At 45.3% G+C, this 57671-nt stretch carries 37 protein-coding genes (2 of these 37 cut by a window edge); 36 read left to right on the forward strand and 1 reads right to left on the reverse strand.

Annotated elements, in window-relative coordinates; all coding sequences use genetic code 11:
* From QFZ77_RS19600 to QFZ77_RS19760, 33 genes are all read left to right on the forward strand, one after another.
* Positions 1-1855, forward strand: the 3' portion of a protein-coding gene (locus tag QFZ77_RS19600; protein WP_307441985.1) for a glycosyl hydrolase 2 galactose-binding domain-containing protein. The gene continues 1223 nt to the left of window position 1, outside the view; 1855 of the gene's 3078 nt are visible here — the last part of the coding sequence; its start codon lies beyond the left edge, outside the window; it ends in the stop codon at positions 1853-1855.
* Entirely contained in the window at positions 1810-3888 is a 2079-nt protein-coding gene (locus QFZ77_RS19605; RefSeq protein ID WP_307441986.1) for a hypothetical protein, read from the forward strand. The genes QFZ77_RS19600 and QFZ77_RS19605 overlap by 46 nt, the downstream gene beginning before the upstream one ends.
* A gap of 24 nt (positions 3889-3912) precedes the next feature.
* Positions 3913-7065 (forward strand): beta-galactosidase, LacZ type, encoded by a 3153-nt coding sequence (gene lacZ / locus QFZ77_RS19610; RefSeq protein WP_307441987.1) that lies wholly within the window; start codon positions 3913-3915, stop codon positions 7063-7065.
* Complete coding sequence (locus QFZ77_RS19615; protein WP_307441989.1) at positions 7062-9101, forward strand: beta-galactosidase; 2040 nt, start codon at positions 7062-7064, stop codon at positions 9099-9101. Before lacZ ends, QFZ77_RS19615 begins: the two co-directional genes overlap by 4 nt.
* Positions 9102-9161: 60 nt before the next feature.
* Entirely contained in the window at positions 9162-12248 is a 3087-nt protein-coding gene (locus QFZ77_RS19620; protein WP_307441991.1) for a glycosyl hydrolase, read from the forward strand.
* 32 nt (positions 12249-12280) lie between these two features.
* Positions 12281-14401, forward strand: coding sequence for a YIP1 family protein (locus QFZ77_RS19625; protein WP_307441993.1), 2121 nt, complete (start codon positions 12281-12283; stop codon positions 14399-14401).
* Complete coding sequence (locus QFZ77_RS19630; RefSeq protein WP_307441994.1) at positions 14398-16677, forward strand: DUF5696 domain-containing protein; 2280 nt, start codon at positions 14398-14400, stop codon at positions 16675-16677. The genes QFZ77_RS19625 and QFZ77_RS19630 overlap by 4 nt, the downstream gene beginning before the upstream one ends.
* On the forward strand, positions 16674-17540 hold the full coding sequence (locus tag QFZ77_RS19635) for a carbohydrate ABC transporter permease (protein WP_307441995.1): 867 nt from the start codon (positions 16674-16676) through the stop codon (positions 17538-17540). The genes QFZ77_RS19630 and QFZ77_RS19635 overlap by 4 nt, the downstream gene beginning before the upstream one ends.
* A 38-nt stretch (positions 17541-17578) precedes the next feature.
* Positions 17579-18535, forward strand: coding sequence for a carbohydrate ABC transporter permease (locus QFZ77_RS19640; RefSeq protein ID WP_307441996.1), 957 nt, complete (start codon positions 17579-17581; stop codon positions 18533-18535).
* Between the two features lie 30 nt (positions 18536-18565).
* Positions 18566-19264, forward strand: coding sequence for a hypothetical protein (locus QFZ77_RS19645; protein ID WP_307441997.1), 699 nt, complete (start codon positions 18566-18568; stop codon positions 19262-19264).
* A gap of 43 nt (positions 19265-19307) precedes the next feature.
* Positions 19308-20045 carry a hypothetical protein gene (locus QFZ77_RS19650; RefSeq protein ID WP_307441998.1) on the forward strand — a complete coding sequence of 246 codons (738 nt, stop codon included), beginning with the start codon at positions 19308-19310 and terminating at the stop codon, positions 20043-20045.
* A 25-nt stretch (positions 20046-20070) separates the two neighbouring features.
* Positions 20071-20799: a hypothetical protein gene (locus QFZ77_RS19655; protein ID WP_307442000.1), complete on the forward strand. Its 729-nt coding sequence runs from the start codon at positions 20071-20073 to the stop codon at positions 20797-20799.
* Positions 20800-20999: 200 nt separating this feature from the next.
* The gene (locus QFZ77_RS19660) at positions 21000-22331 is read left to right on the forward strand and encodes an ABC transporter substrate-binding protein (RefSeq protein WP_307442002.1); all 1332 of its coding nucleotides are present in this window, start codon (positions 21000-21002) and stop codon (positions 22329-22331) included.
* Positions 22332-22432: 101 nt separating this feature from the next.
* Entirely contained in the window at positions 22433-22582 is a 150-nt protein-coding gene (locus tag QFZ77_RS19665) for a hypothetical protein (protein ID WP_307442004.1), read from the forward strand.
* A gap of 47 nt (positions 22583-22629) precedes the next feature.
* Positions 22630-23643, forward strand: a complete 1014-nt coding sequence (locus tag QFZ77_RS19670; protein ID WP_307442008.1) for a hypothetical protein — start codon at positions 22630-22632, stop codon at positions 23641-23643.
* 56 nt (positions 23644-23699) lie between these two features.
* A complete protein-coding gene (locus tag QFZ77_RS19675; RefSeq protein ID WP_307442010.1) occupies positions 23700-25043 on the forward strand; it encodes an ABC transporter substrate-binding protein in 1344 nt (447 codons plus the stop codon).
* A gap of 195 nt (positions 25044-25238) precedes the next feature.
* A complete protein-coding gene (locus tag QFZ77_RS19680) occupies positions 25239-26600 on the forward strand; it encodes an S-layer homology domain-containing protein (RefSeq protein ID WP_307442012.1) in 1362 nt (453 codons plus the stop codon).
* A gap of 84 nt (positions 26601-26684) precedes the next feature.
* A complete protein-coding gene (locus QFZ77_RS19685) occupies positions 26685-27170 on the forward strand; it encodes a hypothetical protein (RefSeq protein ID WP_307442014.1) in 486 nt (161 codons plus the stop codon).
* Positions 27171-27283: 113 nt separating this feature from the next.
* Complete coding sequence (locus QFZ77_RS19690; RefSeq protein ID WP_307442017.1) at positions 27284-27991, forward strand: ABC transporter ATP-binding protein; 708 nt, start codon at positions 27284-27286, stop codon at positions 27989-27991.
* On the forward strand, positions 27966-29009 hold the full coding sequence (locus tag QFZ77_RS19695; RefSeq protein ID WP_373462753.1) for an efflux RND transporter periplasmic adaptor subunit: 1044 nt from the start codon (positions 27966-27968) through the stop codon (positions 29007-29009). The genes QFZ77_RS19690 and QFZ77_RS19695 overlap by 26 nt, the downstream gene beginning before the upstream one ends.
* A 12-nt stretch (positions 29010-29021) precedes the next feature.
* Positions 29022-31922, forward strand: coding sequence for an ABC transporter permease (locus QFZ77_RS19700; RefSeq protein ID WP_307442023.1), 2901 nt, complete (start codon positions 29022-29024; stop codon positions 31920-31922).
* A gap of 1 nt (position 31923) precedes the next feature.
* Complete coding sequence (locus QFZ77_RS19705; protein ID WP_307442025.1) at positions 31924-32802, forward strand: ABC transporter ATP-binding protein; 879 nt, start codon at positions 31924-31926, stop codon at positions 32800-32802.
* Positions 32803-32997: 195 nt separating this feature from the next.
* On the forward strand, positions 32998-36147 hold the full coding sequence (locus QFZ77_RS19710; protein ID WP_307442027.1) for an S-layer homology domain-containing protein: 3150 nt from the start codon (positions 32998-33000) through the stop codon (positions 36145-36147).
* 231 nt (positions 36148-36378) lie between these two features.
* Complete coding sequence (locus QFZ77_RS19715; RefSeq protein ID WP_307442030.1) at positions 36379-37662, forward strand: Gfo/Idh/MocA family oxidoreductase; 1284 nt, start codon at positions 36379-36381, stop codon at positions 37660-37662.
* Positions 37663-37690: 28 nt separating this feature from the next.
* The gene (locus QFZ77_RS19720; RefSeq protein WP_307442031.1) at positions 37691-39676 is read left to right on the forward strand and encodes an alpha/beta hydrolase family protein; all 1986 of its coding nucleotides are present in this window, start codon (positions 37691-37693) and stop codon (positions 39674-39676) included.
* A gap of 226 nt (positions 39677-39902) precedes the next feature.
* Positions 39903-41210 (forward strand): ABC transporter substrate-binding protein, encoded by a 1308-nt coding sequence (locus QFZ77_RS19725; RefSeq protein ID WP_307442032.1) that lies wholly within the window; start codon positions 39903-39905, stop codon positions 41208-41210.
* 68 nt (positions 41211-41278) lie between these two features.
* Positions 41279-42334 (forward strand): hypothetical protein, encoded by a 1056-nt coding sequence (locus QFZ77_RS19730; protein ID WP_307442033.1) that lies wholly within the window; start codon positions 41279-41281, stop codon positions 42332-42334.
* A gap of 202 nt (positions 42335-42536) precedes the next feature.
* Positions 42537-45143, forward strand: coding sequence for a hypothetical protein (locus QFZ77_RS19735; protein ID WP_307442035.1), 2607 nt, complete (start codon positions 42537-42539; stop codon positions 45141-45143).
* Between the two features lie 234 nt (positions 45144-45377).
* Entirely contained in the window at positions 45378-47774 is a 2397-nt protein-coding gene (locus QFZ77_RS19740) for a hypothetical protein (RefSeq protein ID WP_307442037.1), read from the forward strand.
* 3 nt (positions 47775-47777) lie between these two features.
* Positions 47778-52673, forward strand: a complete 4896-nt coding sequence (locus QFZ77_RS19745; RefSeq protein ID WP_307442039.1) for a pectinesterase family protein — start codon at positions 47778-47780, stop codon at positions 52671-52673.
* Positions 52674-52692: 19 nt separating this feature from the next.
* Positions 52693-53937, forward strand: a complete 1245-nt coding sequence (locus tag QFZ77_RS19750) for an OmpL47-type beta-barrel domain-containing protein (protein WP_307442041.1) — start codon at positions 52693-52695, stop codon at positions 53935-53937.
* Positions 53938-54188: 251 nt separating this feature from the next.
* Entirely contained in the window at positions 54189-54842 is a 654-nt protein-coding gene (locus tag QFZ77_RS19755; protein ID WP_307442042.1) for a TetR/AcrR family transcriptional regulator, read from the forward strand.
* Between the two features lie 65 nt (positions 54843-54907).
* Positions 54908-55561 (forward strand): formylglycine-generating enzyme family protein, encoded by a 654-nt coding sequence (locus QFZ77_RS19760; protein WP_307442043.1) that lies wholly within the window; start codon positions 54908-54910, stop codon positions 55559-55561.
* A gap of 107 nt (positions 55562-55668) precedes the next feature.
* Here QFZ77_RS19760 and QFZ77_RS19765 read toward each other — a convergent pair whose 3' ends face one another.
* A complete protein-coding gene (locus QFZ77_RS19765; protein ID WP_307442045.1) occupies positions 55669-56214 on the reverse strand; it encodes a helix-turn-helix domain-containing protein in 546 nt (181 codons plus the stop codon).
* Between the two features lie 192 nt (positions 56215-56406).
* On the opposite strand from QFZ77_RS19765, the gene QFZ77_RS19770 reads away from it, so the two are divergent.
* The 3 genes in view from QFZ77_RS19770 to QFZ77_RS19780 are tightly spaced (each overlapping or abutting the next) and all read left to right on the forward strand, a layout consistent with a single transcriptional unit that may run on beyond the window.
* Positions 56407-56646, forward strand: a complete 240-nt coding sequence (locus QFZ77_RS19770; RefSeq protein ID WP_307442047.1) for a PLD nuclease N-terminal domain-containing protein — start codon at positions 56407-56409, stop codon at positions 56644-56646.
* Positions 56643-57548, forward strand: coding sequence for an ABC transporter ATP-binding protein (locus QFZ77_RS19775; RefSeq protein ID WP_307442048.1), 906 nt, complete (start codon positions 56643-56645; stop codon positions 57546-57548). The genes QFZ77_RS19770 and QFZ77_RS19775 overlap by 4 nt, the downstream gene beginning before the upstream one ends.
* Positions 57545-57671, forward strand: partial view of an ABC transporter permease gene (locus QFZ77_RS19780; RefSeq protein ID WP_307442049.1) — the 5' end (the start) only. The gene runs 662 nt beyond the window's last position; only the first 127 of its 789 coding nucleotides appear in the window; it begins with the start codon at positions 57545-57547; its stop codon lies off the right edge, out of view. The genes QFZ77_RS19775 and QFZ77_RS19780 overlap by 4 nt, the downstream gene beginning before the upstream one ends.

The following is a 57671-nucleotide window of genomic DNA, read 5'->3' on the forward strand; positions in this document are numbered from 1 at the left end:
GTTAATGGACGATATTTTGATCGCGAAACTTGCTCATTTGAACTTTTACCGCATCACACAGCGTCCTGTTCAGGAAGAAATTTATGACTATTTCGATATGCTCGGCATGATGCATCAATGCGATCTTCCAACGTTTGGATTTATCCGCCGCAACCAATTTGTCGAGGGGGTCCGGCAGGCGGCGGAGATGGAGAGACTGATCCGCAGTCACCCATCTTCGGTCATGGTATCACTAATTAACGAGCCTTCGCGAACTGAGAAGAGGCGAAAAGGGCACCGCCATTTGCACCGAAACGAATTGGAAGCTTTCTTCGTTGCCGCCAGACAGGCGATTTTCATTGAAAATCCAGATCGTGTAGTCAAAAACGCGGACGGGGATTACAATCCTCCTACCCATGAAGGACTGCCCGATTTTCATTGTTATAACATGTGGTATACGAACAATACGATATCAGTAGGTAAAATGCATAAAGGTTTTCTTCCCTCGATTAGGACGGGATGGAAGGCGGGATGCGGGGAGTATGGCACGGAAGGTTTGGATCATGTGCAATTGATGATGAACCGTTATCCGAAAGAATGGCTTCCCTCTTCTGAGAAGGAGCATTGGCTGCCAAACAAAATCCATGGAGCTCAAACCTACGGTCTGCATGGAGATTGGTTTGCCGAACAGCAAACGATTCATGAGTGGGTCGAGGCGAGCCAAAGGCACCAATGTTTGGCGACGAAGCTCATGACAGACGCATGGCGCAGAAGGGCCGATTTGGTGGTTTCCACCGCCATTCACCTGCTCATTGATGCATGGCCTGCCGGCTGGATGAAAGCACTCGTTGGTGTTGACCGGATTCCGAAACCGGCATACTTCACGTATAAGGAATGTCTGGAACCGGTACGCATTCATCTAAGGTGCGACAGGTGGAAGGTATATGAAGGGGAAACGCTGGAAATAGAAGCGTGGCTCTTGAATGATACAGCGAAGGATTATGACCGGTGTCGTGTCGTCGCTACTCTTCGAGACGATACCCGGGATTACGGCAATTATGAAATTACAGGCCTTGTGCCTAAGGCGATGTCCAGATATGCAGGCACGATCAGCTTTTCGGTACCATCGATAACAGATAGACAGAACTTGTACATGGATACCTGCTTGCTGGATGAAAACGGTAAATTGATAAATAAGGAAAGATTTTCTTTTGAGGCGTTTGCAAAAACGAGATATCCGAAATCGCAGAATATTGCTTTTCTAGATGCAGAATCGGAACTACTCTGTTCCCTGCTAAACATAGAAGGACAATCTTATGACGGAGATACGCATAAGGAGGGCTCAATTGTTGTTTCTTCCAAGGCAGCATTTGATCGCCATCAGGTATCCATCCTCGAGAAAGTCCGTAATGGAGCTACAGCCGTCTTGATATTACGCGGGCCAGACAGTAACTCGTGGGATATCGAAAACACGACGGTCCGAACGGTCAAATTACGTGGGATGTACACGTTGGCATTTCAAACCGAAGACCCGCACTTGCAGTGGATGAAACCGGATGATTTCTCCTATTTTTATCATTTGACGACCGACAGGATAGATGGGATAACCAATTGTCACCTGCAAGGAGAAGGGATCGAACCTATTGTGTTCGCCTACGAAGCACAAGCTAAACCGGATGGGAAAAATAAGCTGCCTGTAGTGGGAATGAAACCGCTCGGAGAAGGCAAACTCTTCTTCGTTTGCCTACCACTATCGGGTAGAGTCGGTTTTAACCCGACGCTGGACCGATTCTTGATTTCCTTATTGAACGCGAGAGGAGGGGATGACCATTGTACGCCATTATTAGCCGAGACAAGCAAAAACGGGCAGAAATAGTGGACACAAGTAAAGGAATACAGCTCATTCTGCGTATCGAGAGCGAGCAATCCCCTCATTTCGCGGGACATTTGGATGAGATGCTAATCTATTCCTCCGGAAGACCGTGGCGTTCAGATTTTGTACGGTTAGAGGATGTACAAATCTCCTCCGAGTCGGACTTGATCCGAATTTGCGGGAAAATGGAAGCGTTAACCTTCATGATAGAGCTAGCCTTCGACGAGCATCATTTATTGAAAATAAACGCGACTTGGGAAAATCAGACGGATCAAATGCTGCGTGATGTTGCTACGGGACTCTTGTTCGTACTGCCAAAGCGGAGCAAGGAAATGGTTACGATTCCCCACATGATTTACAACAACAATCCTTCCGCTGATCCGAGCCGGGTTGTCCCTCGACTTGGACTAGGTCCTGACAAAGGATTTATTTGCGAAGAACACCGATTACCGATCCCCTGTGTGAATGTGGAGTGGACGGAAGCTGCCAAGGCCCGCTTCATCTCCTTGTTTTCGGTACCTGCATACATGGAATCAGCGGATGGCGTTGTGCACTACGGGTCGCTTGGAGCGATCCAAGAGGAACACCAAACTATGCTGGCAGCGATGAGCGGAGTCTTGATGTTTAATGGCGAGAAGGATATGTATTATGTGGGTAAAAACAAAACAGGACCTTATCACGGTGGTTATTTGGACATCACACCCGGTTTGTCATTAACCAAACAATACGCTCTGGATTGGGGAGCTGTTGCTAATCCCGGGCAGGGCTTCCGTGAAATCGTTCGCAAAGGCTTGGCGCTGTTTGCGCCGATAGGGGCAAAGCCGCACTCACTCGAAGAGATAATCCAGCTGAAAAATAACGCTTTGGACGATAGATGGAGAACTGATGAACATGGCGCCGCCGGATATGTGAAATTTTCCGATTCGAATGAGTTCGGCAACGTTTCTAAACGTCCGCTGCACTATATGTACGGGTGGACAGGACAATGCTTGAAGCTGGCATGGTGCGACGCCAAGTTAGGGTTTGCCCACGGACAGGAAGAACGGATCTCCCATTGCGAACAGGCCGTCGATTTTTATTTGCGCGAAAGCCGTACCGACGTTCCCGGAATTAGACATGGAGCGTATCGGCTCGCGGACGGGCAATGGGATGACTTCACCTGGAATAAGCAGGCTGTCGTTTCCAGCCGTGCTCTAGGGGAAACCATAGCTGATTTAGCGGAAATCATCCTTCTGTTTCGGGAAATGGGCAGGGAAGTTCCGGCTTACTGGCTGGAGGCTCTTCATGAATCGGCCGATTTCTTCCTCGCTGGCGTCCTGCCGACAGGCATTTATCCGGCAGCATGGCTGCTGAATGGAAATTCGGCGGAAGATAGGATTACAGCAGCTGGCCTACCGTGCCTGATCGCTGTTGTGAAGGCTTATCGGGTTACAGGTGAAAAGCGGTACTTGGATGCTGCCGAAACGACGATGCAGCGTTATTATGAGCAACACGCCCTGACATTCGAACGGCCGTTTGCACGCTCAACGCTTGATGCGAACTGCGAGGATAAGGAAGCTGGCATGTATTTCTTCCTGGCTGCTTATGAATTGTTTGTCTTAACAGAAAATGAATGCTACTGTGAATGGGCCGAAATATCGGGGGATTGGCTCCTTACTTATGTTTATATGTGGAATCCCGTGTTTGATCGGGGATCACAGTTCAGGAACGTGGGGTTTACCGCCACTGGATGGCCGGGAGTCAGTGTGCAAAATCATCATCTTGACGTATTTTTTCCAACCTTCGAATTTTGGCATATCGGTCGGTTAACCGGCAAAACGCAATATGAGCGTTTAGGTCGAATGGTGTTCGATGCCATGGGGCAGGGAATATGTACGAAACCTGGGGAATGGAATTTTACCGTGGTTGGCGAACAGGGAGAAGGTTTTTTCCAAACGCATTGGCATCACCGGGGACATAGCAACAAATGGAATCCATCTTGGGTGACTGCGCTTGTTCTTCAAAATGCTTTAAGATTCCAAGATGCAGCACAATGATGATGAAGAATGGAGGACAATCACGTGAACGATAGAGCCATTCCGGATTGGGAAAATCTAGAGATTCTTGGACGTAATACGGAACCACCACATACCGGATTCATTCCGTACGGCGATGTGGAGTCAGCGCTCGATAACGAACGGGCTGCGTCGCCTTATTTCCAATCATTGAACGGCAACTGGAAATTTTATTATGCAGAGAGCCCATCCCAGGCATCTGAATTTTTTTACGATTCGTCCTTCTCGGCAGATGACTGGAATACCATACCTGTGCCGGGCAATTGGCAGATGCATGGATATGGCCGTCCCCATTACTCCAGCAGCTATTATCCTTTTCCGATCGACCCGCCGTATGTGCCGAATGATAATCCGGTTGGGTGTTACCGCAGAAGTTTTATTATTCCCGATTCGTGGGATGGCCGGCAACTATTTCTTGTCTTCGAAGGGGTCGACTCGGCCTTTCATGTATGGGTGAACGGACAATTTGCTGGGTATGGACAGGGCAGTCACATGCATTCGGAATTTCGGGTCACCTCGCTGCTTCATCCGGGAGAAAATATAGTTGCTGTGCAGGTATACCAATGGAGTGACGGCAGTTATTTGGAGGATCAGGACAAGTGGCGGTTGAGCGGCATCTTCAGGGACGTTTATGTCAAAGCAACCCCTCATGTCCATATTCGTAATATCGTGGTGCAAACCCGTTTCTGTGAAAATTTAGAAGATGCTGTATTGGGTCTTCGGTTTACCGTGAAAAATTATGCGGACTTAGAATCCGGTAAACATACATTACGGATATCGCTTTTGGACGTAGCTCGACAATCCGTTAATGAAGAAACCGTCATTTCTTCCCTTCTGATGAGAGCGAACGAAGAGAACGTGCTTGATTTGGAAATTGCGGTCTCAGCTCCGCGTAAATGGTCGGCTGAGGAGCCGGAATTATACACTCTCTTGTTAAAGTTGGAGGATGATCAGGGGAATTTGCTGGAGGCAGGGAGTGTAGCTGTCGGATTTCGAGACATCGTCATCCGGGATGGTCAGCTTTTCATCAACGGCAAGACGGTGATCTTGAAGGGGGTCAACCGCAACGAATTCCATCCTGAATTCGGGTTTGCCATTCCCTACGAATCCATGATCGAAGATATACGCTTGATGAAACAACACAATATGAACGCAGTTCGCTCCTCCCATTATCCGAATGATACGAGATGGCTCGATCTGTGCGACCGTTATGGGCTGTATGTGATCGACGAAGCGGACTTGGAAACCCACGGCTGTCATTTTATCGACAACGAAAGCCATTTAGCCGAGGACCCTCAGTGGGAAAAGCCGTTCCTTGACCGCGTCATACGGATGGTGGAAAGGGATAAAAATCATCCTTCTATCATCATTTGGTCGCTCGGGAACGAGTCAGGCTACGGGCCGAATCATGATACCATGGCCGAATGGGTGCGTCAGGCCGATCCTACAAGGCCTATACATTACGAACGAGCCAAGGATGCTCCGATCGTCGATATTGTCAGCTGCATGTATCCTTCCTTGGCTGCTTTAATTGAAGAGGGGGAAAAATCCGATCCCAGACCTTTCCTGATGTGCGAATTCGCTCATGCTATGGGGAATTCCGTCGGCAATTTGAAGGAATACTGGGATGCTATTTACAAATATCCACGATTGCTGGGCGGCCTGATCTGGGAATGGGCGGATCTCGGAATCCGGCAAAAGCTCGATTCGGGGGAAGAATGGTACGCTTACGGCGGTGATTTCAATGATCATCCGAACAGCGGACATTTTTGTATAGACGGATTGTTATTCCCTGACAGGAAAATCAAGGCTTCGATCCTTGAGTTTAAAAAAGTGATCGAACCAGTGAAAGTAGAGCCGGTCGATGTACGGGCCGGAATCGTAAAAATTCAAAATCGATACGATTTTATTTCCCTTGATCATCTTGTCGGCTCTTGGTCGCTTCTGTGCGATGGAGAAATTGTGGAACAGGGTGAACTGCCTGAACTTGATGTGCCGGCCAGAGGAGAGGCTACCTTCTTTATCCCTTGGAAAATGACTTTCGGGCAGTCAAGTGGTGAGTACTGGCTCCATATCCGGTTTACTTTGCGGGAAGCTACGCGTTGGGCGACGCAAGGGCATGAAATTGCTTGGGCCGATCTGCCGATTCCCGTCACACGGCAAGTTGTCCCGTCCATCAAGTTGGAGTCGATGCCTAGCTTGCAATCTTCCGAAACGGATGGGCTCCTTCGGATTAAAGGAAATGATTTTACCATGGAATGGAGCAAAGCTCGCGGTGAACTAACCGTGTTTGAATATAACGGCATACCGCTTTTAACAGCCGGTCCGAAAGTTCAAATTTGGCGGGCGACGATCGATAACGACTCACGCCAATCGAAAGAGTGGAAGAAGGCTGGATTGGATGCACTGACTCGTCGTATGCACGATATGTCGTTTCAGCTCCAAAACCATGCTGCGCAAATTACGGTGAAATCGACGCTTGGCGCGGCTGGTCTGGGAAACTGTTTTACAACATGGATGACCTATACGATCTACGGATCCGGTGATGTCATCATCCAGACCCGCATCGTTCCACGGGAAGGACTTCCTCCACTGCCGCGATTGGGATTACAAATGGCTATGCCTGTCGGTTTCGATCAATTTTCGTGGTTCGGCCTTGGCCCACACGAGTGTTATATCGATCGGAAAGAGAGTGGGCGGCTCGGCGTGTACAGCGGATCGATACAAGATCAATTCGTCCCATATATTAAGCCGCAGGAAAATGGCAATAAAGCGGATGTGCGTTGGGCTGCAGTAACGAACGTTCTGGGAACTGGGCTATTTATTGGTGGAATGCCGAAGCTGGATGTCAGCGTGAGTCATTATTCCACCGACAATTTGACCAAAGCGAAGCATACCTTCGATTTAGTCCGTCTGAACGAAACCATTGTGAACATGGATTATCAGCAAGCACCGCTCGGCAATCACAGCTGCGGAGAAGCTCCTCCGCTCGATGAGTATTTAATTCATCCAGTAGACACTATGTTCTCATTGCGGCTGAAGCCTTTTTCCACAAGAGACCGGTCGCCGATGAATTTGAGTAAACGACAACCGGAGCCTTTTAAAAGGGAAGTGCGTGAGCATTCCGTACCGATATCGAAACAGGAGGTGAACCTATGATCAGCCGCAAGTTTCCGAAATTCTTATTTGGCGGTGATTATAACCCTGAACAGTTTCCGAAGGAAATATGGGATGAAGATATGCGGCTGTTTCAATTGGCCGGAATCGACATCGCAACGCTCAATGTCTTTTCTTGGTCCTTGAATCAGCCGGATGAGGAGACTTTCAGATTCGATTGGTTGGATGAAATGATGAGTAATCTGCATGAAAACGGAGTCCACGTATGCATGGGTACGAGTACGGCTGCGCATCCGGCTTGGATGGCGAAGAAATATCCGGACATTCTGACCGTGACCTCCGATGGAAAAAGAAGAAAATACGGTAGAAGACATAACTCTTGTCCAAACAGTCCAACCTTCCGTCATTACGCCGGGCTCATGGCGAGGAAGTTAGCGCAGCGGTACAAGAACCACCCGGCTCTTCTTCTATGGCACGTGAATAATGAAATCGGGATTCGCTGCTACTGTGACAATTGCGAAGAGGCGTTTCGGGATTGGTTAAAGAAGCGGTACGGTACGCTGGAGAAGTTGAACGAGGCATGGTATACCCGTTTCTGGGGACATACGTTTTACGATTGGGATGAAATTGTACTCCCCAGCGCGTTAAGCGAAGGTTTGTCGGGTGGGAATTCCGATCAAACGGCTTTTCAAGGTATTACACTCGATTTTTATCGATTTAATTCCGATAGTTGGCTGGCCTGTTATCTCATCGAATACAACGCCATTAAAGAGGAAATACCCGATGCGATCGTCACGACCAACTTCCAAGGGAACGGGACTTACAAGCCGCTGGATTATTTCAAATGGGCGCCCCACTTGGACATTGCGGCGCTGGACATTTATACCGAGAACCATACACCAGAAAGCTATATGGCGCTCCGATACGATCTCATGCGCGGCATGAAAGACGGTGCTCCCTTTATGCTGATGGAGCAAAGTCCGAGCGTGATTAACTGGAAAACGGTGAATCCCGTCAAAAGACCTAGCGTCATGCGGCTCAGGAGTTATCAGGCCGTTGCCCGCGGGGCGGAGTCGGTGATGTTCTTTCAACTGCGCCGTTCCCTTGGCGCTTATGAGAAATTCCATGGAGCCGTCATTGATCACGCGGGTCACGAGAACACCCGAGTCTTTAGAGAATGTGCGGAGCTCGGCAAGGAATTGCAGCAGTTGGGTGATCGTCTACTGGACTCGCGTGTGAAGAGCCGAATCGGCATCCTGTTTGACTGGGACAATTGGTGGGCTGTTGAGCTTGGGGGCGGACCCTCAACCTATATCAAGTATTTGGATCAAATCCAGAAATATTATGACGCGTTTTACGAGAATCATATCCAAGTCGATTTTATACATGTCAATACGGACTTAAGTCAATACGATCTGGTTCTGGCCCCTCTTTTGTATATGGTTAAACCTGGTTACGCTCAAAAGCTAGAGCGATTTGTGGCGGATGGCGGAACGTTTGTAACTTCATTTTATAGCGGGATAGCGAATGAAAATGATCTGGTTACACCGGGCGGTTATCCGGGTGAGCTGCGTAAGCTTCTGGGCATCTGGGTGGAGGAGATTGACGCCCTATTTCCGGAGCAAAGAAACCTTATGGTCATGAAGCAGGAGCTTGGACAACTTGAAGGATCGTATGAATGCGGATTGGTATGCGAAATTGTACATCCTGAGGGTGCGGAAGTGCTTGCAGAGTTCGGCCGTGATTTTTACCGTGGATCGCCGGCCTTGACCTATCACCGCTTCGGCAATGGAGAGGCGTGGTACGCAGCCACCGATCCAAGTCGGGAATTTATGCAGCAATGGATAAAGGCTTTATGCGAACGCAAAGGGATTTCCCAATTGTACGAGGCACCGCCGGGAGTTGAGGTCACGCAGCGCGAAAAAGAAGGAGTTCGGTTTACTTTTGTGATGAACCACAGCGATCAAATTCAAAAGATAAATGTAGGAAAGAGTGTGCAGCAGGAGTTACTGAGTGATCTAAGCGTTAGTGGTGATATCGAGCTCGAACCAAAGAGTATCATGATCCTGCAGGCATAAAAATTTTTAGTTGGCGACACATGGTATAGAAGATGGTTTCAGTGAAGGAGGCGGATGCCGATGGAAGTAAGCGAACAATTACGCGGAAAATTCGACCATCCATCGGTCGAATACAGGTCGGTGCCGTTCTGGGCATGGAACGATCGTCTAGAAGAAGAAGAGCTGGTCCGTCAAGTGAATCAAATGAAGGAACAGGGAATGGGCGGATTTTTCATCCATTCCCGAGATGGATTGGAAACCGTTTACATGGGTCGCGAGTGGATGGCATACACCCGGAAGACGGTAGAAACCGCTGAAGAGCTCGGCATGCATGTATGGTTGTACGACGAGGACCGCTGGCCATCCGGCTTCGCTGGAGGACTTGTGCAAGACAGAGGCGGGGACGCATTCCGCGCCAAAGGTTTGACGATGGAGGTATACCAGCGGATCGGTTCGGATGATTTGACAGATAGTGTGGCGCTGTTTAAGGCCGTCATTGATGAGAGAAACTTGGTCCGCTGCGAGAGACTGCATGATGGCCGATTTATCGCGTTGAATGAAGATGAAGTACTGTTGGTCTTTCGCGTAGAAATTTCCGAGCGAAGTGCTTGGTTCAACAACGAAGCGCCGCCTGATAATTTGAATCCGGAGACGGTGCAGGCCTTTATTGACATCACCTATGAAGCCTATAAGCAAGAGGTTGGGAAGCATTTCGGGAAAACCATCCGCGGCGTATTCACGGATGAACCTAGCGTGCACGACAGCCACTGCAAGTTTACAGCTGGCCGCGGGTGGCTTCCGTGGAGTTGGTCATTTCCTGACTTTTTTCAAGAAAGACGGGGATACGATCTCTTCGATGTCATCCCCTACATGTACTTCAATGGCGTGTATTCCTCACAAGCCCGTCATGATTACTGGTGGACGCTTACCGAGAGGTTCAGCGAGTCGTACTCCAAACAGCTTGGTGAATGGTGTGAGAATAACGGTATTGACTTCACCGGCCATTATCTCTGGGAAAATAATATGGGCACTGCCACCCGCGTCTGTGGAGCCGTTATGCCTAACTACCGGTATCAGCAGGTTCCGGGAATCGATATGTTAAACGAGCAGACGAACGAATATATCACCGTCAAGCAATGCACCAGCGTAGCGAACCAATACGGTAGAAAGTTCGTTCTCTCCGAAACGTATGGATGCACCGGCTGGGCGTTCACTTTCGAGGGACAAAAGTGGATGGGAGATTTTCAATATGTGCTCGGTGTCAATTTGAGGTCGCAGCATTTGGCGCTTTATTCGATCAAAGGGTGCCGGAAGAGGGACTATCCCCCTGTGTTTAACTACAACACGAGCTGGTGGAAATACAATCATGTGATGGAAGATTATTTTGCCAGATTGTCGTCGGTTTTGACGGAAGGAAGGCCCATCCGCGATGTGCTTGTCCTGCATCCTTCTTCCACTGCTTGGAGCATGGTCGGTACGGGACCGTATGGTTTCCCTGCTCGAGGTAAGGATAGGGATGTCTCAGCAACCAATACGTTTGGCCACGAATTCAATGCGTTTCTTGGCAAACTGCTCAGGGCGCATTACGATTTCGATCTCGGCGATGAGACGATCTTGGCGGAAACGGGGGAAATACGCGGTGGCAACCTGGCCGTGAATCTGGTGGAATACCGTATCGTAGTCATTCCGGTCATCCAGACGATGTTGAGCAGCACCTTTCAACTGTTATCAGACTTTTTGGAGGCAGGGGGAAAAGTAATTGCCGTCGGATCACGCCCGACGATGATCGAGGGCAGACCGACGGACCTGCTGTCCGAACTTTATGATCACGCGAACATGACTATCGTAGTGGACGTTGAAGATACGGTGACGGTTCTGGAACGCATACGGCCTCGACGAGTCAGCTTAACGAATACACAATCGATTGAAGCGCACGAAATGTTGTATATGCTCAGAGACATAGGAGATTGCCGCGCATTATTTGTTGTGAATAACGATCGAGAGGGCACGCATCGGATAAGCATAACCATGGAAGGCACCGGCAGCGTGGAAGAATGGAATGCACTGACAGGAGAAGTGAAGAACGTTGAGATCGTCGTCCGTGACGGATACGTTCATTTCGAGGACGTGTTCGGCCCTGCGGATTCCAAGCTATATATCATGAATGCAGATAAATCGGCAGAAAGCCATCCGGTACCAGGCCGCAGTAGTGCGGATGAGACTACCGTGACGGTTGTAGAGCTTGGTCCAGTTTGCCGGTTCACGCGCACGATGCCTAACGTATTGACCCTTGATACCTGCTCATATCGGTTCGGGGATGGCGGCTGGTCGGAAGAAACGGGCGTATGGCAAGCCCAAAGAGCCATTCGGGACGCCTTAGGCATGAGACAGGTTTATTACAACGGGCTTGAGCAAAGGTATAAATGGATTGACGAGCCTCATCCGGAGAACGGCACGTCGGCAGTGTTCAGATTCACATTCCAAGTGTCGGTCATACCGACGAATGACGTTTATCTCATCGTGGAGTCCGCGGAATATTACGACATTCAGCTCAATGGCGTAACGATTTCGAATCTTCCAGTAGGTTGGTTTCTCGATCGAACGTTTGATAAGGTGCTTCTTCACGGACTAAAGGAAGGAGAGAATGAGCTGTTTTTATCTTGCCAGTACCATAACCACTTGGAAGTGGAGGATATTTACCTGATCGGCGATTTCGGGGTCGATGCCGACAGGGCGGTTGTGACAGAGCCTGAAACATTGAAGTTCGGAGACTGGTGCTTGCAAGGTTATTTCCATTACTGCGGCAGCATGATCTACCATTTCGATGTCATCGTGGAGAACAACGCAATAAGCCGGACGGTGTTGGAGCTCGGTGAATATTCCGCGGTAACGGTTGAAGTGCGGGTAAATGGCAAAACGGCAGGGCATGTGCCTTGGCGGGCCGCGAACCGCCTCGACTTGACAGAGCATCTTCACGATGGAGATAACCAGGTTGAAATCGAGGTGATGGGAAGTCCGCGCAACATGCTAGGCCCTTTTCATCATACGGCTGGTGATACGTCGACGACCAATTGGGCCTCTTTCCGCAAGGAAGGCGACGATTACACGCCGGAATATAAGCTGCGCTCGTACGGTTTGTTTGACCAAATCAAGCTGTACCGTATCTGATTGAATGAAGAGACAGAAATGGAGGTTTGAGCATGAAAATAAGATGCCATGGGTGGAGGCTTTTCCTTTCCTTGATCATCTTGTGCACCGCGCTGTTGCCCGCAACTACGCACGCCGAAGTGAAATATTCTACCTATACAAAGGATAGTTACAACAATCAGATATGGCTTCAACCGGCTTACTTTCCACTCGATGTAATCGGAGAGGATCTGTATACTACGGATCCTAAGCAGCCATCCATTAAAACGCCCTCACCGTTACGAAATCCAAAAGACATCTTTATCGATGTGAAGAACGAAGTCTACATCGTTGATACGGGCAACAACCGGATTGTCCATATGACCGAAACGGGACAACTGCTGCGCTATATGACGCTTCCAGAAAGCCCGCTCAACAAGCCCGAAGGCATATTTATCACCAAAGAAGGCGACATCTATATCGCGGACACGGGGAACAAAAGAGTGATTAAGCTGGACAAAAATGGAAAGCTGCAAACTGAATTCAAACGACCGGACTCCAAATACATCCCAGCGACGTTCGTCTTTGATCCGGCAAAAGTGATGGTGGACGAACGAGGGTTCCTGTACATTGCTGTGCATGGCGGTTACGAGGGGATCGTGCTGCTTGACCCGAAAGGTAAATTTCAGGGTTTTTTTGGCGCAAACAAAACGGCGCTTTCTCCATTAGATGCTTTAAAGCGCATGTTGTACACCAAGAAAATGTATGCCAATGAGGTCGCAAAGAGACCGGAGACGATAAACAGTGTCGCTACGGATAAGAACGGTTATATATATACGGTCACTGGTGGTATGGCCAAAAGCGACCAATTAAAGAAATTAAATATTAAAGGGAATAATTTACTCCGCAGCTCCAATAAAATATTCGGGGAAGTCGTTCCTGGGGATGTTCCGATAGGGCCTATAACCTCAGGTCCGCAGCTGATTGATGTGGCCGTTGACCAAAGCGGCAATATGATCGTGGTGGATCAGCAATTTAAATATATTAGTCATTATGATGCTTCAGGCCATTTGTTGTACTTTTGGGGTGGCGCTTCGGCGGTCGGATCGTCTCAAGTGGGTCTTTTGAAAAGCCCAGTGGCGCTCGATGTGAATGCCAGGAACGAATTGTTCGTTTTGGACGATCAGGAAAATATCGTTCAAGTATTCCGTTTATCGGAGTTTGGCCAAAAAGTGGATCAAGCGAACCAACAGACTCTTGCGGGTTATTACGAGGACAGTGAAAAATCGTGGCAGGAAGTGCTTCGTATGAATGCCCAATTTACTCCGGCCATTATGGGATTGGCTCAAGCGGCTTTTACAAAAGAACAGTATGCAGAAGCGAAAAAACTGTTTAAAGAGGCAGGGAACCAGGAAGGGTACTCTGACGCCTTTTGGCAAATCAGGATGAAATGGTTACAACAGAACTTCTCCTGGATTGCAAGCCTATTGTTGTTCAGCGGAATTGTATACATGTTGATCAATAAATGGACCTCAAAAAGTAGGCTTCGTGATAAATGGCGCAATAGGAGGCGGACACAAAACAGCTTCCTAATGAATTTTAAACATATATTTTACATGATGAAACATCCGATCGATGGGTTTATCGCCATACGTTATGAGAACAAAGGCAGTTATTTGAGTGCGATTATCATCTTACTTTGCGTGTATGCATCCCTGGTGATCAAAAGGCTTGTCACCAGCTTTTCCTTTGATTCTTCGACCAATATCGACATTTACTCGATATTTACACAGTTTTTCATTGTATGGATTGCGTGGGTCGTTGCGAATTATCTCGTGGGCTCCATTTATCGAGGAGAGGGCAGGTTTAGAGATATATTTATCGGAAGCGCCTATGCGCTCGTACCGTATCTGGTTATTGGCATTCCACTTGCCTTCATTTCGAACATCATGACGATGTCCGAGTCAACCATTTACCATTATGTGGCACAAGGGATGATTATATGGATCGGTTTATTGATATTCTGGAAAATTCAGTGTATTCATAATTACAGCGTAGGAGAAACCGCATTGAACATCATCTTTACACTTTGTACCATGTTGGTCATTGGCGTTCTCCTCTTTATTACAGCCGGACTATCCAATGATTTGGTTTCATTAATCTATGAAATGTACCAGGAGGTGATCTTGAGATGATAAGGATAAACAAACGGGGTAAAACCGTAGCAGTCGTTACCATCCTGCTCTTGGTCGCCATCTACTTAGTAGTGGCTAATGTCAAAATTGAGTTCAAAGCTCCGGAAAATCGTGTGGCTTTACCTGCAACGGTGCAAGGCTCTACAGCTTCTGCGAAGAGCATCGACTCCGAATTGCCTAAAGAAAACGACTTTAAAAATGTCGCCGAAACCGATGTACTTCGTTTAAAAATGGATGAAAACACAGGTCATTTTATCGTGGAAGATAAACGGAACGGAAACGTCTACCGTTCTTTTCCTAATCCGGAAAATTGGGCTAAAGAAAAGATCTCCGAGACTTGGAAAAAGCATTTGGTCTCGCCGTTGATGGTTCAATACGTCGATTTCTCGAAAAACATCCTGCAAGCGAAAGAAACAAACTTAGCTGCGGATGGAGGACGGATCAAAGAGGTACAATCGATTCCCGGCGGCTTTTCATTGATTTATGAACTGCCTGCCACAGGTTTTACCATTCCGATCCAGGTGAAAATCGAACACGATTATGTAGAGACGAAGATCATACGCGAAGGCGTCAAGGAAGCGAACATGGGTCTCGTCTGGGTCAGGCTGTTTCCATTCTTTGGAGCCGAATATACCGCCACAGGGCAGGACGGATATATGTTCATACCGGACGGCGCTGGCGCTTTGGTACGGTTTAAAGATAATCAACTGAACGTCAACAAGATATACGATGAAGCTGTATACGGTCAAGATAACACATTCGCGGGTCTTAGCAACAATCGCAACAAAATTGTGATGCCGGTTTTCGGTATGAAGACGGGTTCCAAAGGTTTTGTGGCAATCGTTCACGACGGAGACGAATACGCCAACATCGTTGCTGCGCCAGCAGGAGTACTCAGCAACTATAACTGGGTGACGGCTCAAATGAATTTCCGATCGAGCTTCTTGCAGTTTACAACGAGAAATACGAATGTCCCCGATTCATGGGGGTTTATCGATTATAACAGAGATGAAGTGTTCGGCAGTGACCGTATCGTGCGTTACTACCTGTTAGACAGCCAAAAATCAGACTATGTGGGTATGGCTCAAACTTATCGCCAATATCTGATGAAGGAAAAGGGGGCGAAGCCCGTCTCTGTCAACAATCCCAATATACCCATGCACGTAAACTTCATCGGGGCGGATCAGGAAGACGGCTTGGTTACCTCGCGATATCTCAATTTGACCACGACGGACGACGCCACTCAAATGGTCAATTCTTTACATGACAAAGGTATAACCAATATGTCTCTTACGTTTAAAGGTTGGCAGAAGGGTGGCTACAGCGCCTTTGGGAACACGTTCCCGGTTGATTCCCGTATCGGCGGCGATAAAGGAATGAAAGCGTTCATTGACAATGCCCACAATTACGGTTTACCCGTTTATTTAGAGGCAGAATATGCGTTGAACAACACGGGGGGGGCAGGTTTCGATGAGAAATATCATGCCATCGTCAATTTGGCCGGGCGTAATCAAACGGTTAGTGCTTTATTTAACAGAGAGCGAACACCAGCTGTCAGCTATAAATTTGCAGAAGAAATGGTTAAGAAAGACCTGAATCAATATAAAGCAATGGGTGTTGACGGAATTGCTGTCAATATACTTGGACAAAGGCTGTTCAGTGACTATAATTCGGGGTTCGGTTCGAGCAGGGATGAAGCTCGGGATGTTCAGGAACGAATCCTAAAAACGATAAAAGAATCATTAGGTGGCGTAGAAGGTAAATATGCAAATCTGTATACACTACCTCATATGAATTATATCCAAACGCTGGTTTACGATCATTCCTACGATTTATTTACGGACGAAGCCGTTCCTTTCGTTCAGATTGCTACCCACGGTTTAGTCACTTATTCATCGGAATTTGTGAATAACCGGCAAGAAGACGTACACGACTTTTTGCGTGATATTGAATATGGCGCAGAGCCTTCCTTTATTTTCACAAAGGCGGAATCGAAAAAATATGTGAATTCTTTCGGCATACGATACTACAATACCTATTTTCCCTACTGGGAGACTTTCGCCGTGGAGCAGTATAAGCGATACAACGAAGCGCTCGGGGGTGTGCAGGATCAGTTTATTGCCAATCACAAGACGCTAGCTCCGGGTGTAAAGGAAACAACCTACGAGAATGGTACACGGGTCATTGTGAACTATAATTTGGAGCCGTACCGCAGTGGCGATCTTGCTGTTTCAGCACAAAACTTCGTTGTGATTCGAGGAGGGGCAAAACGATGAAACGAAAGATGAGATTAAATTCGTCCCTAGTCGAATATTTGGAAGGTACGCTCTTTATTGCCCCTTGGTTTATTGGTTTTCTAATTTTCATGGCATTCCCAATTGGATTTTCCTTGTATATGAGCTTTCAAAAAGTGACGATAACGGCAACGAAAACGACAACCGAGTACGTCGCATGGACCAACTACCGGTATATCCTTTTTGAGAATGGTAAACTCTTGTACGACGATTTATTGCCGTTTCTTAGGCAAGCGTTGTTTATGATCCCTATTATCGTCCTATTTGCTTTGATGATTGCCATCATTCTGAACCAAAAATTTGCTGGCCGAACATTTTTTCGCGCGATATTCTTTCTTCCCGTCATTTTAGCGACGGGTCAAGTCGTAGCGGAATTTCTGACACAAGGTGAGGGTGACCTGGGCTTTATGTCGAAGTACAATGTTTCCGGCCTCATAAGTGCCAATCTTTCGTCGACGTGGTCAGATCCACTCATCAAAATTCTCGACTCGTTCGTGCTGATCCTGTGGTATTCAGGGGTACAAATTTTGATTTTCCTCGGTGGCAGGCAGACCATTTCGAATTCGGCCTATGAAGCGGCGCGAATTGACGGCGCCGGTCCTTGGGAAACGTTCTGGAAAATTACACTGCCAGCGATGACACCATTTATATTCCTTAATATGATCTATACCGTAGTTGACTTGTTTACCTTCCCGACTAACCCCATATTGGGAAAGGTTAGAGAAAGTGAGTATGGCCAGCAAAGCGCGCTGGTATGGATTTATTTCCTCATTATCAGCTTCTTCCTGGCGATTATTTTCATCATTTTCAGCAGGGTAACTAAGTCTCAAAGAGAGACTGTTTAAAATTGGAACTACAAAAAACTTATTGTAGGGGTGAAGCTATGATCGGATTAAAAATCAAGAAAGAGCATTCGCAATCGTTTCTACTGTGGTTAACTAAAGCTCGCTATACGATTATAGGCAGAGAAGTAGATAAAGGGATGCTGTTTAAATTTTTTATTTATTTGATATTGCTGGATACGGCTTACATTTATTTGAAGCCTATCCTTCATATGATAACCACTATGGTCAAAAACGCAGATGATTTGCTCGATCCTTCTGTTAACTGGTTTCCGCGTACGCTATACCTCGGAAACCTCCAGGAAGCTTGGGATTGGTTGAAATATCCGAAAGCTTTCAGCATCAGCTTAACGCTCTCTCTTTCAGTGGCTATATTGCAAACGTTTTCCTGTGCTGTGACCGGTTATGCCTTCGCAAGATTGAAAATCCCTTTTAAGAGGTTGATGTTTTTTTTATTGCTGTTGACCTTTATTGTACCGATCCAGGTTACGATCTTGCCGAACATCATTTATGCGAGGGAACTGGGCCTTCTGAATACCATTTATCCCATTATTGTGCCAGCTTTTTTCGGCCTCGGTTTAAAGGGGGCGCTGTTCGTTATTATTTATCGTCAATTTTTCTCCACCCAACCGAAGGAACTTGAGGAAGCGGCCAGAATTGATGGGGCCAATGTGTTTAAAATATTTTCCAAGGTTATGATGCCGCTTGCCAAACCTGCCATTCTCGTCGTATTTTTGTTTTCCTTCGTTTGGACCTGGAACGACTTCTATTTGCCAAGCATGTATTTGTCCGATATCGAAACGGCGCCTCTCTCGATGGGGATATCGCGCATTGCCTCTGCGCTGCGGCAGCAAGCAGAACAATATGGACCGTCCGTTAATGATGAAGCAATTAGGATGGCTACAACATTCATGATGATCATACCGCCGATGCTTTTGTATACATTTACACAACGCTGGTTCGTTGAGGGCGTGGAAAGAACGGGCTTGGTAGAGTAGGACAATGCAGCTAAAGGAGGATTATGGAAAATGAAACGAGTTACTGCCTTATTCGTTATCGTCATACTTTTGGTTTCTATGATGGCATGTTCATCGACGGAAACTGCTACTGCACCCTCAAATGCCAAAAAATTGCTTTATGTCAAAAAGAACGAAGGCAGCAACGATCCCATTATCATTAGTCATTTGAAAAAGCTTGGCTATCAAGTCATGGATACAACGGACAGCGTCTTTAAAGCGGATGCAGCAAACGGCTATGGCGTCGTGTTTATAAGCGATTCCGTCAACTCCTCCAGAATAGATGCCCAGTTGAAGAGTTCCACTGTTCCCGTTGTCTATGCCAAGACTCAGTCGGTCAGCATTGCCGGTTTGACGGGAATTCTGGATTACGGGGAATTGAATGATGTGAATACCATACAAATTAAAGACAACAAACATCCACTTGCAGCAGGGTTGAAGGATCGTGTAATTGTTTATAACAGCAATGGAAAAATGGGGTACGCAATTCCGGGCAAAGAAGCGGTCATTATTGCGACGGCTCAAGGCGACGATAAGAAAGCTGTCATTTTCGGCTATGAAAAGGGGGCGAAAAACGTAAAAAATGAACCGATCCCGGCTCGTCAAGTGTTTTTCTATTTGCCTGCCGGGCAAGAAATGAACCAGACCGATGAAGGTTGGAAGCTTTTAGACGCCTCGATTCAGTGGGCTGCACAAAATGGGAAAAAGTAATTTTTAAGCGTTTACTACTATTTTGGTAAAGGGGATTTGATTCATGAAACGTTTAGTGAACATGATCACTGTCTTAATGCTGTTTATGGCGCTAATGGCTTGTACATCTGTACCGGTCAAAATGGATTCCGTGACCAATCAACCGACAGCTCCGAACAAAACGCAGAGTAATGGGAAAAAAGTTCTATTTGTCGGAAGAGACAGCGGCGGAGATGCTATCGTTACCAAACGCTTAAAAGAAGTACATGGCTTTGAAGTCACGGTAATCGCGGACAAAGAAGTTACTCCCGAAAAGGCGAATGGGTATACGCTAATCTTTGTAAGCGAATCCGTTAATTCCGGAAAAATCCGAGACAATTTCGTAAAGGCTGCCGTACCCGTCATTTATGCCGAGCCTCAATCAACCTCGGATACAGGAATGACGGTTACCGATGGATACGGTAAATTGGATGCAGGGAACGTGGCAAAAACGATTCAAATCAAGGATAGTAAGCATCAACTTGCAGCAGGGCTAGAGAACCAGGTGGACGTCTATAAAGCTAACGGAAAAATGGGTTTCGCCACCCCTGGCGCCGAGGCTATTGTTGTGGCTACAGTACCGAACGAGGAGCAAAAAGCAACCATTTTCGCCTATGAGAAAGGCGTGAAAAACGCAAAGGACCAGCCCGTAGTCGCGCGCGAAGTGTTCTTCTATTTGTTCAATGGGGAAGAAATCAATCAAACCGAAAGTGGTTGGAAACTGTTCGATGCCGCCATAAAATGGGCAACCGGGAAAAAGTAGCTTTCATTATTAGGGAGGATATTACATGAAGCGATTATTGAGCCTTCTCATTATTGCCATGATTCTAATTGTCGCTACGGCTTGCACAGCAGCAACACAGGGAAATCCTGATGCGAGCCAAGAGGTTAATGCTCCGAAAGTGTCTGGAAAAAGCAAAAAAGCACTCTTTGTTGGCAGGGAGAGCGGTGGTGATGCAATTACAATTAAACATTTGAAAGCACTCGGATTTGAAGTCGCGGTGACTACGGACAAAGAGCTTACCGCCGACGAAGCGCTGAAATATGCTTTGGTATTTATTAGTTCAACCGTCAACTCCGGTCGAGTTAGCAACAAGTTGATTGCTTCTCCAGTACCCGTCATTTATGCCGAATCTCAAAATATAGGAGATGTGGCTTTGTCGGGTAAATCGACTGACTTTGATAATGGCGATTACTCCGGTAAGACCGTTACAATCAAAGCCGGCAACCATCCGATGGCAGCTGGGTTAAAAGGCAATGTAGACGTCTATAAGCTAGACGGGAAGATCGGTTTCGTCATACCAAGCAAGGAGGGAGTCATTGTTGCCTCAGCTCCCGATGATGACCAAAGAGCCGTTATTTGCGCGTTTGAGAAAGGCGTCAAAAACTTGAATAACGAACCTGTACCGGCACGTCAAGTGTACTTTTATTTGGTAAACGGAGAAGAAATAAACCAGACCGACGATGGCTGGAAGCTCTTCGATGCTGCCGTGAAATGGGCGATCGGTAGCAAGTGATACTCGATCTATAAGGAACAAATTCTTTAGGCTTCTCCGTTCAGGAGAGGCCTTTCTTTATTATCATCGTTTACGGAAGGATGCAATAAACAACCTATAAAAATGAACGATCCCCTAATGAAAGCACGATTCATTCCTATTAAAGTTATTTAGAAAGCGCTTCCGTGAAAGCGGGAATCTTAAAGGAGGTTCAATAAAGAATGAAAAAGTATCTATTATCATCCTTATTTTTTGCGCTGGCATTTTTAGTCTTGACTAGCTGTAAGTCAGAACTTGCAAGTTCTGATCAAACTCCGGTAGCCAACAAATCAACGGAATCGCCGGAGAACGAATTGTTCATCTATACGGCTTGGCCTGCATTTTACGTCAAAGAAGAAATTTTTGAAAAGCAAATCGGTCAATATATCAAAAAGAAGTTCCCAGATATTAATGTCAAGCATGTCCATTGGGATAGTCCGGGCAGACGGTATGAGGACTTGATTGCGGCGGGCACTATTCCCGACATTGTATTTGATGAAGTACGCCGCAACACGTACAGACAGGTTCGAAGATTCGAAATGCAATATGACATGACCGATTTGATCAAAAAATACAATTTTGATACTAACAAACTGAACCCGGCAGACATGCAGCATTCAATTAATACATCAGACGAAAAACTCTATTCGCTGCCCTTTAATTCGAATGAGTGGGTGCTGTTTTATAACAAAGATATTTTTGATAAGTTCGGTGTGGAATATCCGAAGGATGGCATGACATGGGATGAAACTTATGAGATGGCCAAAAAGTTGACGCGTCAAGAGGGAGAAATCACCTATAAAGGTTTTCAGATGAATCCTGCCCATTATTTGAAGTTTAACCAGCTATCGGAACCTGGACTCGACCCAAACGTAGACAAGGCTTCCATGGTATCAGATAAATGGGTGAAGAGTGTAGACAATATCAGGCGATTCTATGAAATTCCCGGAAATCAGTTAGTCAAAACGAATGCCTTCTCTAAGGGTAATATTGCGATGATTGTGGACTCCTTGGAAAATGCGGTGAGATTGGTTAGCGAGAACAAAAGCTTAAACTTCGATGTGTCTTCTGTTCCTGTTTTTCCGGAGGCACCCAAATCTAAATTTCAGCCCAACACGAACGGTATGTTTATAACGAATCAATCCAAAAAGAAGGATCTGGCATTTCAGGTCATTGCTTATCTTTTGTCGACAGAGTTTCAAATCGAACTGTCCAAACAAGGAATCATTTCTCCTCTAATAGATCCGGCTGTACAACAGGTATTCGGGCAAGGCATTCAGGAGTGGAAGGGAAAGCATCTCCAATCACTCTTTTATTTAAACGGCGCTAAGCCTGCTCTTCGTAAACCGGGTTTGACCTTTATAGATTCGAATACGGATATGGTGTGGAATTTAATTGCGAAAGAATCCAAAGATAGCCAAACGGCACTGCGCATGACCAATGATGCCATGAACAAAGCAATAGAAGAAACGAAAGCGATTGAGAAAGATGGCGGAACTAGTCAATACCAATAGGGTTATCACCGTACGGAAAGATGCAACAAACAACCTATAAAATAGAACTACCCCCCTAATGTAAGCGCAATTAATTAGTAATAAAGTAAGGATATATAAGAGTGCCAAACGAAGTTGCCGGTTCTCGCTTCATTTTTTTATTAAAAATAGAAGCGTTTACATGGCGAATAATGGAGGCGAGCTATGAAGAAGAATCTTATATCACGAAGCAATCGACTAAAGGTATTCAAACTGAGAAAGCTGCCAAGTAAAATCGTATCCGATGGGATTGAATCAAGAATTTAGGGGGAATTAGTTAATGAAACGTTTTCTCATCCTGCTCGTCATCGCTTTGATGACATTAACCGTGATCGCCTGCTCGTCATCCGAAGGAAATCCTGAGGCGAGTGTCTCGCCAAAAGTCACAGCATCAGCTACCACATCGATAACGCCAGCGCCTTCGGATTCTTCCATGGCTTCTACGGCACCAACACCAACACCAACACCAACAGCTACTTCAGTGGTTTCGGTAACTCCTTCACCAACGGAATCTTCCAAACCTTCAGTAACACCTGCATCAACAGATTCATCCAAGGCTTCGGCAACGACTGTACCTGCAGATTCTCCCAAAGCTTCCGTGACGTCTACGCCAGCAGCGACACAACCTGAGACCAAACCCGAACCAACGCAGCAGCCTGAAATATCACCAAAGGGGAAAAAAGTGCTCTTTGTTGGACGGGAGCAAGTTCCTGTGCCTGCAGAAGATGTTGTTATGGCCGATCGTTTGAAAGGCATGGGCTTCATTGTTACGAGGCTTGGCGATAAAGATTTCACTGCCGATGAAACCAAAGGTTATGACTTGCTCTATTTCAGTCAAACGGTGAACTCTAAGTTTTTGAAGGGTGGCGTCATGAAAGATGTCGCGATTCCAACCGTCTATGTGAAAAGCCACGGTATGTTCTATCTGGGCTTATCCTCGCTCGAGGAAGGAGCCACGGTTAAAAAAATTAAATCGATCGATATCGTTGATAGCAAGCATAAGGTAGCTGGCGGATTGTCAGGCACAGTGGACGTGTATAAAGAAGCTGACACCGGTTACGGTGTTAGTTACGGAATAGTGGGCAAGGAAGCGAAAGTGATTGCAACGATCCCTGGAGATAAGACGAAGGCTGCGCTTTATTATTACGACAAAGGCTCGAAAGCCGATAATGGCTATACGGTAAAAGCGCGAGTAGCATTCTACTATTGGAGCAACGGGATGCAGGATAATTCCACTGACGCAGGCTGGAAGCTTTGGGATAATATCGTCCTATGGACGTTGCAAAACGGCTAATCTTTGCTGGAGCAATCGTTTCGGGAAATTATTCTTCAATGGAGGTACTTAACACCATGAAAAAATATATAAAGAACTCCTTACTTATCGTTTCATTGCTCACGATTTTGACAGGCTGTGAAAGTAGTCTTGATTCAAATCCTGTCACTACAACTAACAAACCGGCGAACTCAACGCCTGCAAACGAATTATTTATTTACACGGTTTGGCCATCCTTTTATGCAAAAGAAGAAAATTTCGACAAACAAATCGGCCAATTTCTTAAAAAGAAATTTCCAGATATGACGATTAAGCATGTGCACTGGGATAATCCGGGCAGACAATATCAGGACTTGATCGCGGCTGGCACCATCCCGGACATTATCCTCGATAACACCCGTATGAATGTGCAAAGATATATTATGGATAACGATCTTCAGTATGACATCAGTGATTTGATCAAAAAGTATAACTTCGATACAAACCAATTAAATCCGGCTCACATGGCCCAGATGAGAAATATGACGCCGGATGGGAAAATATACGGTTTGCCGTTCAATAATAACGATTTCGTTCTCTTTTATAACAAAGACATTTTTGACAAATTTGGCGTCGACTATCCGAAAGACGGCATGACCTACGATGAAGCTTACGAGATGGCCAAAAGGCTGACCCGTGTGGAAGGCGAAATCACATATAAAGGGTTTTCTCAAAACCCTGGCCATTATATGAACTACAATCAGCTTTCTGTTTCTCCGCTTAGCCAAACGGAAGACAAGGCAAGCTTGAACACGCCAGAGTGGAAAAAGATTGTAGACAACTTGAGACGTTTCTATGATATTCCCGCCAATCAGTTTGATACCGTCGAAACTTTCGCGACGAAAGGAAATATCGCCATGGCTGTGGCAACAGTGGACCATATTGTTTCGTTCCATGAACAAAACAAAAACTTGAACTTCGATGTCGTATCAGCACCTTCGTTTAGTGATGTTCCGGATACTAGGTATCAACCGAACCTATACGCCATGTACATAACGAAACAATCGACAAAAAAAGATCAAGCCTTTCAAGTTATGGCCGCTATTCTCTCCGAAGAGCATCAAGTCGATTTGGCAAAAGAAGGTGTAATCGTGCCTTTGGAAAGCAAAGCGGTTCAAGATGCATTCGGACAAAACTTGCCTCAAATGAAAGGTAAGAACACGAAAGCTATTTTCCACGGCAAAACAGCTATGCCTCCGGCAGCACGCGCAGCAGGTTTAGCCTGGTATGACGTTCCGATGCAGAACGTATTCGGACCTTTGATTTTCAAAGAGTCCAAAGATTCCGTAACAGCGCTGCGTATGATTGAAGAACAATCAACGAAAGGAATTGAAACAAAGAAGGCTGAAAAGGCTGCACTCGACAAATCTATAAAAAAATAATCAACCTCTTAAAGACCTATAAACATGAGTAAAAGCCCCTATATTCGATTCATCTTTTCGTAATAGAGTAGGGATAGTGCGAAGATGTCCTTAATGAGGAGGTGAAAAAGTAAGTCGTGTAAAGTAATACCTGTTATTTACTTAACTGACCGCATGCTCGTTTCTTTATTAATCTAATATTGGATGGTGATCTGTTTGAAAAAACTTATATCAACGCTATTAATGGTTCTTCTTTTATCATTCACTTTGCTTCCATTGGCTTTTGCAGAGGGTACCGATTCGGCCGACACTCCTGCCGTTAAATCCGTGGATGATTTCAAGGATTTGAAGGATTTGCCGCAAGACGTGAAGGACAAATTTGATTCGCTGATTAAAGGCGGCGTGTTTAACGGATTGACGGAAGATACTTTCGGTTTAGATGCTGAAATGAATCGCGCTCAGTTCGCCAAAGTTGCTGGCATTATTTTTAAATTGACAATTGATGAAACGCTTACAAGCTCTACATTTACCGATGTTCGCGCTGATGATCCGGCAAATTCCTATGCACTTCCCTATATCGAGGCGCTGAAGAAAGCAGGACTAACAAACGGGTATGACGCTGAGGGGAAAACTTATAAACCGTCCGGTGCAGTGTCTCGGCAAGAGCTTGCAGCGTTCCTCATCAGGGGTATCGGTTTGGAGGAAGATGCAAAAAAAGCCACGCCTGTTACGGACAACACTGTGGACGCTTGGGCAAAAGGATATGTCGCGCTTGCGCTCGAAAAGAATCTCATGACGAACCAAGATGATGGTAAATTTGGCGGCACGAAATCGGCTACAAGGAAAATGTTAGCGCTCGCAAGCTTTGAAGCGAAGAAGCTCTTCGAGGGGGATGGCACGACAGAGCCGGGCACACCGACGACTCAGCCAGACACACCTTCCAGTGAAGTTTCCGCACAAGGAAAAAGAGTGCTATATGTAGGAAGGGATGCATCTAGCATACCTGCGGAGGATGTTTTTGTTCAAGATCGTTTGAAGGCTCTTGGTTTTAGGGTTACTAATATTATTGATAGAAAATTCACTGTAGAAAAAACGGAAGGATATGATTTGCTCTATATTAGTAATACCTTGAATTCCAAGTATCTTAAAGGTGGAATTTTGAAAGATGTTGCGATTCCAACTGTCTATGCCAAGAACCATGGCATGTACTATCTCGGTCTTTCATCACAAGAGGAAAACACGAATGAATATAATCTCAAATCAATTACCATAGTAGACCCTAAATTAAAGGCTGCAGCTGGATTCTCCGACGATGTACAAGTGTATACAGAATCTAACCCTAAATTCGCGATAGGTTACGGTCTTCCGGGCAAGGAAGCAGTTAAGATTGCCACTATCCCTGGGAAAAGCAATGAAGCTACCATGTACTATTATAATAAGGGATCCCACTCCGATAGCGGGTATGAAGTAAAAGCACGTCTTTCATTCTACTTTCAGACCGGTAATTATGAAAAAATGACTGAGGACGCGTGGAAGCTTCTAGATGCACTTGTTTTATGGACGCTGCAAAACGGTTAATATCCTTTCGTTGTATGAAAAACTCCAGTTAATGGACTGGAGTTTTTTCAACATAGCAAATTAATTCTTATAAGGAGTGATTAAATGAAGCAGATAAAGCTTTATAGCATGCTTTCTGTTATCTGTTCATTGTTTTTATCAACTCAGCCGGCTATCGCACAAATAAACCCTAATATAAAATGGATTAATACCCTATCAAGCAGTGATTCTAATTATAATCATTGTTATTCCTCGGCTGATGTCGGTGACGGTTACACCACGGTGGCTGGTTACAGTGATAAAGAAAATTGTTCGGGCATATCCAGAGGTGAAACTTATGTTGAAAACATCTCCCAAATTAAATTCGGTTGGTCGTACTACGTTGAAAGAGACGCAAATATTACGGTAACCGTAGCTACTTATGAAGGAGACTTATTCAACATTACGAAAAATGGCAGTAGTGATTTTGAGTATGAAACAGTAATTGACTTACCAGGAGGATATACGGGCCTTGTTTATTTCAATGTCGATGTCAGTGCATGGAATAATGGCTTTGGCGAAGCGAAAATTGAGAATATAGCTTTTCAATAATAGCGTTATCCATGTTTGAAAATGAAAAAGAGGAAGCAACCATGTTTCCTCTTTTTTTTTGCAAAAACTTCGGATGATAAGACGCAACTGCATATTTAGGAGTGTGAGTAACCATGACTATTGCGCAACAACAAGAAAACACTGAAGCTCTTATAAGGGCGGAAGGTATTACCAGGGTGTTCGGACGCGGTTCTACAGCAGTTCACGCCCTGAAAGGAGCCAACTTATCGATCCCGGCAAAGCAGCTAGTCGCTCTCAAAGGGCGGTCCGGATCCGGCAAAACCACATTAATGAATATGCTTGGTGCCCTTGACAGGCCAACGGAAGGCAAAGTGTACTTTCATGATGCCGAAATTAGTGGATTCACAGAGAAGAAACGCAACGAGTTGAGACGTGCACACATGGGGTTGATTTTCCAATCCTTTGCTCTGGTTCCACTGATGACGGCTTACGAGAATGTGGAATTCGGTTTGCGAATTGCGGGCATTCCATCCGTACTTTATAAGGAGTATACAGAAAGGGCGCTCGAATTCGTAGGGTTGAAAGCTAGAATGAAACATCGGCCCTTCGAAATGTCCGGGGGAGAGCAGCAGCGGGTTGCCATTGCGAGAGCGATTGCTCATAAGCCTTCTTTGATTTTAGCTGACGAGCCAACTGCAGAACTGGATAGTAAGATGGGGCTTCAAGTCATGAAGGTATTCAAGGATTTGGTTCAACACGAGGGGATGACCATCATTATTACGACTCATGACCCCTCAATTATGAGCGTAGCCGATCATGTTTACACATTGGAGGATGGTCAAATTGTCGAACAAGCTTAGCAAAATGCTGTTCCCGATGCTTGGATTATGGTGCATGGCTGGGACTTTGGCAGGCTGCTCTTTGCTGCCGGTTGAAGAACCAGATTTGAAACCGCCGCTTGTTCAACCACTCACAGAATCCTTAACGCTTTTTGAGGTGAAGAAAGCCAATATAGCCAAGCAAATTACGGGAGTCGCGACGTTTGCATCGGATCAAATGGATTACTTATTTTATAAAGAATCGGGCGGCAGATTGACGTCAATGAATGTGAAATTGGGAGATAAAGTACATGCAGGTGATGTCGTAGCTTCAACGGAAACAGGCGATCTTGAAATGAAAATTCGTTTGCAAGAAATTACGCTCGAAAAGATCAAAATTTCAATGGCGCAAGAAATAGCTGATAAGGGTGGCGATGATCCTGCGGTTCGTTTGAAAATGCTCGATTATGAAAGCGCTCAAATTCAGTTGAAATCACTGCGGAGCCAATTGGATAGAACGACTCTCGTTGCAACGGTCGACGGCATCGTAACTTACATTGAACCTATGAAACTGGGTGATCAAGTATCGGCTTATAAACAGCTGGTGACGATCTCAGACCCGAATAAGATGAAACTCGTTTATACAGCCTCCAGTCAGAACGATTTGGTTGGCGTTGAAATCAACATGGATGTCAATGTGAAAATAAAAGACAAGACGTATGTAGGGAAAGTCGTTCAAACGCCTATGACCGCACCGATTAGTGATAATAAAACGGTACAGGATAAAAATTCGAAGTCTCTCTTTATTAACGTGAAGGAATTACCGACAGAAGTGACGATCGGTTCCCAAGCAGATATCACGATTGTAACAGAAAAGCGAGAGAATGTATGGGTCATCCCAAGATCGGGGCTGCGCAGTTATATGGGGCGCGATTATGTACAGGTCATGGAAGGAGAAAGCAGGAAAGAGGTCGATGTGGAGAAAGGGATTGTAGCGGCTAGGGAAGTGGAGATACGCAAAGGCATTACCGAAGGGCAGAAGATTATTTTGAATAATTAGGAGGTTAAGGGATTGGCATTATTTATCATGATCTTGCGCAAAATGATCAATAATAAATGGCTGGAGCTTAGCCTGCTGTTCGGATTGGTGTTATCTGTGGCTTTAACGAGTACGATGCCGATTTATACAAACGCGATCTTGCAAAGATTACTGATTCAGGAGCTGCAGCAATTGCAAACCTCTAGCAGTCAGTATCCCGGCATCTATTGGTTATCAGCAAATTTAGTTCCGGAAGATGAGCAAAAGAATACTAAAATTTCTGAAACCGATGAATTTCTGAACAAAGCCAGCCATCGCTTTGGCCTCCCTGTCCAGCAACTCGTCCGTGAGAGGTCAACGCAACGATACGGACTTGCTCCGGCCGAACCAGACAAAGTTGATATCAACAGACAGCGGTCGGCGGATTTCTCTGCCATTGATGGAATGGAGGGACACATTCGGCTAGTGGATGGACGTCTACCGGAGAAAGAGCCGATTAATGGGGTGTATGAAGCGCTTGTTGTAAAAGAAGCTTTGACAGAACTCGGCATGGTGCTGAATACCGTTTTTACAATTCAAGATGAGAAGATGAAACTACCGGTTTACGTCAAGCCTGTAGGTGTATTCGATCGTAAGGATTACACGGATCTATTTTGGTATAACATCCCAAGCAGCTATAAGAACAGCTTTCTGATCAATTTTGATTTATTTGAAAAAGAATTCACAGCAGGCAGCAAGCTAAATCTTCAGTCTAGCTACTGGTATTTGGCCCTTGATTACAGCAAAATGTCGCTGGTATCCACAAACGATTTCATTGATGCGCATCGTACTATCACGGCCCATATGGATAAACGGTACGAAACTCACAATATGAATGCTCCTGCCTTACAAACTCTGGGTGCATATTACGTAAAAGAAGCAAGTCTAAGGCTCATGCTCTGGTCGTTAAATGTGCCTGTTATGCTCATGCTTGCCTTTTACTTGTATATGGTTGCAAACCTGATCACGGAACGCCAGAAAACTGAAATCGCCGTATTACGCAGTCGGGGTGCTAGTCGCTTGCAAATTATTTTCAGTTATGTCGTGGAGGGCTTAGTACTCGGTGCAATTGCTTTCTTGGTTGGACCGTATTTCGGGGCCTTTTTGACAAAACTATTGGGCGCATCTAGCGGTTTTCTTGAATTCGTACAGCGGGCTAAGCTTGACGTTGAACTGAATCGGGATGCTTTTTTGTATGGGCTGATTGCTGTCGCCAGCTCACTTGTGATGACGCTGATTCCGGTATTCCTTGCCATGAGGGTTACTATTGTCGGACAAAAACAGCAGTCGGCAAGACAGGAAAAAAGCTCCTTCTGGCACAAATATTTCATCGATGTCATGTTGATTGGGGTAGCACTATATGGATTGAATAATTATAAAACGCGAATCAAAGAGCTGCTGTCGCTAGGCTTAAAATCCGGTGATTTAAAGGTAGATCCGCTGTTATTTCTCATTCCGGCACTTTTTATTTTGGGTATGGGTCTGCTCATTCTTCGAATTTACCCTTGGTTTATGCGTTTGGTGTTTCAGGTTGGCAGACGTTGGTGGCCACCTTCTCTGTACAGCACATTTATTCAAGTTAGCCGCTCGACCATTCAATATCAATTTATTATGGTTTTTCTGATCATCACCATTGCCACAGGCTTATTCAGTGCAAGTGCAACCCGTACGATCAATAAGAATACGACTGATAAAATCCTTTACTCTGCAGGCGCTGATATTACGATGCAGATTCGTTGGGAGAATGACGCCCCTCCGGCAATCTTGACCGGTTTAATGGAAGAGTCTGAAGAGGAAGATGCTGAGTCAGAAGCTTCTTCCGAAGCTCCTTTAAAGACACAATATACGGAACCGTCATTCCTGCCTTTTACGCAGCTGCCTGGCGTGGAACAAGCAGCAAAGGTATTTAATAAAAAAGATGCGATATATATCCATGGAAAGTCAACTGAAAATATACAGTTGATGGGGATCGAAAGCAAACAATTTGGTGAAACCGCTTGGATGCGTGATAGACTGCTTGATCATCATATCAATGAATATTTGAACTTGATCGCACGCAATCCATCTGCTGTTTTAATATCGAAATCGATGGCCGAAGAATATAGTCTGAAACCTGGCGATACGATGACGCTAGGCTGGACAGGTGTAGAAGGAGCCCAATTTACCGTGTATGGGGTAATTGATTATTGGCCATCTTGGAATCCAAACCCCGGTGTAAATGATACAGTAACAACCACAACGAAGCAGGGTTCCACCACGAAATTGAAGAAGCCAAATCTCGTGATCGGCCAACTGCCATATATTCAAAACAATCTGGCACTTGAGCCCTATGAGGTTTGGTTGAAGCTGAATCCAGAGGCAAGCAGTCAAGCGGTGTATCAAGCAATCGTCGATCATGGCTATGAGATAGAGTCTTTGAGGGATGCCAAACAGGAACAGATTAAGTCGATCAAGGATCCCTTCCAGATGGCCATTAATGGTGTGATGACGCTTGGTTTTCTGATTTCTATATTTATTTGCTTTTTTGGCTTCCTGTTATATTGGGTTCTATCCTTATTCGCTCGGACGCTTCAGTTCGGTATTTTGAGAGCTATGGGCATTTCCTTTTACCAGTTGATTCTTATGCTTGTTGGCGAGCAAATCTTGATCTCGGGTGCGGCGATCCTCATTGGAATTCTGACTGGTAACGTGGCGAGTCTCTTGTTCGTACCCTTATTTGAATTGTCGTTTGATCCGAAAACACAGGTTCCGCCATTCGAAGTTACCTTTGACCCTCGGGATCAAGTTCGGCTGTACTGGATTGTCACGATGATGATCGCGATTGGATTGGGAGTACTCGGGTCTTTCGTATCCCGAATTCGAATTCATCAAGCTGTTAAGTTGGGGGAGGATTAGGATGATTCATTGTGATAATCTGGTCAAAATTTATAAAATTGCCGATTTGGAGGTAGTCGCCTTACAAGGATTGGATTTACACGTGGAGGCTGGTGAATTGATGGCCATTATCGGCAACAGCGGAAGTGGTAAATCGACTCTGCTAAATATGCTCGGGGGGCTTGACCGCCCCTCGGCTGGCAGTCTAACGGTGGCGGGCAGAGATTTGCTGAGTATGTCGGAGAAAGACATCGTAAGTTACAAACGGGAGACCGTAGGCTTCGTATGGCAGAACAATGCACGGAATTTAATTCCTTACCTGACAGCACAAGAAAATGTAGAGCTGCCTATTTTACTTCAGGGCAAGCGCAAACGAGAAAGGGCTATGGAACTGCTGGAAGCCGTAGGCCTTAGCCACCGGTTGAAAAACAGACTGAACCAACTCTCAGGCGGTGAACAGCAGCGTGTTGCCATCGCTATAGCGCTGGCAAACCATCCGAAACTCTTACTTGCGGATGAACCAACCGGCTCCGTCGATTCGAACATGGCCAATCAAATTCTTGATTTGTTCCGGCATTTGACCCGGAGTCTGGGGCTAACAGTCGTTATTGTTACGCACGATCCGCTGCTTGCCAAAAAAGTGGATCGCGTAGTAGCCATTCGGGACGGGAAAACGTCTTCGGAAATATTGCGTCGTAAATCGTTCGATCAAGAACTGCTTGAATCGGTGCATGGTATCGAAGAGCAGGAAGAAGAATCCCACGTCGAATATGCGGTGCTGGACCAAGCGGGCCGGTTGCAAATTCCTCCAAACTACTTGGAATCAATCGGAGTGAAAAACACGAATAAAGTTCAAGTTACGCTGGAGGAGGGGAGAATCGTACTTTTGCCTCCAGAATAATGATGAATTAAACAACCTATAAAGATGCATAAAAGCCCCCATGAAAAGTTTGCATTTTTGCCATATAGTTAGGTCATGCAAGTAAACTAAGATTGGAGAGTGGGTTGATGTGATCAGAGAGACAACAGTGTTTCATGTAAAATGTAAGCGTTTTAATGCGTGGCATATTCGCTACTCGGGAGGTGCATGTATCAAATGAATAAAAAGATAGCGCTTTTCTTATCGTTCCTACTATTGTGTTACTGCTTATCTCCTTTGGCTTATGCGGATGATACCGCTTCGCAAACCCCACAGACGACAGCCACGCTGTCAACATCGACTACACCATCTGCAACCCCGGCGGCAACTCCAAAAGTAACTCCAAAAGTAACTCCATCCTCGTCGGTAACTTCAGACACGTATCTGGCCGATCAGCTCGGCGATTTGAAGAGTGTTTCGAAGGACGACAGGAAAAAGATTAACGTTTTATTAAAAATGGACGCGATCGACACGGCGTCAGCAGATTCTTTCGGTTCGGACCAACAAATCACTCGTGCCCAAATGGCGAAATCAGTTGCTATCATTTTAGGTTTACGCCTTGATGCAATAGGTATAGGATCGAGTTTCTCCGACGTCAAATCAGATGAGCCTGCGCGACGTTATATCGAAGCTTTGAAAAAAGCGGCTCTCACGTACGACGTGTCAGATATTTTCAATCCGTCGGGGCAAGTGACTCGCCAAGAACTCGCTATGCTGCTGATCAAGGGACTCGGTTTGGATGAGAAGGCGAAGGCAGCGACTCCTAGCAAGGATGGCACAGTTGACAATACTTACAAGAGCTACGTTGCCTACGCACTTCAGCAAAAAATCATGACTAACCAGGTTGATGGCAAATTCGGCGGAATCGTCCCTGTTACAAGAAAAGCGTTTGCACTGGCAGCTTATGAAGCGATGCAGCTGCATTTGACAACGGCGAAACCTGAAAAAGCTTCTATTGCCGAGTTGAAAGTAATTGGCAAGAACAAAATGACTGTAAGGCTGAATCGGGATGTCGATATCGATAAAGCTGTTCTGACAGTTACAAAAGAAGGTGCCGTAGATTCCGACAATGAGCCCTTGGTATTTACGGGAGGCACCGATTGGTCGGATGACAATATGACAGCCAAACTTGATATGGACGATACATTTACATTCGGTACTTATACAGTCACATTGTCCGGGGTCGATGTTGCGAACGGAATCATAGCATTTACCCCTGACAATGAGCAAGTCACCAAGCTGGAGATTGTTACTGCAACTGAGAAGCTTCCAAGATCCAAAGCCCTCGTTGAGTTCAAGGCAACCAATCAGTATGGAGAAAAGATGACAGTATCGCCAAGCAATGTGAGTGTTTACGTTACGGCGCAAAAGAACATTGCAGCTACAGTACTTTCCGGGATCAGCGCGATCAGCCTCGATTTGAGCGATATAGTTCCGAATAGTTCAATAACCGTTTTATTGCTTGAGAAGAGCGGTTATATATCCGTAACCAAAAATTTTACCGTAGGCGATCCTCCGCAAGTGAAGAAAATCGATTTAGGTGATGTGAAAAGCAATCTGAAACTCCCAATCGGGCAGTTACTCTTTAGAGCCGGAGAGAAGGCTTACCTTGCCTTCAAAGCCTATGACCAGTATGGAAATCGCGTTGTCGATCCCCAATATTTGAACATTGGAATCGGTAAGTCCTTTACTGGGGTTTTGGGGAATGTATTTAGAACAGACGGACAGAACGATTTCATCGATTTTGAAAACGACGGTTATCCTGAATTGCAATTAGTAGCCTACCCGAATTTGGACAGTGATAAGGAAGTAACTGTTACTTTGTTCTACGACAGTCAGCAGGTATCCCAGAAAGTTACAGTGAAGACGCCAAAGGCGCCCACTACTATCACGATGGGTCCCTTAACAAATCCTATAACTGAAGGCGATACGAACGTCTCAGTCAATTTGAAAATAGTAGATTCATCTAATTATGAATTGACTGCTGCCGAAAGGGCGGATCTTCTAACGACAGGTAAAATTACGATCTATACCACAGGAGGTCTCGTACTGGCTAATCCAGCAATTAATTCTACAGGATCAATTATCATTCAACAGGTGCCAGGGGCAGGTCCAGCCGCTATTAATGTCCGAATTAATGGGCTCGGTCAAACCGTAGCATTTCCAATCAATATCGCTGCTGCGCGCAAGCCCGATTCAATAAAAGTAGATCTTAATAGCTCTGCTCCGAACATTTTGGCGCTTAATGGGGTGAGTACCAAATTTTCCTATTCGCCACCCAAAACAAAATTCATCATTTACGATCAAACCGGTACTGAATACAAAACGAACCGAGACGATTACAAGGTTCAATTGAAACTTGAGAAAATCAGCGGTGATTCAGGAGCGATTACCAATACTTCAGGAGCAGTGTCGCTCTCTGATGCGACGCCGATAGTACTGAAAGGGGTTAAGGATATAAGCTCAAATAGCATCACCTTCAACCCATCACCAACGCTGGCGGGCAGCTACAAATTGACTGCTTCGATTGTTCAAGTGGACTCGAGTGGGCAAATTCTGGAGACATTGAGCTCCGATTCGGTAACAGTAGACGTTAAGAACATATCGAATGCGAATCTGACCTACACTGTTGAAATGTCGAGCAGCGGGGATCTCTTTGCGATTGCCAGAACGCTTTTCGACAGCGGAGTAGCTGCCACTGTGACGGATGTAACGTACTTAATGAGTGACTATTCAATGCTTACCCAAACTGCAATGGTAAAAGTTAAAGATGGATCAAGCGTTGAAGCCTTTTCCATTACACCAAAGGCGATTACCACGGATAATCCAAAGGTCATCGGCACCAGAGGAAATATGATTATTGGCATCGATACCGGTAAAGCCAACTTGACAGTTTGGTACGAATCTCCGTTTGGAGGAGTGCAGAAGCTCACCATAACTAAAGGGGCCAATGTGGATACGTTAGTTCCTACTGAACTTAAGATTAACGGTGGTCCAGCAACAATATCGGGCGACCCAGTGGCTAAACTAAACGGTAAATACATTTGGGATTCTAGTCTATTGGGCAAATTACAGGCCACCACGGGTTACGGTACGATTAATCTGCATCAAGCCACTTACTTACTTGGCATTGCAGGGGTGCAGGCTTTCATCAGTGATATTGTTTATGCTAACGGTACGACAACGGCTCAGCAGGATACGATCACCGTCAATCCTGATTTTACTTTAACGTATGCCAAAGTAGGCAGCACGTTAGACATTAAGAGTTTTACCATTAATGTCGCTGCAGGAACGAACTCCAAATCGTTTGTAGTTAATCTGCAATAATTGGTATGTATCTGCGTTTTCCCATCAGTTTTTCATAAAGAAGTCCCTGCCGACTTATTGGCAGGGACTTCTTTTTTTCGAGCATGAGAAATAATAGTGGATTGCAACACGTTTCATCCAATTAATCCCCGAGTTTCTGCGACAGGATCGACCTATAATCAAGATCGTATTTACTAATTCTTTGCGCTTCGCTAATTTGTATACTTAACCTAAGATTGGAGGGCGAATACTTTGGCAAGAAAAAGATATGTCATCTGCGGAGTTAGTACGAGAGCGAACGGCATGTTTATCAAGCACATGCTGGAAACCTTTCAATCGCATTGTGAAATTGTTGGATTGCTGGACGCGGATCCCGGACGATTTACAAATTGTTTCAAGAAATTTCCGACATTGAACGGGCTGCCCGTTTATCTCCCCGATCAATTCGAACAGATGATCCTGGAGACGAGCCCTGACGTCGTTATTGTCGCAGGTGCGGACCATACCCATGCGGATTACATAGTTGGAGGATTGGAGCACCATCTTGATGTCATATCGGAAAAACCGATGGTTACGAGCGGAGTTGATTGCAAGCGTGTTCTGGATGCACAGAACAATAGCAGGGGAAGGCTGTACGTGGCTTTCAATTACCGTTACTCACCGATTCACACAAGAATCAAGGAGCTAATCCTTGAAGGTAAGGTCGGGAGGGTTACTTCGGTCGATTTGAATTGGTATCTCGATACGTATCATGGCGCAAGCTATTTTAAAAGATGGAACCGTAAAAGAAGCCATTCCGGCGGATTGTCTGTACATAAAAGCACCCATCATATTGATCTTGTTAATTGGTGGATCGATCAAAAACCGGTAGAGGCTTTTGCATACGGTGCGCTGAATTATTTCGGTCCAGAAGGCGAGCTCAATCCTGTCAAGGAAGACGGAAGGCACTGCGGAACATGCCAAGTCAAGCAGAATTGCGCCTATTTCATGCGATGGTCTTCACGGAGCAAGGAGGTTGTACCTGAAGACGATCATTTGACGAATATGGATGTAAAGCCCAGCAATACGGGGTATCGCGCGGATGGCTGTATCTTCGATTCGGAAATCGATATTGAGGATACTTACGTTGCAGCCATTAAGTATAACAAGGGGGCCATGATGAGTTATTCCGTTAACTTTTCGCTGCCTTACGAAGGATATCGACTGGCTATTAACGGGACAAAGGGGAGAATCGAAACCCAGGAAGTAATGTCCAAGCGAGTAACGCATCAAGCACCTGAGCAAACGATTGATTATTTCCCATTATTCGGTGGCAAAGAAACGATCCATGTTGTTCCGCGTCCCGGAGGGCATGGTGGAGGGGACCCTCTCATTTTGGAAGATTTGTTCTTAGGACCAGATCCGATCCGTCCCTATGAGATTATGGCTGGAGCGGAAGCGGGAGCTGACTCGGTATTGACAGGGGAAGCGATATGGAAGTCAGTGCAAACAGGCTTGCCTATCCGCATAGCCGACTTGTTGGTTTTACCGAACTGATAGATAGGACAGAAGGGGACATGACTGCATGTATGAGAATTTAGAGAGTGTGGGAATTGCCCACTTTGATGTAAAAAGCCAGCTTCCGCGTTGGGTTTACGAATCCGCTATGCGCGCAGCCGAGAAGGGCGAACAAGCACGTTCAGCCATCAAGGATAAGTCAGAGCTTAAGCAACGGCAGCAGGAAATCCGTGAAGGGCTGGAACGATGCATCGGCGGCATGCCTTCTTCGGATGCACCTTTAAATCCAAGAGTTACAGGTACGGTTGAAGGGAACGGTTTCCGCGTTGAAAAAGTCATTTTCGAACCGAGGCCTCATGTATATGCGACTGCTAATTTGTATGTTCCCGACGGGTTAACTGAGCCCCGTGGAGCGGTACTGCTACTATGCGGGCATCGAGAACAGGCTAAACATTGTGATGAATATCAAACGGTTTGTCATTATATGGTTCATTCCGGTCTTGTCGTGATGTCGCTTGACCCAGTCGGCCAGGGGGAGCGGTTCGGCTTTTATGATCCAGATTCGAAACAGGCACCGATGACTAGCGTTACTGAACATGAAAATGTCGGGCGGCAGTGTATGCCGTTAGGGGATAGTTTAGCCCGCTATATGCTGCATGACGCCGTACGGGCGATAGATTATTTATGCACCCGGCCGGAGGTCGACCCGTGCCGTATAGGAGTGACAGGCCATTCAGGCGGTGGAACGCAGACTTCGCTGGTTATGATGTACGATCAACGCATTGCCGCAGCAGCCCCAGGCGGATTTATTATGAATCGGCCGTACTTTCTACTTACTGGCAAAGCCCAAGATGCCGAGCAGAAATGGCCAGGTTTTTCCGCGCTAGGTTTCGATCATGAAGACATTGTATTAGCCATGGCTCCAAGGCCTGTGCGTATTCTTGCTACAACGTATGATTCCGTCCCGATTGAAGGTCCCAGGCATACGGTAGCTGTAAATCGCAGATTTTGGGAAATGTTTGGCCGAGGTGAAGATCTGGACATTTTCGAAGATGAAAACGTACATCGATTTACGATTCCATTGGCACGTGCGGCGGCACAGTTTTTCTCCAAGCATTTGCTCGGACGTACAGATGAAATCGGCATCGAAGATATAAAACTGATCCCTGCCCAGCAGCTATGGTGCACACAAAGCGGTCAGGTCATCGGCGAGCTTGCGCATGCCCAAAACACGCATGTTGAAAATAGGGAACGGCTAGTGATATTTGAGAGGTCACGCCAAGCATTATCAGAAGACGATCGAAAAAAGCGATCGATTGAATGGCTTCGAAAGCGTGTGTTTTCGGGCAGACAGCTTTGCGACCTTAACCCACGTCCTTCCGGGGGAGGGGAAGTAGCGAATATGTGGGTAATCCGCAAGATCTGGTGGAGCCAGACAGGATTATTAAATCATTGTTTACAATTTTTCGATTCGAAGCTTGCGGGTCATAAACTCCCGGTAACCATTGCCGTCTGGGACGGGGGATCGAACCAGCTTCAAACGCATGCCAAGTGGATTGAAGAAACTTGCGCCTCCGGTCGACTTGTGATGGTACTCAATCCAACAGGGATTGGGCCGCTTCTTCCGCATTTGAATTCACCAACGGATAAACCCTTCAAAAGATTCGGGATGATGGACAGATATACCGACGAGTTGATGTGGTTGGGCGACAGTATGGCCGCTGTACGGACATACGATGTGTTGCGAGCCGTGGAGCTTGCATCTGCATCAAGCAATATTGATCCTACGGACATTCGATTATATGGAAACGGACGATATGCCATATACGCCGGATTGGCGGCTTTGCTTGATGACCGCGTCCAGAATATTTGCATGGAGAACCGCATGTATAGTATCTCCGATTGGATCAAGGAACCGTTTTACGATGAAACGGACTCTTTAAGTTTTATTTTTCCAGGGATGCTCCGATATTTCGATCTGCCTGATGTGGATAGATGGCTTGCCGAGAAAGGCAAGCTTTACGAACCTGTTAGGAGCGATTTTGTGAGTTGAAGGAGGGGTTGAGGATGCAAAAGCATACATAATCCCAGATCGTGAAACGCTACATCAAATTTAATGCAGCGCAGAAACTGAAAGTATGATGGGCCTATATAAATGAAATACCGCCCAATGAAAGCGTTACAATTTCGTACTAAAGTAAGATTAAAGAAATGATTAAGTAAATCTCACGAAGTTAGAAGTTTCACTAATGCTAAACTCTAAGGAGGTTCAAAGAAGTATGAAAAAGTATCTTCAATCATCCTTGTTGATTGCGACGGCAATCACCGTTATTGCGGGCTGTGAATCAACACCTGCAGCACAAAGTCCAGCAGTCGAAAAATCAACAAAAACACCGGATAACGAATTGTTCATTTATACGGTGTACCCTGCCTTTTACGCGAAAGAAGAAAATTACGAAAAGCAAATTGGACAATACCTGAAGAAAAAGTTTCCTGATATCTCCTTTAAACATGTTCACTGGGATAACCCGGGACGGCAATATAAGGACTTAATCGCGGCCGGCACGATTCCCGATATTATTATCGAGAATTCAAGTGGCAATTTTGAAAAGAATATCATTAAGAATGATCTCCAGTACGACATGACCGACTTGATCAAAAAATATAATTTCGACACCGGAAAATTGAATCCCGCAGCCATGGCGAAGATGAAAAATACGAATCCTGAAGGAAAAATATATGGTTTACCTTACCAATTGAGCGATTTCGTACTTTTCTACAACAAGGATATTTTTGATAAATTCGGAGTCGACTATCCCAAAGATGGTATGACTTATGATGAAGTTTATGAATTGGCCAAAAAGCTGACTCGTGTAGAAGGAGAAAATACGTACAAGGGCTATCAGCAGCATCCTGGTTTGTATATGACTTATAACCAACTAGGGTTATCGCCGTTCAGTTTGACGGAGGACAAGGCTGTATTGGCAACGGACGGATGGAAGAAAGAAGTAGACAACCTAAGACGTTTCTATGAGATACCAGCTAATCAGTTTACTTCGGTAGACGATTTCCCCAAAGGAAAAATGGCAATGAGCGTCCATGTTTCGGAGAAAATTGTTCAATGGTATGAGCAAAATAAAAACTTGAATTTCGATATCGCAGCCATGCCTTCTTTCGCCGATGTGCCAAAGACTAAAGCCATGCCGAACATGTATGCGGCGTTTATTACGAAGCAATCCACGAAGAAGGATCAGGCATTTCAAGTTATCCAATACATGCTTTCTGAAGAGATGCAAGTCAATTTAGCCAAAGAAGGCATCATCGGCTCGTTGCAGACCCCTGCGGTTCAAGAAGCGTTTGGGAAAAACCTGCCGCAAATGCAAGGAAAGCACGTTCAGTCGATATTCTACGGTCAAAATGCGATGCCTCCGGCTGCACGCGCTGCAGGCTTAACCTATATTGATGTGCCTTTGCACAATGTTTTCTCTCCTTTGATTTTTGGAGAATCCAAAGATTCGATGACCGCGCTGCGGATGATCGAAGAACAATCGACCAAAGGTATTCAAACAGAGAAAGCCGCTAAATAACTTTTTTCGTCGAAACTCCAGTTTGAGGACTGGAGTTTTTTCTCGAAGCTAGGGAGGAAGAGGAACAAATGAACTTATTCCAATTGCAAAAAAAATTTGCTAAAGCAGATCCGCGTTTCGGACCTGTCCCTTTCTGGTGGTGGAGTGCTGAAGAGGTGACGGCGGAACGTATTCGCTGGCAAATGAAAAAGTTTCGCGACGGAGGGCTGCGCAACATCGGCATTATTAATTTGGCCCCTACAGGACCGCAGTACGGTTCCGTGAGCGATCTTCCCGTGTTTGCAAGCGAAGATTGGTGGTGCATGTTTGAAGTTGCTCTGCGTGAAGCGGAGCGATTAGGCATGTATCTTTGGTTTTATGACCAAATTGGCTTTTCCGGATCCAACATGCCATCTCGTATTGTTACAGAGGATCCGGAAATGTCCGGGTATCAATTACGCCGATTCATGCACGGCGAGGAGATGCCAAAGTCCTCGGAAGTCCTTTATGAAACAAACGAATATGTGTATGCTGCGGTACGTCAGGGCTTCAATTGGCTCGACCCTAAGGCAACGGGACAATTGATTGACCGGATTCACGGTGAAATGGAGCGCCGCTTCCCTTATGATCTCGGCAAGACGATTGCGGGAAGCTTTCAGGACGAACTGCCTCCGCTGCCACTGTGGACACCTGAGTTGACGGATCGTTACAAGGAAAGGTTTAAGGAGGATTTAACGCCTCTTCTACCCGCATTGTATGATCCGCTTCCTGGTTCTGAACAAGTGCGTCGTCGTGTATACCGTCTTGCTGCTGAACTTGCGGAACAATCGTTCTTTATTCCACTCGGTGAATGGCACCGACAGCGCGGAATGCTCATTTGCTGCGATCAGGCCGGACCAGCGAGAAGAGCGGATCCTAACGGGGCGCAGAGGCTTTATTTGGATTATTTTCGGACACATAGATGGTATAACACATCAGGAAGTGACATGGATGGCGAGATTAAGCCGCATTCATCTATGGCACATTTACACGGAGGTTCACGAGTATTCTTAGAAGCATTCCATTCCAGTGGTTGGGGCGGGACATTGGAGGAAACGATGCATTGGTTGATCCCATGGTTTCAAGCGGGGAGTAACCGTATATAGTCCCCATGCCGTTTACTATAGCACCCGTGGCGGTTGGTGGGAGTGGGCTCCGCCCGATACGGGATGGCGCCAGCCTTATTTCGAGCATTATCCGGTTTTTGCTAACACGATTAGCCGTGTTTGTTATTTACTGAGTGAGGGGACGCATGTTTGCGACGTTGCTGTCCATTACCCGTCTTATGCGGTATGCGGATATTTGTCTTTGGCGGATGGGAAAACAAATGAACATCCGATGGGGATATCGAATCGTGAGCCGAACGAGCAAGTAGCCCATATCCAAAACGTATATAGGAAAATAACAGGCAGTTGGAGCCGCAGAGATCACAAGCAGCCTGGTGCGCTAAGGAAAGCGCAGTTAGATTTCGATATTGCAGACGATAGTGCTTTGCAAAAGGCGACGTCAGATAAGGGCAAACTTAAAATCGCGGATGAGCGCTTTTCCGTTTTACTTTTGTGTGGAACAACCGTTATGGATGAAGAAGCACGCACACGAACCGAGGCTTGGTTGAGTGAAGGCGGTTTTGTGATTGCTGTAGCTGTACCCGAAGATGAGCGAGATATGGCTGGCGCCATATATGTCGATACAGCAGAAGAGGCAGTAGCACTGGTGGAATCCCGTATTCCGAAAAGGGTGGAGGGTCCAGGTGAATCCTTGCACCGCAAAATTGAGGATGCCGATATTTTCTTGCTGCTTCCAGAGAACGGAGCTTTGTTAAGCATGCATCAACCTGCGTGTCCGGATACCGTTTTACCTGGGTCTGCCGTTTACCGATTAAGAACAGATCGTGTGCCCCAGATTTGGGATCCGGTCAATGGATCTATGGAGCCGATTCCGTATAAACGGGAAGGCGAATGGATTGAAGTGCAAGCTCCATTCACATCATGGCCTGCTTCGTTGATCGTGTGCACAGTGAAGAATGCAGCTTCTACGGCTGCAGAATATAATCATGAAAACTCCCCAATGTGTCCCTTTCCAGCCCAAATCGGTCAATTGGAAGCGAGTGGGAAAAGGCTGGAGTTGACATCTGGCGATTGGCGAATCCAAGTGGAGCCAACTTTGGACAACCGGTATGGGGATTTTGATTTGCATGGCGAACTTAACGGCTTTCTACCGATAGAACGCCGCATGATGAGTGTGCGCTTAGAGAGGGAAGAGACGGAGGGGGAGAAGGCGGGCTGGCATAAACCCGATTTGGATGAATCCAATTGGCTAACGAGATTATGGAGCGAATCCTCTTATTGGCATGTATGCCATGGAGAAGAGTTCGACGAATTACGCTCTGTTCAGAAAGTGTACAGCAACGTGTTTGGAGATCTCGCCATGCGTTCTTGGGCCGGCCGGATGGGTCGTGTTCCTCGTCGATTTCTCAATCTGGGTGAATTGAAAAAAAGAGAATTCGTTTGGGCAAAAACATTTGTGATCGCACCTTCTGGTGGACGCTACTGGATCCGGTCGGAAAGTAACTCCAACATCACTGGACGTATCAATGGCAAGGAGATTGCATGGAGCGGGGGACCCGAAGAGCAAACGGCATGGATCGAGTTGCAAGAAGGGAGCAATGAACTGCTATTGAGGGCTCAAGCTATCGGCAACGGCGTTATAAGGGCAGGCATCGAAGTGAACACGATCGCGCGTCTGCCACTTCCGAAATGGCTGTTTGCCCAGCGTCCTAATTTGCAATCCAGCTTGATGAACCAAATCGAAAGCAGGCGCGATCACCCATTTCAGCGGGTTCGAATCGTGTTTGCCGCTCGCGGGAGAGCCGTGCTATATGTGAACGGAATCAATGTGACTGAACATGGGGATTTCAACCCTTATATCCGGCAAGGCCAGGAAGAAGTAGATGTTACGGCTCTTTGGCAATACGGCATGAATGAAGTCAGGGTTGCTTTACCCGAAGGGAAAGGCGAAGTATTTATAGACGGAGTCATTGAGCTGCAGAATGGTGAATTCGTTACTTTCTTCTCTGGGGAAAATTGGTCCGACGAACAAGGGAATGCTCCGGGTATCCATCATTTCTCCGTGCTCCAATTTGCAGAAACGGAGTCGTTATGGATTTCCGCCAGGCCGCATCCGCTACCGCTGGTGGGTTGGCTTATGCCTGAATCTGTTCCCGAGCCGAAGCCGCTCTCTTTCACTGCTGATCCTAGCTGCAATGGAAGACCCGTTTGGCTGCGCTTTCCGCTGCCCGTAGGAGCGAAGAGAATGCGTATCGAATGCGAAGGGGAGATGCGCGTTTGGATTAATGGCACAGAAATCGCAGCAAATGGCGGCAATATGGAGTTTGAGCCACAGCCAGCTGGAGCCTTAGCGGCCGTAAGAATAACTCCTTGTGGACCGATTACGGAAGCGGCCGTTCTTCTTGCACCGATTCGCTTCGAGACGATACCTGTACTAGGTTCGTTAGGCGATTGGCGGACCTCTCTTTGTTTGCCCCATCATAGCGGTGCGGTGGAGTACGAAACTGTTTTTGATACTTCTGCGCTCGAGGGTGCCGAGCTTGAATTGGGACACGTCAGAGGGACCGCGGAAGTTTGGTTAGATGGCATCCCATTAGGAGTGAGGCTTTGGAGACCATATAAATTCACACTGCCCAAATTGCCCGAAGGTAAGCATCGGCTTCGGATCCGGGTGACTAACACGCTCGGCACACACTACGAAATCGGCAAGCCAACAAGTCTTGTCGGAGGAAATCCTGACGTAACCTATTGGAACCGAGACCGGAATGAGGATGAGCTTGGTTGGCAGGAATGGTTCCCCACCGGCGGTTTATACGGACCTGTCGGGATCATTACGGATGACGTTTAAATGGATCTAACAACCTATAATTATGGAATTATTGCCCTATGATGCTGCACTTATAATATTATACATTTTAGTCAAAGCATCGAGATCGGATTTGTGAACCAAAGATTCACAAGTAATTGCAAGCGTTATCAAAAACCATATCCATATTAGGAAAGGGGGGAATCATTGAATTTTCTTGTAGATCATTGAGAAGTTAGTAAAAACTCACTATATTGCATCTGGAGGTGTATAAATTTGCGTATTCAAATTCAACGAATACTTTGCTTCACGTTATTACTTCATGTTCTGGTAGGCGTCGGAATGTTGGGGCAACCTGCTCCCGCAGCTGCCGCAGATTCAGTTGTCGAACCAACCACTCTACTGGACAAAGATTTTTCAAGCGCAGTAGAAGGACAGTCGGCTTCACAGCTTGGTTTTGATTATTCCACGCTTCCTTCAGGCGCCACGAGCAGTGCAGTAGTTGAGGTTGATCCGATAGCTAAACAAAAAGCGCTGCATCTTACTGTTAACAGTGCGGGTAACAGCCAATTTTTGATCAATAAAACCTTCAGCGAGACAAAAACCGGTACTGTAACAGCAGAGATAACTTTTATGCAGCCCGGTACTTCCAAAGCCAAGGACCAGATTATTTATCTCACGAATGCTGCAGGCACAAAATCGCTGGTGATTGCGGGTTTGGATTCGTCGAAGGGTGTGGTTTATTGGCCTGATACAGCACCAGTCGATCTCAAAACATCCTATCAATTGAACAAATGGCACACGATAAAAGTTGAACTAAATACACTGACGAAGAGATTTAACATGTGGTTCGACGGTACGCTTATCTCTGCCAGAAAAAATACAAACGATGCCATTGATGTGAAAAAGATCTCGATCGGCACTCCAGCGGGCAATGGCGAGCTTTATGTCCGCAGCATAAAAGTTACGCATACTCCCCCGAATTATAAGCCAGCAAAGCCTGAAATCGCTTACTGGGTTGGGCGGGATAAATCAATTGCGTTGTGGATAGAACCGGATGCATGGGCTTCCAAGTATAGTATAAAAATAAAGGAGAAAGCGGAAGATCCTTGGTATACAACAGCTACCTACACATCTATTCCTACGTCAATTCCGCCATATGCGTCTCCTTCGGCTAGCAAAGTTTGGGACCCTGTGACCAATACGGCTGTTGCTTTAACGAATGGCAAGACGTACATAGTAGGCGTTGCCGTAATTACCAGGGATGAAACAGCAAAAATAGATTATGAGGGTGAAATTACGGAATTTACTGCCACCCCCTATGCGGTTACGCCGATCGAAACTCCTGACACTAACGTGATCGGAACCGTTACGGCATACAACAATTACAATGCAAACAGATGGTCGATCAATTCCGGGCTATATGTTGGTGACGAGCCATTTGCAGATAGAACGTCTGCACTTAAGATTACTGTTCTTCCAGAGAAGTATAGCAGCATGGACTGGATCAAAACGCATGCAGATACAATGAGATATACGGGAAGTACCACTGGCATGCAGATTGCTACCTTTCCGGTCCGAGACAAGGCTTCGATTTATGTGGCAATGGATCAAAGGGAAACACCGCCTGCATGGCTTTCATCAGTTTCAGGATGGACGGATACCGGTGATATCATACAATTGGCTGACACGGCACTTTCCTATACGTTCAAAATTTATCAAAAAGATATTGCCTCTGGAGCGACTGTTACAATGGGCCTCAATAATGTAACTGATTATAATGCAGGCAAAAACGCCGGTTACTTCGTCATGGCTGAGCGGGTTCCGACTGGTTTGAAGGCGGATTCATTTGTGCCTTGGACGAATAAATCCAATTACACATTGAAGGGTTCCTTGGATGAAACTAGTGTAACCTTGGCCGTTTATAACAATCAAACTCTTGTCTATGACAGCAGACTAGCGCAAAATCAATTTTCTGTCGATGTCGAGTTGGCTCCTGGCGTAAATAACATTGAATTAATAGCAAGAAGAGCTGGCAGTTCTTACTCGGATAAAATCACTGGCGTTGTTCATTACGATCCTGTTGCACCCGTACTTCATATGACTGTGCCACCAACTTCCGTGAAAGACTTTCTTTATAACGTACAAGGAACTGTAAATGAGGAATCAAAAGTGACGATCAAGAACAATGGCGAGGCGGTTGCAGATTCGGTGTATACATCGAGTAACGTTCCGTTCTCTTATCCGGTGCAGTTGTCGGAAGGAATGAATCAAATTGAGATTTCCGCAATTGACGCTGCAGGTAACGAAAGTACGAAAACCTTTTCGATTGATTACATGTTCTGGGCAGGAAAGCCGGATTTTTACGATTTAAACGAAACAGAGATGAATTCGCTAGTCTCATCAGGTGATCTGATTGCTCAGAAGCAAATAACCAACAACACATCGAATGCAAAGCAAATTACGTTGTTTGTTGTGTTGTTTGATGCGAACAAGAAAATGGTGGATTTTTCGACGCTTATTGAAGAATTTGCCCCTGGAGAAACAAAAACGTTGAGCACCGGATTTACGCTGCCGACACAAGTGAACGGCTACAGTTTAAAAGCGTTTATTTGGGACAGTTTGGACGGAATGAAGCCTTTATCCGAGGAATCGATTATTGAGGGAGGTTAACAAATGAAGAAAGCCCTGAGTATAGGGATGTGCCTTTTGCTTGGATTAAACATATTCCCGCTCATCATACATGCTGATGCTTCAACGGCGACTCCTTCGGCTCAGTCAACATCTGTACTCACGAATCCGACAGGATTGACAGCGGTTTCAAGTGATAATCTGGTTGCTTTAGCCTGGAATTCAGTATCGGGTGCCGTGATATACAAGGTGAAACGAAGCACGATAAACGGCGGACCATATGATACGATCGCAAGTAACATTTCAACTATATCTTACACGGATACTTCGGCTTTAAACGGCACGGTGTACTACTACGTTGTGACGGCTGTCGGCTCAACAATGGAGAGCATGATCTCGAATCAGGCTAAAGCAGCTCCATATACTCCGATTTCGGGGGTTCCTGCGGTTCCTGTTGATTTCTCGGCCTCAGCAAACGACGGCAGCGTAGAATTATCCTGGACGGCAGTTCCTGGAGCAGCTTCTTATTCTTTAAAAAGAGGCGATACGAGCGGCGGACCGTATACGGCCGTTGGCAGTGGTCTGACTTCAACAACTTATAAGGATACTACGGTTACAAACGGGAAGCAGTATTATTATGTCGTCTCCGCTGTAAATTCAAGCGGTGAAAGCCAACATACAGATGAGCTAATTGTCTCACCTGCTAGGGTTGTTACGGTAGCACAGGATGGAAGCGGCGATTTCACAAACGTGACTAATGCTCTTGCAACCATTCCAGCTAACAATAATGTCCGTACGGTCATTTATATCAAAAAGGGTACATATCGGGAAAGATCGATCGTAACCGCTCCTTATGTAAGCCTTGTGGGCGCTGGACGGGATGATACGAAAATCGTTTACGACCTTTCAAACGCAGATATGCCTAACCAAGCTGTAAATGGTGCAACCGTAGCTGTAAGCGGAGATTATTTTACTGCAGCTAATCTGACGATTGAAAATGACTCCAAGCCGAGCGACGGTCAGGCTCTGGCCTTATCGGTTAACGCAGACCAAGCCGTGTTTGAGAATGTGAAGCTTGTCGGCTACCAAGATACGCTGTACGCGGGTATCCGAGCAGCTAGTCCGCGACTTGGCAGACAGTATTATCGCAACAGTGTGATTATGGGGCGTACAGACTTTATTTATGGTCCGGCCAGCGCAGCCGTATTCGATCATGTCGATGCCGTCAGCATCAATGTATCGGACTCGGGCGGTTATGTTACGGCGGCTGCAACAAAAAATGAAACCGATCCTGGACTTGTGTTTATCAATTCAAGGCTTCTGAAAGACAATTCCACAAATGGCCTTCATTATTTGGGCCGGCCATGGCAGGATAAGCCGTCGACACGTTACATCAATACCTGGATGGATAGTCATATACACCCTGAAGGATGGACGACCATGCAAGTTCCGTCTTTCTTCTACGGAGAATATAACAGCACCGGTCCGGGTGCAAATCCGGATAAGCGGGTCATGGGAACACAAATGACAGCTGACGAGGCTAGTGCCTTAACGATTCCGCGCATGTTTGACGGATGGGATCCAAGTAAATCGGTCATTATTCCAATGATATTTCCAAAACTTACTCCTGCTGTTTCTCCAGCGTTGCCAGACGGGCAAAATGGCGCATATACCAAACCTGTGATGGTTTATATGGAAGTGGACGGAGCGCTTCCAGAGGACAATCGGGTTCAGTATCGGATAAATGGCGGAAACTGGGCTGCCTATACGGCTGAATTCGAGGTTGGCCAAACAGGTACGAACATGATCGAATATCGTTTTGTCGACAAAGCAGGCAATGCGAGCGTTGTAAAACCATTGACAATCAAGATCGATCCGGCTGCCTCAACAAGAGTTCCGGCTTTCCCGGGGGCTGAAGGAGCCGCCATGTATGCAAAAGGTGGACGCGGGGGCCAGGTTTATGAAGTAACGACCTTACAGGATTATGACCCTTCGAAGGGCGAAGCCGCTATTCCGGGTTCTTTGCGAGATGCCGTGAGCATAGGAAATCGGACGGTAGTGTTTAGAGTGTCCGGTACGATTAACCTGAAGAGAGGACTAGATATTACTTCCGGGAACCTGACTATTGCAGGGCAAACTGCTCCGGGTGACGGTATAGCTGTAAGCGGTTATATGGTTAAGTTCGGAAATAACGATGTAGGAACAGATCTTATTATCCGATATATTCGTTTTAGAAATGGCATTAACGTGTTAAGCGATACAGCTGACATTTCGGGCAACAATATTATTGTCGATCACTGCTCCTTCAGTTGGAGCACAGACGAGACGTTCACGGTGAAAAATCGTAAAAACTTTACAGTCCAGTGGAGTATCATTAGCGACAGCCTGAACCAGTCGATTCATGGCAAAGGAGCGCATGGTTACGGGGGAATATGGGGAGGAACGAATGCGACCTATCACCATAACCTGATCGCCAACCATAACAGTAGAAACCCGCGTTTCGACCGACAAACAGATCCGGACAATTACCCGACCAAAATCGACTATCGCAATAACGTTGTTTATAACTGGGGTGCAAACTCAGCGTACGGCGGCGAGCAGGCAACGGGCATCAACATGATCAACAACTACTACAAGCCAGGTCCGAGTACCTTTGATAACGTAAAAAGCCGGATTGTCGCGCCTTCCAGCGCAATTTTTAGCGGCACATGGTACATCGACGGCAACTATATGGAAGGATCACCTGATGTTTCGGCAAATAACTGGGTTACAAACAGCAATGGGTCATGGAAAGCAATCAGCCCTGAAGGACCCTTAGTTCGCAAGTATGAGCCGATGGTAATTCCAGACGCATCGGACCCTATCGGTGGTTCCGTTACTACGGACACGGCGCAAGTCGCCTATGAGAAAGTGCTGCAAAGTGCGGGCGCCTCTTTGCCAAAGAGGGATTCTTTGGATGCTAGGATTATGAATGATGTCAGAAATGGTTCTGGGAGAATTACCAATTCGATCCAGAGTGACGGGGGATTGCCCGAATTAAACTCGGTGCCTGCACCTCAGGATAACGATCACGACGGAATCGCGGATACTTGGGAAATGGGAAATGGCCTAAATCCGAGTGTTAGTACGGACAGTGTATTGATCGCTAGTAACGGATACACGAACTTGGAAAATTATATGAATTCTTTGGTAGTTTCGGTTTCAGATAATCCGACTATCACGACATCAAGTCCTAATCACCAAACATCGTTTCAAGTTGGAACTCCCATCACGATCACTGCTGATGCAGCGGATAATGAGGGAATTGCTAAGGTTAAGTTTTATTCCGGTGATCAAGAGCTTGGTGAGGACAATACGGCACCGTATTCCTTCACTTGGGAAAATGCGCCGGAGGGTGAGCATTATATGTATACAAAGGCGATAGACAATGCAGGATATATGACTTTGTCCGCCGTAAGCATTATTTATGTGAACGGGCCAAACAATACAGCCCCTATGTCCTCACAGGATATTGGCCAAGTAGCGATTGCTGGGAGCGCTAGCTTGGAAGGAACGACATATACAGTAAAAGGATCCGGAGAGTTGAGAAGCGGCAAGGATTCATTCCACTATGTGTACCAACCAGTTCAAGGGAACTTTGAGATGCTCGCCTATGTAAACTTCGATTCTGAGATTGATGATACGGCTAAAGCCGGATTAATGATTCGCAACAGCCTTGCAGCCGATTCTCCCGCTTCAGCTATCGTATTAACACCGGAACCGAACGAAACCATCGATACCAGCGGAAGAAAAGCTCTCTTTATGAACCGGAGCACAGCGGGTGGAAGCTACAGCACAAATGGTGTAACATCAAGCACGCTTAAAGCGCCATTCTGGTTGAAAATTGTAAGAAATGAGAATGTTGTTTCCGGATTTGTGTCTACGGACAAAAATAGTTGGGCACTGGTCGACTCTGCAAATGTGAATTTGCCAGACCAGGTCTATGTCGGTATGGCTGTTGATGCAGGTAAAGCGACAAGCAACTCTGATTATTTAACAGCCGCCACATTTTCTAATGTGAGTTTTAACCGATCTGCCGGATTTACCGTAAGCAATGCGGTCAGCGAAACAGTTAACATTCCTATTTACACGATTAAAGGGAATATGATCGATAGTGCTAAATTGACGGTTGCTAATAATGGAACAACTGTTGTCGACGCCGTTTATACAGAAGCTGGATCGGCATTTGTGCATCAAATTCAACTTGTTGATGGAATAAACACGATCACAGTCTCTGCGAAGAGTGATATTCTTGGCGATGTGATAAATACCAAAACAATCACGGTAACGTACAACAAATCCGCGGTTGTCATTACAAGTGAAATACCTGCGACCGTAAACGCTGCCGACTTTAACTTATTGGCTAGCGTAAGCCGAAACTCGAGTGTGACGGTTAAAATAAACGGAAATACGGTGCTGGATAAAGCTAACAAGTTGGCAAACGAACCGTTTAACGTTCCGTTAAACTTGCAGGAAGGTCCAAACGAAATCGTCATTTATGCTGTTGATGAGTACGGTATTGATTCAACAAATACGTATTCAATAACCCATGTTCAAGATTGGGGCAGCGGACTGTTTGCTTTTTCGGGGTTGTCCTTAAGCGATTTGAGTGGAACCGAACTTTCAGGCTTAAGCGGCTCACAGGATACAATGGTGACTGTGACTGTTCATAACAATTCCGAAGTCGCTCAAAGCGGTGTATTTGTAATCGCCCTTTATAACCAACAAGACCGGAAGGTAAAATATTCCTTCATCACTCAAACGATTTCTGGACACGGGGATAAACAAATCAAGGCGGTTGTGAATGTGCCGAAGGATATCGCCGGATACAAAGTGAAGGCATTTGCACTTAAAAAAATGTCTGATAACACGCCAATTTCCAACACCATCATTAGTCCTTAAAAGATGAGGAGGAATACGATTGAAAAGATGGTCAATTATCATACTATCACTCCTATTATGCTTAGGTATGATGGCTCCGTTCGCGATAGCTGCATCGTTGACGGTAAGCGCATCGTTTGATAACGTTACCCGAATCGTAACGATTTCAGGCCATTTAGGTTCAGAGGAAGGGCAGATCGTTAGCGTTCAAGTCAGAAGCCCTTTGAATCAATTGGATTATTTGAACCAAAGTAGGAGTGGTCCAGGTGGAGCTTTCCAGTTTACTTATAAGACCAGCCAAGAAGTTCCTGGAACGTATCACGTAACCGTCGGTGGACAAAATGCCGACACAATTGCCACTGCTACATTTCATATTGAACCCATTATTGTGGAACTTGAGGCAAAAGTGTCACCTGAGCAACCTGACGGACAAAATGGGTGGTATATGCATCCGGTTAACGTTACCATCGAAGCTGTGAACGGAATACCCGAAGACAACAAGATCGAATACCGTATTAATCAAGGGGCTTTGACAACATACAATTCAGTGATTAATGTTAATACGGATGGTACATATGCTGTTGAATACCGCAGTGTTGATGAGGAAGGAATTCCTGGTAAAGTAAAGTCAACGACCATTAAATTAGACACACAGGCACCGGTTACCACCGCTTCAACAAGTCCAATTGACGGAAAGAACGACTGGTATATCTCGAATCCGACGGTGACGCTCGCGGCAACTGATAACATCTCGGTCACTCAAACGGTATATCGTATCGACGGATCTGGTTGGTCTACCTATTCTCAGCCCGTTACTTGGTCTGTTTACGGCGTCCATTCGCTTGAATACAAGAGTATCGATCAAGCTGGAAATGAAGAAGCTGTAAAATCGATATCACTGAAAGTTGATAAGGCAACCCCAACGCTAAGTATCGCATTGGATAAGACCACTTTGTGGCCTGCGAATAAAAAGCTGGTTACAGTTACCGCCAGTGTTTATGCATTGGATGATATGTCCCAAATCGACTCCATCGTGCTGACTTCTATTACAAGCAACGAGAAGGTAGAACTGGATGATATTCAAGATGCAAATTATGGCACTTTTGACACGTCCTTTAGACTTCGCGCTGAAAGAACAGGTAAAAGTTCGGGACGGGTTTATACCATAACGTATATGGCTACAGACAAAGCGGGGAATAAAGCTATTGCAACAGCGACGGTCAAGGTACCTCACGACCAAGGCATTAACAATTACGAAGAGTATGAAGATGAAAATGTGAAATAACCTCAGGGACATATGTATAGGAGGTTAAGAACATATATCTAGATCCGCGCCCAGCGCGGATTTTTTTTTGGTTATAGTGGTTTTCATCGACAGAGTTGCCTGCAAAGTTGGTTCGGATTATCGCTCGGTATTTGTGATGAAGGTAAATTGATTAATCGAATCCTGGTTTGACATAAAGGAAAATTATAGATATATTTTATTTATTCCGACTGTACGGTATAAAAAAACTTAGATAAACGAGGAGGAGAAAAATGCCTAAAGTAGGAATGGAGCCAAAGCGTCGAGCTGACGTCATTAACGCCACACTAATTTGTATCAGCAGACACGGGATTGATGGTATGACTCTGGATAAGGTCGCTGAGTATGCGGACTGCTCAAAGGGTGTTGTTACTTATTATTTTAAGAATAAAGATAACTTGATCATTGAAGCATTCAAGTCGTTCTTAGCCTATTATGGTGTAAAGATCCAATCAGAAATCCAGAAAACGATGACAGCTGAGGAAATGATCGATGTCACGCTGAAGCACATCCTCCCGCCATATAGCGATGATATACAAAAGACGGTCAATGTTTCGGAACTTGATGGGATTGAGAGGATGTTTATCCCGCATGAAGATCAAGCCAAGCTTTTTCTTCAGTTCTTTTCCAAAGCTGTATTGGATCGCAATTTACAAGAGGTAGTATCCAAGAGCTATATGGAAGATCTTCACGGCATTGCAAGGATCTTTGATTACGGTAACATGTCGGGGCAAATGAGGGTGGACGACTCCAAAAGCGCCGCTTACGGCCTTCTGGCGATGGTGGTTGGATTAAGCTTCTTTAGAGTAGCGAATATCCCTCCATTGAATAATGAGGATAATCGATTTATCTGTGAGGATTATGTCAGAAAATTAATTAAAGGTTGAACGCGGATGGAGGACGAATATGAAAATAATTACAATCAAAAAGAACGATGTAGAAATTGCCGTCGTTGAAAGCAACGAAATATGTTCCTGGTGGAGAAATAGACTTAAGGGACGATCGAACAAGATCTAAATGGAAGGTTAACATACAACCGTTTCTACTTGCCAAGTATCCTGTCACGAAGGAACTTTATTTTGCCATTTCACAAAAATCATCTATTTCTTATGTCGCAGATCAAAATCCGGTTGTGAATATATCATGGAATGATGCGATTTCCTTTTGTAATCTACTTTCTCAGAAAGCTGGTTTGAAGGAGTGTTATTCGATAAGTAATGATGGTGAAAATATCATCTGTGATTGGGAATCAGATGGCTATCGCCTCCCTTCCGAAGCGGAATGGCAGTACGCGTGTAAAGCAGGAACTACAGGATATAGATACGGAGAACTTGAAAAAATTGCTTGGTATAATGAAAATTCAGCTGGCACGACCCATGAAGTAGGAAGAAAGAAACCGAATGCATGGGGGCTGTATGATATGTTAGGGAATGTTTGGGAGTGGTGTTGGGATTTATACGATGAGAACGTATACGGCTCTTACCGAATTTTTCGCGGTGGCAGCTGGGCTGAAGAGGCCAGAGGTTGTGGGGCTTCTTGTCGTCGTCGCAGTCACCCGACATTTACTATCGATGACCTTGGATTCCGCCTTGCCAAGTCTATATAAGTGGTGTTGTCAAGCTCATAAAAACTTATGTCAACAGACATGGGTTTTTCTTTTTGTTGTAAGGCATGCTAATCGCTGAGAAATCAACATATTTTGAATTTTCTGTTTTAGGATTCTGGAATAATGGTAAAGGCAATAGTTCGAATTGGTGCATCCAGGTCATTACTTTCGTTAGCAGTGTTGTAGTATTTTATCACTAGGTCGTTTAATTCATTTTGAAACTTTTTGAAATTTTCATCATCAAGCTTTAATTCTACAAGTGAAAAAGTAGAACGATCATATGAGCAATCTTGTTCTTCTAATTTGGTAAGATAGTTTTGATATTGAGTCATAAGCGATAATTGGTAATGCGAAATATAATTCAGCTTTTCCTTATTAGAAGACTTTTTCCAATCATCTGCACTAAGTCGGGCTTCTTCTTCATTTAATGTGTAGTATTTTTCGGAAATGGATCTCACTTTTTTTTCTTTTATAATGCGGATAACTCCAGCATCTAACAAAACTTGTATATGTCTATATAGCGTTGCCTGAGGCACATCTTTAATGATTTTTACCATTTCAAGTGAAGTCAGTCCATTTTCTTTGTTTCTCATTAAAGCTTGAGAAATCTTCATCCTTACTGGGTGTAGGATAATTTCAGCTTTATTAACCATTTTGTTCTCCCCAATCATAAAAAGATCTCGTTATTATCTATAATGATAATATTCTCATTGTAAATAACAATGAGAATTTAAACAACATTCTTTAAAGAAAAAAAATAAGTGTAACATTTTACCTTCTTATGTTATCATTATCGATAATGATAACAAAAGTTGTTGATAATGACTTTAGGGGAGATGGTTAATTTGCAAATGCATTATGGGTGGAACGAATTAAAAGAATTTGATTTCATGTCTGTGTTGCCGGTTATTTTACCGGTCTTAGCTGTAGGAATGGTTTTGATCCTAATAGCATTAATGGATTTATACAAGCACAGAAAAACGAGGAAAAATGTTTTGCTGTGGACTCTCATTATTATTTTTCTAAACATGTTTGGTCCGATTCTGTACTTTGTTATTGGCAGGAAGGAACGTGAAAGTGTATGAAATTAGAAGTCAAAAATGTTACTAAAACATATAAAACAAAAACGGCTGTAAATAACTTTTCAATGGTTCTGCAATCTGGAGAATGTGTGGGATTGATAGGCCCGAATGGGGCTGGTAAATCGACACTCATCAAAGTTATTTCAGATATTATTAATCCTACAACGGGAGAAGTATTGCTTAACGGAAAGAAAATTTCGCAATTGAAAAAGGAAATTGGCTACTTACCACAGTACCCTAACTTTTATCACTGGATGACTGCACAAGAAACTCTTGCTTTCATGGGAGAACTATCAGGATTAAGTAAAGAAGAATTATCAAAAGCTATCCCAGAAATATTATCGAAAGTAGGGTTAAGTGGAGAAGAGAATTCAAAAGTTGGAACATTTTCAGGTGGAATGAAACAGAGACTTGGCATTGCACAGGCGTTGTTACACAAACCATCATTGATTGTAATGGATGAGCCGGTATCGGCATTAGACCCAATTGGTCGAAGAGAAGTACTGAATCTAATACAAGAAATCAAGAGAGAGACGACGATTTTATTGTCGACGCATATATTAAGTGATGCTGAAGAAATTTGTGAAAGATTTATTATCATCAAAAATGGGCAAAAAATTGAAGATACAACCATCTCCGACTTGTTAAACAGCAATAGCCAAAATAAAATGATTTTTGAAGTTACGTCTATCGATCAAGAATGGATGAAAGTTTTGAAAAATTTGAACTATGTAAAAAATGTAGAGGCAGTAGGAAATAAAATAAAAATACAAGTTGAAAATATAGGCTTGAATAAGAATAAGTTACTAAGAAGTGCTCTGGAACATCAGGTTGACCTCGTAAAGTTTGAAATCAATAACGATACATTAGAAGAGATATTCATGAAGTTGGTGGTGGAAAAATGAATCATTTTAATGTGCTAATGAAAAAAGAATTTGTTCAAATGGTTCGTGAATTTAAAGTTATTTGGCTGCCTCTAGTATTTATATTTTTAGGAATAACTCAGCCAGTTGTTAGTCATTATTTAC

Source organism: Paenibacillus sp. V4I3, from assembly GCF_030817215.1.
GTDB lineage: Bacteria > Bacillota > Bacilli > Paenibacillales > NBRC-103111 > Paenibacillus_E.

What these genes read in the sequence shown, in the direction of transcription:
- QFZ77_RS19705 (WP_307442025.1), top strand. Translation starts at nt 31,924, where the DNA reads ATGATTCATTGTGATAATCTGGTCAAAATTTATAAAATTGCCGATTTG.
- QFZ77_RS19765 (WP_307442045.1), bottom strand. Translation starts at nt 56,214, where the DNA reads ATGGTTAATAAAGCTGAAATTATCCTACACCCAGTAAGGATGAAGATT.
- QFZ77_RS19660 (WP_307442002.1), top strand. Translation starts at nt 21,000, where the DNA reads ATGAAAAAGTATCTATTATCATCCTTATTTTTTGCGCTGGCATTTTTA.
- QFZ77_RS19745 (WP_307442039.1), top strand. Translation starts at nt 47,778, where the DNA reads ATGAAGAAAGCCCTGAGTATAGGGATGTGCCTTTTGCTTGGATTAAAC.
- QFZ77_RS19670 (WP_307442008.1), top strand. Translation starts at nt 22,630, where the DNA reads ATGAAACGTTTTCTCATCCTGCTCGTCATCGCTTTGATGACATTAACC.
- QFZ77_RS19620 (WP_307441991.1), top strand. Translation starts at nt 9,162, where the DNA reads ATGGAAGTAAGCGAACAATTACGCGGAAAATTCGACCATCCATCGGTC.
- QFZ77_RS19710 (WP_307442027.1), top strand. Translation starts at nt 32,998, where the DNA reads ATGAATAAAAAGATAGCGCTTTTCTTATCGTTCCTACTATTGTGTTAC.
- QFZ77_RS19655 (WP_307442000.1), top strand. Translation starts at nt 20,071, where the DNA reads ATGAAGCGATTATTGAGCCTTCTCATTATTGCCATGATTCTAATTGTC.
- QFZ77_RS19625 (WP_307441993.1), top strand. Translation starts at nt 12,281, where the DNA reads ATGAAAATAAGATGCCATGGGTGGAGGCTTTTCCTTTCCTTGATCATC.
- QFZ77_RS19635 (WP_307441995.1), top strand. Translation starts at nt 16,674, where the DNA reads ATGAAACGAAAGATGAGATTAAATTCGTCCCTAGTCGAATATTTGGAA.
- QFZ77_RS19695 (WP_373462753.1), top strand. Translation starts at nt 27,966, where the DNA reads ATGGTCAAATTGTCGAACAAGCTTAGCAAAATGCTGTTCCCGATGCTT.
- QFZ77_RS19650 (WP_307441998.1), top strand. Translation starts at nt 19,308, where the DNA reads ATGAAACGTTTAGTGAACATGATCACTGTCTTAATGCTGTTTATGGCG.
- QFZ77_RS19645 (WP_307441997.1), top strand. Translation starts at nt 18,566, where the DNA reads ATGAAACGAGTTACTGCCTTATTCGTTATCGTCATACTTTTGGTTTCT.
- QFZ77_RS19720 (WP_307442031.1), top strand. Translation starts at nt 37,691, where the DNA reads ATGTATGAGAATTTAGAGAGTGTGGGAATTGCCCACTTTGATGTAAAA.
- QFZ77_RS19725 (WP_307442032.1), top strand. Translation starts at nt 39,903, where the DNA reads ATGAAAAAGTATCTTCAATCATCCTTGTTGATTGCGACGGCAATCACC.
- QFZ77_RS19775 (WP_307442048.1), top strand. Translation starts at nt 56,643, where the DNA reads ATGAAATTAGAAGTCAAAAATGTTACTAAAACATATAAAACAAAAACG.
- QFZ77_RS19685 (WP_307442014.1), top strand. Translation starts at nt 26,685, where the DNA reads ATGAAGCAGATAAAGCTTTATAGCATGCTTTCTGTTATCTGTTCATTG.
- QFZ77_RS19675 (WP_307442010.1), top strand. Translation starts at nt 23,700, where the DNA reads ATGAAAAAATATATAAAGAACTCCTTACTTATCGTTTCATTGCTCACG.
- QFZ77_RS19755 (WP_307442042.1), top strand. Translation starts at nt 54,189, where the DNA reads ATGCCTAAAGTAGGAATGGAGCCAAAGCGTCGAGCTGACGTCATTAAC.
- QFZ77_RS19615 (WP_307441989.1), top strand. Translation starts at nt 7,062, where the DNA reads ATGATCAGCCGCAAGTTTCCGAAATTCTTATTTGGCGGTGATTATAAC.
- QFZ77_RS19640 (WP_307441996.1), top strand. Translation starts at nt 17,579, where the DNA reads ATGATCGGATTAAAAATCAAGAAAGAGCATTCGCAATCGTTTCTACTG.
- QFZ77_RS19630 (WP_307441994.1), top strand. Translation starts at nt 14,398, where the DNA reads ATGATAAGGATAAACAAACGGGGTAAAACCGTAGCAGTCGTTACCATC.
- QFZ77_RS19690 (WP_307442017.1), top strand. Translation starts at nt 27,284, where the DNA reads ATGACTATTGCGCAACAACAAGAAAACACTGAAGCTCTTATAAGGGCG.
- QFZ77_RS19730 (WP_307442033.1), top strand. Translation starts at nt 41,279, where the DNA reads ATGAACTTATTCCAATTGCAAAAAAAATTTGCTAAAGCAGATCCGCGT.